The 57,671-nt window shown below is 70.2% G+C and carries 45 protein-coding genes and 1 pseudogene (2 of these 46 cut by a window edge); 20 read left to right on the plus strand and 26 right to left on the minus strand.

Features of this window, described 5'->3' with window-relative positions:
- Positions 1-1,048: the 5' portion of a diaminobutyrate--2-oxoglutarate transaminase family protein gene (locus ABTZ59_RS05190; protein WP_351390809.1), read on the minus strand. It extends 311 nt beyond the left edge of the window; the window shows 1,048 of its 1,359 coding nt (coding positions 1-1,048); the start codon lies at positions 1,046-1,048; its stop codon lies off the left edge, out of view.
- Positions 1,049-1,391: 343 nt separating this feature from the next.
- On the opposite strand from ABTZ59_RS05190, the gene ABTZ59_RS05195 reads away from it, so the two are divergent.
- On the plus strand, positions 1,392-2,618 hold the full coding sequence (locus ABTZ59_RS05195; RefSeq protein WP_351390812.1) for a trypsin-like serine peptidase: 1,227 nt from the start codon (positions 1,392-1,394) through the stop codon (positions 2,616-2,618).
- Between the two features lie 143 nt (positions 2,619-2,761).
- On the opposite strand, the gene hflX is transcribed toward ABTZ59_RS05195, so the two are convergent.
- The 6 genes from hflX to miaA form a co-directional block, all read right to left on the minus strand.
- Positions 2,762-4,252: a GTPase HflX gene (gene hflX, locus ABTZ59_RS05200; protein WP_351390815.1), complete on the minus strand. Its 1,491-nt coding sequence runs from the start codon at positions 4,250-4,252 to the stop codon at positions 2,762-2,764.
- Between the two features lie 112 nt (positions 4,253-4,364).
- A complete protein-coding gene (locus tag ABTZ59_RS05205; protein WP_351390820.1) occupies positions 4,365-5,900 on the minus strand; it encodes a M1 family metallopeptidase in 1,536 nt (511 codons plus the stop codon).
- A 135-nt stretch (positions 5,901-6,035) separates the two neighbouring features.
- Positions 6,036-8,186, minus strand: a complete 2,151-nt coding sequence (locus ABTZ59_RS05210; protein WP_351390823.1) for a RelA/SpoT family protein — start codon at positions 8,184-8,186, stop codon at positions 6,036-6,038.
- A gap of 136 nt (positions 8,187-8,322) precedes the next feature.
- Complete coding sequence (dapF, locus tag ABTZ59_RS05215) at positions 8,323-9,255, minus strand: diaminopimelate epimerase (protein ID WP_351390828.1); 933 nt, start codon at positions 9,253-9,255, stop codon at positions 8,323-8,325.
- A 34-nt stretch (positions 9,256-9,289) separates the two neighbouring features.
- Positions 9,290-9,727: a hypothetical protein gene (locus ABTZ59_RS05220; RefSeq protein WP_351390981.1), complete on the minus strand. Its 438-nt coding sequence runs from the start codon at positions 9,725-9,727 to the stop codon at positions 9,290-9,292.
- Between the two features lie 125 nt (positions 9,728-9,852).
- Positions 9,853-10,791 (minus strand): tRNA (adenosine(37)-N6)-dimethylallyltransferase MiaA, encoded by a 939-nt coding sequence (gene miaA, locus ABTZ59_RS05225; protein ID WP_351390832.1) that lies wholly within the window; start codon positions 10,789-10,791, stop codon positions 9,853-9,855.
- A 329-nt stretch (positions 10,792-11,120) separates the two neighbouring features.
- On the opposite strand from miaA, the gene ABTZ59_RS05230 reads away from it, so the two are divergent.
- Both ABTZ59_RS05230 and ABTZ59_RS05235 read left to right on the plus strand, forming a co-directional pair.
- Positions 11,121-11,246, plus strand: a complete 126-nt coding sequence (locus tag ABTZ59_RS05230; protein WP_351390834.1) for a hypothetical protein — start codon at positions 11,121-11,123, stop codon at positions 11,244-11,246.
- Between the two features lie 41 nt (positions 11,247-11,287).
- Positions 11,288-11,533 (plus strand): antitoxin, encoded by a 246-nt coding sequence (locus tag ABTZ59_RS05235; protein ID WP_351390837.1) that lies wholly within the window; start codon positions 11,288-11,290, stop codon positions 11,531-11,533.
- Between the two features lie 168 nt (positions 11,534-11,701).
- On the opposite strand, the gene ABTZ59_RS05240 is transcribed toward ABTZ59_RS05235, so the two are convergent.
- Together ABTZ59_RS05240 and miaB are read right to left on the minus strand one after the other, a co-directional pair.
- Entirely contained in the window at positions 11,702-12,436 is a 735-nt protein-coding gene (locus ABTZ59_RS05240) for a class III extradiol dioxygenase subunit B-like domain-containing protein (protein WP_351390840.1), read from the minus strand.
- Positions 12,437-12,611: 175 nt separating this feature from the next.
- On the minus strand, positions 12,612-14,099 hold the full coding sequence (gene miaB, locus ABTZ59_RS05245; protein WP_351390843.1) for a tRNA (N6-isopentenyl adenosine(37)-C2)-methylthiotransferase MiaB: 1,488 nt from the start codon (positions 14,097-14,099) through the stop codon (positions 12,612-12,614).
- A gap of 156 nt (positions 14,100-14,255) precedes the next feature.
- Here miaB and ABTZ59_RS05250 point away from each other — a divergent pair, with 156 nt between their 5' ends.
- Positions 14,256-15,257 carry a TAXI family TRAP transporter solute-binding subunit gene (locus ABTZ59_RS05250; RefSeq protein WP_351390846.1) on the plus strand — a complete coding sequence of 334 codons (1,002 nt, stop codon included), beginning with the start codon at positions 14,256-14,258 and terminating at the stop codon, positions 15,255-15,257.
- Positions 15,258-15,295: 38 nt separating this feature from the next.
- Here ABTZ59_RS05250 and ABTZ59_RS05255 read toward each other — a convergent pair whose 3' ends face one another.
- The gene (locus ABTZ59_RS05255; protein WP_351390850.1) at positions 15,296-16,687 is read right to left on the minus strand and encodes a sensor histidine kinase; all 1,392 of its coding nucleotides are present in this window, start codon (positions 16,685-16,687) and stop codon (positions 15,296-15,298) included.
- A 6-nt stretch (positions 16,688-16,693) separates the two neighbouring features.
- Entirely contained in the window at positions 16,694-17,407 is a 714-nt protein-coding gene (locus ABTZ59_RS05260; RefSeq protein WP_351390852.1) for a response regulator transcription factor, read from the minus strand.
- 327 nt (positions 17,408-17,734) lie between these two features.
- Here ABTZ59_RS05260 and ABTZ59_RS05265 point away from each other — a divergent pair, with 327 nt between their 5' ends.
- From ABTZ59_RS05265 to ABTZ59_RS05300, 8 genes are all read left to right on the plus strand, one after another.
- Positions 17,735-18,520 carry an amino acid ABC transporter ATP-binding protein gene (locus tag ABTZ59_RS05265; RefSeq protein ID WP_351390857.1) on the plus strand — a complete coding sequence of 262 codons (786 nt, stop codon included), beginning with the start codon at positions 17,735-17,737 and terminating at the stop codon, positions 18,518-18,520.
- A 135-nt stretch (positions 18,521-18,655) separates the two neighbouring features.
- Positions 18,656-19,492: a glutamate ABC transporter substrate-binding protein gene (locus ABTZ59_RS05270; RefSeq protein WP_351390860.1), complete on the plus strand. Its 837-nt coding sequence runs from the start codon at positions 18,656-18,658 to the stop codon at positions 19,490-19,492.
- A 75-nt stretch (positions 19,493-19,567) separates the two neighbouring features.
- On the plus strand, positions 19,568-20,242 hold the full coding sequence (locus tag ABTZ59_RS05275) for an amino acid ABC transporter permease (RefSeq protein WP_351390863.1): 675 nt from the start codon (positions 19,568-19,570) through the stop codon (positions 20,240-20,242).
- A complete protein-coding gene (locus ABTZ59_RS05280) occupies positions 20,239-21,153 on the plus strand; it encodes an amino acid ABC transporter permease (RefSeq protein WP_351390866.1) in 915 nt (304 codons plus the stop codon). Before ABTZ59_RS05275 ends, ABTZ59_RS05280 begins: the two co-directional genes overlap by 4 nt.
- Before the next feature lie 173 nt (positions 21,154-21,326).
- On the plus strand, positions 21,327-22,928 hold the full coding sequence (locus ABTZ59_RS05285) for an FAD-dependent monooxygenase (RefSeq protein ID WP_351390869.1): 1,602 nt from the start codon (positions 21,327-21,329) through the stop codon (positions 22,926-22,928).
- A gap of 69 nt (positions 22,929-22,997) precedes the next feature.
- A complete protein-coding gene (locus tag ABTZ59_RS05290; RefSeq protein ID WP_310851512.1) occupies positions 22,998-23,069 on the plus strand; it encodes a putative leader peptide in 72 nt (23 codons plus the stop codon).
- 75 nt (positions 23,070-23,144) lie between these two features.
- Positions 23,145-23,723, plus strand: coding sequence for a cupin domain-containing protein (locus tag ABTZ59_RS05295; protein WP_351390872.1), 579 nt, complete (start codon positions 23,145-23,147; stop codon positions 23,721-23,723).
- Entirely contained in the window at positions 23,720-24,178 is a 459-nt protein-coding gene (locus ABTZ59_RS05300) for a rhodanese-like domain-containing protein (RefSeq protein WP_351390875.1), read from the plus strand. The genes ABTZ59_RS05295 and ABTZ59_RS05300 overlap by 4 nt, the downstream gene beginning before the upstream one ends.
- 132 nt (positions 24,179-24,310) lie before the next feature.
- On the opposite strand, the pseudogene recX reads toward ABTZ59_RS05300, so the two are convergent.
- Positions 24,311-24,970 (minus strand): annotated as a pseudogene (recX, locus tag ABTZ59_RS05305) (recombination regulator RecX); the annotation flags it as partial.
- A complete protein-coding gene (gene recA / locus ABTZ59_RS05310) occupies positions 24,901-26,028 on the minus strand; it encodes a recombinase RecA (protein ID WP_351390878.1) in 1,128 nt (375 codons plus the stop codon). The gene recA and the pseudogene recX, both read right to left, overlap by 70 nt.
- Positions 26,029-26,650: 622 nt before the next feature.
- On the opposite strand from recA, the gene ABTZ59_RS05315 reads away from it, so the two are divergent.
- From ABTZ59_RS05315 to ABTZ59_RS05335, 5 genes are all read left to right on the plus strand, one after another.
- Positions 26,651-28,441 carry an FG-GAP repeat domain-containing protein gene (locus ABTZ59_RS05315; RefSeq protein ID WP_351390881.1) on the plus strand — a complete coding sequence of 597 codons (1,791 nt, stop codon included), beginning with the start codon at positions 26,651-26,653 and terminating at the stop codon, positions 28,439-28,441.
- Between the two features lie 204 nt (positions 28,442-28,645).
- A complete protein-coding gene (locus ABTZ59_RS05320) occupies positions 28,646-29,875 on the plus strand; it encodes a sensor histidine kinase (RefSeq protein WP_351390885.1) in 1,230 nt (409 codons plus the stop codon).
- 27 nt (positions 29,876-29,902) lie between these two features.
- Positions 29,903-30,568: a response regulator gene (locus tag ABTZ59_RS05325; RefSeq protein WP_351390889.1), complete on the plus strand. Its 666-nt coding sequence runs from the start codon at positions 29,903-29,905 to the stop codon at positions 30,566-30,568.
- Positions 30,569-30,739: 171 nt separating this feature from the next.
- Complete coding sequence (locus ABTZ59_RS05330) at positions 30,740-32,071, plus strand: cytochrome ubiquinol oxidase subunit I (protein WP_351390892.1); 1,332 nt, start codon at positions 30,740-30,742, stop codon at positions 32,069-32,071.
- A 9-nt stretch (positions 32,072-32,080) separates the two neighbouring features.
- Positions 32,081-32,863 (plus strand): cytochrome d ubiquinol oxidase subunit II, encoded by a 783-nt coding sequence (locus ABTZ59_RS05335; RefSeq protein ID WP_351390894.1) that lies wholly within the window; start codon positions 32,081-32,083, stop codon positions 32,861-32,863.
- Positions 32,864-32,879: 16 nt separating this feature from the next.
- Here ABTZ59_RS05335 and ABTZ59_RS05340 read toward each other — a convergent pair whose 3' ends face one another.
- The 4 genes from ABTZ59_RS05340 to ABTZ59_RS05355 all read right to left on the minus strand — a co-directional run bounded on the left by ABTZ59_RS05340 (position 32,880) and on the right by ABTZ59_RS05355 (position 35,790).
- Positions 32,880-34,100: an AI-2E family transporter gene (locus ABTZ59_RS05340; RefSeq protein WP_351390899.1), complete on the minus strand. Its 1,221-nt coding sequence runs from the start codon at positions 34,098-34,100 to the stop codon at positions 32,880-32,882.
- A 359-nt stretch (positions 34,101-34,459) separates the two neighbouring features.
- Positions 34,460-34,654 carry a DUF3046 domain-containing protein gene (locus ABTZ59_RS05345; protein WP_030350089.1) on the minus strand — a complete coding sequence of 65 codons (195 nt, stop codon included), beginning with the start codon at positions 34,652-34,654 and terminating at the stop codon, positions 34,460-34,462.
- A gap of 87 nt (positions 34,655-34,741) precedes the next feature.
- Positions 34,742-35,050, minus strand: a complete 309-nt coding sequence (locus tag ABTZ59_RS05350) for an AzlD domain-containing protein (protein WP_249953098.1) — start codon at positions 35,048-35,050, stop codon at positions 34,742-34,744.
- Positions 35,047-35,790, minus strand: a complete 744-nt coding sequence (locus ABTZ59_RS05355; RefSeq protein WP_503002111.1) for an AzlC family ABC transporter permease — start codon at positions 35,788-35,790, stop codon at positions 35,047-35,049. Before ABTZ59_RS05355 ends, ABTZ59_RS05350 begins: the two co-directional genes overlap by 4 nt.
- 310 nt (positions 35,791-36,100) lie before the next feature.
- Between ABTZ59_RS05355 and ABTZ59_RS05360 the strand changes: the two genes are divergently transcribed.
- Both ABTZ59_RS05360 and ABTZ59_RS05365 read left to right on the plus strand, forming a co-directional pair.
- Positions 36,101-40,747: an ATP-dependent helicase gene (locus tag ABTZ59_RS05360; protein ID WP_351390905.1), complete on the plus strand. Its 4,647-nt coding sequence runs from the start codon at positions 36,101-36,103 to the stop codon at positions 40,745-40,747.
- Positions 40,748-40,765: 18 nt separating this feature from the next.
- Positions 40,766-41,524, plus strand: coding sequence for an Fpg/Nei family DNA glycosylase (locus ABTZ59_RS05365; RefSeq protein WP_351390908.1), 759 nt, complete (start codon positions 40,766-40,768; stop codon positions 41,522-41,524).
- 181 nt (positions 41,525-41,705) lie between these two features.
- Here the strand turns inward: ABTZ59_RS05365 and ABTZ59_RS05370 are convergent, their stop codons facing one another.
- The 9 genes from ABTZ59_RS05370 to ABTZ59_RS05410 all read right to left on the minus strand — a co-directional run bounded on the left by ABTZ59_RS05370 (position 41,706) and on the right by ABTZ59_RS05410 (position 56,260).
- Positions 41,706-41,894, minus strand: a complete 189-nt coding sequence (locus tag ABTZ59_RS05370) for a hypothetical protein (RefSeq protein ID WP_351390912.1) — start codon at positions 41,892-41,894, stop codon at positions 41,706-41,708.
- Positions 41,895-42,264: 370 nt separating this feature from the next.
- Entirely contained in the window at positions 42,265-42,648 is a 384-nt protein-coding gene (locus tag ABTZ59_RS05375; RefSeq protein WP_030350081.1) for a helix-turn-helix domain-containing protein, read from the minus strand.
- A 109-nt stretch (positions 42,649-42,757) separates the two neighbouring features.
- Entirely contained in the window at positions 42,758-43,249 is a 492-nt protein-coding gene (locus tag ABTZ59_RS05380) for a CinA family protein (RefSeq protein ID WP_351390989.1), read from the minus strand.
- Positions 43,250-43,320: 71 nt separating this feature from the next.
- Complete coding sequence (pgsA, locus tag ABTZ59_RS05385; RefSeq protein ID WP_351390916.1) at positions 43,321-44,013, minus strand: CDP-diacylglycerol--glycerol-3-phosphate 3-phosphatidyltransferase; 693 nt, start codon at positions 44,011-44,013, stop codon at positions 43,321-43,323.
- Positions 44,010-45,527: a 30S ribosomal protein S12 methylthiotransferase RimO gene (gene rimO, locus ABTZ59_RS05390; protein WP_351390922.1), complete on the minus strand. Its 1,518-nt coding sequence runs from the start codon at positions 45,525-45,527 to the stop codon at positions 44,010-44,012. The genes pgsA and rimO overlap by 4 nt, the downstream gene beginning before the upstream one ends.
- Before the next feature lie 49 nt (positions 45,528-45,576).
- Complete coding sequence (locus ABTZ59_RS05395) at positions 45,577-46,350, minus strand: helix-turn-helix domain-containing protein (protein WP_351390993.1); 774 nt, start codon at positions 46,348-46,350, stop codon at positions 45,577-45,579.
- Positions 46,351-46,688: 338 nt separating this feature from the next.
- Positions 46,689-49,517, minus strand: a complete 2,829-nt coding sequence (locus ABTZ59_RS05400) for a DNA translocase FtsK (protein WP_351390927.1) — start codon at positions 49,515-49,517, stop codon at positions 46,689-46,691.
- 253 nt (positions 49,518-49,770) lie between these two features.
- The gene (locus ABTZ59_RS05405) at positions 49,771-50,439 is read right to left on the minus strand and encodes a response regulator (protein WP_351390930.1); all 669 of its coding nucleotides are present in this window, start codon (positions 50,437-50,439) and stop codon (positions 49,771-49,773) included.
- 277 nt (positions 50,440-50,716) lie between these two features.
- On the minus strand, positions 50,717-56,260 hold the full coding sequence (locus ABTZ59_RS05410; protein ID WP_351390933.1) for a HAMP domain-containing protein: 5,544 nt from the start codon (positions 56,258-56,260) through the stop codon (positions 50,717-50,719).
- A gap of 269 nt (positions 56,261-56,529) precedes the next feature.
- Here ABTZ59_RS05410 and ABTZ59_RS05415 point away from each other — a divergent pair, with 269 nt between their 5' ends.
- Positions 56,530-57,671, plus strand: the beginning of a protein-coding gene (locus ABTZ59_RS05415) for a SpoIIE family protein phosphatase (RefSeq protein ID WP_351390936.1). 1,510 nt of this gene lie beyond the right edge of the window; only the first 1,142 of its 2,652 coding nucleotides appear in the window; its start codon is at positions 56,530-56,532; its stop codon lies beyond the right edge, outside the window.

Here is a 57,671-nt window from a genome sequence, read left to right on the forward strand (position 1 = left end):
GGAGCTGCCCCAGCATGCGCGCGCCGAGGATCGCGGCGCGGTCGGCGAGGTGGTTCTCCCGTACGTAGGCGAGGGTGGCCGCGCCGGCCGCCATCGCGAGCTGATTGCCGCGGAAGGTGCCCGCGTGGGCGCCGGGCGGCCAGCGGTCCAGATCCGCGTGGTAGACGATGACGGCCAGCGGAAGGGAGCCGCCGATCGCCTTGGACATCACCATCACATCCGGGGTGATCCCGCTGTGCTCCACGGCCCAGAAGGTGCCGGTTCTGCCGACCCCCGTCTGCACCTCGTCGGCGATGAGCGGGATGGAGCGGTCGGCGGTGATCTCGCGCATCCTGCGCAGCCAGCTGTCGGGGGCGGGGATCACCCCGCCCTCGCCCTGCACCGGTTCGAGGATCATTCCGGCGGGTGCGGCGAGGCCGCCCTTGGGGTCGTCGAGGAGGTTCTCGGTCCAGCGCGCGGCCAGTTCGGCGCCGCGCTCCCCGCCGATGCCGAACGGGCAGCGGTACTCGTACGGATAGGGCAGCCGGGTCACCCGTACGTCCTCGGCTCCCCCGGAGACGGCGAGCGCGCCTGCCGTCATCCCGTGGTACGCCCCGGTGAAGGCGAGGAGCCCGTCGCGGCCGGTGGCGGTACGGACGAGCTTGAGCGCGGCCTCGACGGCGTCGGTGCCCGCCGGGCCGCAGAACTGCACCCGGGCGTTCTCGGCGAACCGCGGTGGCAGGGTGGCGAACAGCTCGGTGGTGAAGGCGTCCTTGACGGGTGTGGCGAGGTCGAGGACATGGAGCGGCGCCCCCGAGTCGAGGACCTTCCTGATCGCGTCGAGGACGACCGGATGGTTGTGTCCCAGGGCCAGCGTGCCCGCGCCGGACAGGCAGTCCAAGTACCGCCGTCCGTCGGCGCCTTCGATGGTCAGCCCCCGTGCGCGCACGGGCACGATGGGCAGGGACCTCGCGTACGTGCGGGCCGCCGATTCCCGTAAGGACTGGCGCCGGAGGATGCCCTCGTGGGCGACGGTCGGTGCCGCTGGAGGGGGTTCTGTCACGGCCACGGCTGTCGGTCCTCCCGTTGTCACACGTCATGTCACAGTCAGTCGTCTGTCAGTACGGCGCTCGGCCGCCGAATGTTCGGCGGTGAACGCCGACTTGAGACCGGGCGCCCTTGAGACGGAGCGCCCGCCCCTTACGTACAAACGACGGAGAGTGCCAGGGATCACGGGCAGTCGAAAGATCCTTGGTCGCGGAACCGCGGCCCTGCCGCATGCCGTCCCCATCGGCACCGGCATAGTGGGGGGCCGTTGTCCCGGCTCCGGCATCGCGGCCGGGACGCGCCATCCGCTTCACCGTGCCAGACCGTTCTTCCGAATTGTCCGAAGTCCCAGGGGGATACACGCCATGCGACCCATTCGTCCAACGCTTGCCGCACGCCGTGGAAGGAGCACACGGCGCAGAACCTCCCCCGTCCTCGCCGCGGCCGCTATGGCCGCGGCGCTCGCGCTGACGGCCACGGCCTGCGGGCCGGAGGAGGACAACGCCACCGGCCAGGCGAGCGACGCCGCCACCGCCTCGTCCGACGGCAAGATCCAGATACCCGACGAGCTCAAGGACCGGCTCAAGGAGCACGGGTTCGATCTGGACAAGTGGAAGAACGGCGAGTGGAAGAACTGGGACAAGGACACCTGGCTGCGTGAGGCCAAGGACTACATCAACCCGATCATCGAGGGCCTCTGGGACCCGGACCGGATGCGGGAAGCGGAGAAGCCGCCGGAGAAGGCGGTCGACGATCAGGACATCTCCGGCGACGAGGGCGTGACCGACCCGACTCCGGAGCCGGTCACCGCGCGGGCGGTGAACGCGCCGTACCGCGAGAACGCCGCCGAGGCGGGCAAGCTGTTCTTCGACGGCCCCGACGGCTCGATGGTCTGCTCCGCGACCGTGGTCGAGGATCCGGCCAACCCCGGTAAGTCCAACCTGCTGTGGACCGCGGGCCACTGCGTGCACGCGGGCAAGACCGGCGGCTGGTACCGCAACCTCGCCTTCGTACCGTCGTACAACAACAGCGGTCTGTCGATGGCCGAGCTGGAGACGGCTCCCAAGGAGCGGATCGCTCCGGAGGGCGTGTGGTGGGCCGACTGGGCGCAGACCTCCGAGCAGTGGATCTCGCAGGGCGCCTCGACCGGCGGCCAGGGCGCGCCGTACGACTTCGCGGTCGTCCATGTCACCCCGGAGAAGGGCGGCACCGGCAAGTCCCTTGAGGAGACGGTCGGGTCGGCGCTGCCCGTGGAGTTCAACGCGCCGGCCACCCCCCAGATCGACGCCATGACGGCGACCGGCTACCCGGCGGCGCCGCCGTTCGACGGCCAGCAGCTCTTCCAGTGCCAGGACAAGCCGGGCCGGCTGTCGATGACGGCCGACGACCCGACGATGTACCGGATCGGCTGCACCATGACCGGAGGTTCGTCCGGCGGCGGCTGGGTCGCGAACGGCGCGGACGGCAAGCCCGCCCTGGTGTCCAACACCTCCATCGGCCCGGTCACGGCCGGCTGGCTCGCCGGGCCGCGTCTCGGTGATGTCGCCAGGGGCGTCTACGACGAGGTCAGCGAGAAGTTCGCCGGTCAGTAACGCTCGGGACGGCGGCAGCGGCCGGCAGAGTCGTACGAGCCGCGGCGCATGACACGAAGGCCCGCCCCCTCCTCGCGGTGGGGGCGGGCCTTCGTCCTGTCCGGGCTGCCGGGCTGCTTACGGTCAGCGGGCCGACCTTACGGTCAGCGGGCCACCGGCACATACGGGCTGAGCGCGGCTGCCAGCTCCTCGTGGACACGCGCCTTGACCACCGTGCCCTCCGGGGTGTGTTCCTCGGAAAGCACCTCGCCCTCGGCATGAATCCGGGAGACCAGCGCGCCCTCGGTGTACGGGAGAAGCGCCTCGACCTCGACCTCGGGCCGGGGCAGCTCCTCGTCGATGAGCGCGAGCAGCTCGCCGATCCCCTGGCCTGTACGCGCCGAGACCGCGATCGCGTACCGCTCCGCGCGCAGCAGCCGCTGGAGCACCAGCGGATCGGCCGCGTCGGCCTTGTTGATCACCACGATCTCGCGTACGTCCACCGCGCCCACATCGCGGATCACCTCGCGCACGGCGGCCAGTTGCTCCTCCGGCGCGGGGTGCGAGCCGTCCACCACATGCACGATCAGATCGGAGTCACCGACCTCTTCCATCGTGGAGCGGAACGCCTCGACGAGGTGGTGCGGCAGATGCCGGACGAACCCGACCGTGTCGGCCAGGGTGTAGATCCGGCCGCTCGGGGTCTCGGCCCGGCGGACGGTCGGGTCGAGGGTGGCGAACAGCGCGTTCTCCACCAGCACGCCCGCGCCGGTGAGCCGGTTGAGCAGGGACGACTTGCCCGCGTTGGTGTATCCGGCGATCGCGACCGACGGCACCTTGTGGCGCCGCCGCTCCTGCCGCTTGATCTCGCGGCCGGTCTTCATGTCCGCGATCTCCCGGCGCATCTTCGCCATCTTCTCGCGGATACGCCGCCGGTCCGTCTCGATCTTGGTCTCACCGGGACCGCGGGTGGCCATGCCGCCACCGCCGCCGCCACCCATCTGACGGGACAGCGACTGACCCCAGCCGCGCAGTCGCGGCAGCATGTACTGCATCTGCGCCAGCGCGACCTGCGCCTTGCCCTCACGGGACTTGGCGTGCTGGGCGAAGATGTCCAGGATCAGCGCCGTACGGTCGACCACCTTGACCTTGACGACATCTTCGAGATGGATCAGCTGGCCGGGGCTCAGCTCACCGTCGCAGACGACGGTGTCGGCGCCGCTGTCCAGCACGATGTCCCGCAGCTCCTGGGCCTTGCCGGAGCCGATGTACGTGGCCGGATCGGGCTTGTCACGGCGCTGGATCACGCCGTCGAGCACCAGCGCGCCCGCCGTCTCGGCGAGCGCCGCCAGCTCCGCGAGCGAGTTCTCGGCGTCCCGCACCGTCCCCGAGGTCCAGACGCCGACCAGCACCACGCGCTCCAGGCGCAGCTGCCGGTACTCGACCTCGGTGACATCTTCCAGCTCGGTGGAGAGGCCCACCACACGCCGCAGCGCGGCGCGCTCGGAGCGGTCGAACTGATCGCCGTCCCGGTCTCCGTCGATCTCCTGGCTCCAGGCGACGTCCTCTTCCATCAGGGCATCGGCCCGAAGGCTTTCGGTGCGGTGGTCCGCGAAGCGCTGCGCGTCCTGGGAAGGGGAGGAAGAGGAGGTCATTGGATCCTTACGTCGAGAGAATTCTGGTACGTCGGTCACAACGCGTGACGGCGGGAAATGATTCCCGGCCGCGGTGCCGACACATCGATGGTGGCACGGTTCGGTCCGGCCGTCACTCCGGTTTCACGCTCTGTTCCCGGACCGTGCCCCCAGTGCCGTGGGGCATCCGGTGCGGCGCCCCGTACCGGTTCCGCGGGGCGTTCTGGTTCCGCGCCGGTGCCTCGGAGCGCCAGTCGGGGTGGCCGGGCATCGGCGGAGTCTTCTGCCGGTACAGCCACGCCTTGAAGAACGCGGAGAGATCACGCCCCGCGGTGGTCGACGCCAGCTCGATGAAGTCGGTCGTGGTCGCCGTCCCGTCCCGGTGGATCCGTACCCAGTCCCGCTCCAGGCGCGCGAAGGCCGTCTCGCCGATCTCGTGCCGCAGCGCGTAGAGCACCAAGGCGCTGCCGTCGTACATCACCGGCCGGAACAGACTGATCGGCTGCCCCGCGACCGGCGGCTCCGGGTCCGCCGGGGGGCCGCCCACCGCCCGCCAGCCGTCGGACTGCCGGTACGCGTCCCGCATCCGGGTCTCCATCGACTTCCCGGCGTGCTCCTGCGCGTAGCGCATCTCGTACCAGGTGGCGTGCCCCTCGTTCAGCCAGAGGTCGGCCCACCTGCGCGGGGAGACGCTGTCGCCGAACCACTGGTGGGCCAGCTCATGGACCATGACCGAGTCGACGTACCACTCCGGATATCCGGGCTCGGTGAACAGCGCCCGCTCGAAGAGCGAGAGGGTCTGTGTCTCCAGTTCGAAGCCGGTGTCGGCGGCCGCGATCAGCACACCGTAGTTCTCGAAGGGGTACGGCCCGACCTGCCGCTCCATCCAGCCGATCTGGTCCGGTGTCTTCTTGAGCCAGGGCTCCAGCTTCTGGCGGTCCGCGGCCGGCACCACGTCGCGTACGGGCAGTCCGCCGGGACCCTGGCGGCGCACGACGGCCGAGTCGCCGATGGAGACCTGGGCCAGTTCGGTGGCCATGGGGTGGCGGGTGCGGTAGGTCCAGGTGGCGACCGCGCCCGCGCGTGCCCTGCCTTCCTGTACGCCGTTGGCCACGGCCGTCAGCCGCGAGGGCGCGGTGATCCGGAAGGTGAAGTAGGCCTTGTCGGCGGGGTGGTCGTTGCCGGGGAAGACGCGGTGCGCGGCGTCGGCCTGGTTGGTCATGGCCAGTCCGTCGGTGGTCCGTACCCAGCCGCCGCCGTCGCCCGTCGGGTCGCTGGTGTGGCTGACGGTGATCCGCATACGCGAGCCGTCCTCGACCGCGGCGGCCGGTGTGATCACCAGATCCTCACCGGCTGTCGCGAAGCGCGCCACGGTGCCGTTCACCTCGACCGAGCGGACCTTTCCATGGGTGAAGTCGAGGTTGACCCGTTCCAGCCGTTGGGTCGCCTGTGCGTCGATCTTGGTGATGGCGTCCAGCGGTTTGCGGTTGTCGCCCCCATAGGTGAAGTCGAGGTCGTAGTTGAGCACGTCGTAGCCGGGGTTGCCGAGCTGTGGGAAGAGCGGGTCGCCGATGCCGAGCGGTTCGGGGGCGGGCAGGGTCGCGGCGACGAGGGTGACCGAGGCGGCGGCCAGCAGGGCGGCGCGCAGTCGGCGGTTGGTGAGGAGCATGATCCACGGCTACCAGCGCCTCCCCGGCGCACCGCGACGGCGCGCTCCGCACCCACCCGAAAGGGGCAGGTCAGAGCGCGGACACAGGCCGGATGCCGGGCGGCGCGCGGTTGACGAAGCCGCCCGGCGGAACGATCAGGCCGTCGCCGGATGCTGGGCGCGGCTGACGTCGTACACCCCCGGTACGTCGCGCATCGCCCGCATCAGACCGGGCAGGCCCGCCGCGTCGGGCAGCTCCAGCGTGTACGTGTGCCGTACGCGCTGCTCACTGGGCGGCTCCACGGTGGCCGCGACGATCGCGGCGCCCGCCGTGGCGATGGCTTCCGTGAGATCGGCGAGCAGCCGTGGCCGTCCGAAGGACTCGGCGTACAGCGTGACCCGGCACTCCGGGGCGTCCCCCCAGCTCACCGCGACGGGAGCGCGGTCGAGGGCCCGCATCCGCTCCACCGCCCGGCACTCCTGCCGGTGGACGGTGACCACACCGCCGCGCACCGCGAAACCAGTGACGGCGTCCGGTGGTACGGGCGTACAGCAGCCCGCCAGCCGGACCGTCGCGCCGGGCAGGTCCACCACGGCGTTGGCGACGTCCCGTCGGCCCGCGCTGACGGCGAGGGCCGCGCGGGGGGTGGCGGCGGGGAGTCCGACCGTTTCCGGATGCGCCGCGAGCCATCCCGTGATCGCGATCCGGGCGGCGGCGGTACGGGCATGGCTCAGCCACTCCGGGGAGGGCCCCGAGGCGGCGTCCCTGTCCAGCAGCAGCTGGACCGTGTCCCCGTCGCTCAGGACCGTGCTGAGCGTCGCCAGCCGGCCGTTGACGCGTGCCCCGAGGCAGCCGTGGGCGGCTTCGCCGTACTGCGCGTATGCGGCGTCCACGCAGGTCGCTCCGGCCGGTAGTCCGAGCATGCCGCCCTCGGCGCGGAAGACGGTGATCTCCCGGTCCTGAGCGAGGTCCGCGCGGAGCGTCGTCCAGAAGGTATCCGGGTCGGGCGCCGACTGCTGCCACTCCAGGAGCCGGGAGAGCCAGCCCGGCCTGGTCGGGTCGGCGCGCTCACCGTCCCCCGGCTCCCCGGCGGACGCCGGCGCGGCACCGGCCGGGGCGGTGGTCCCGGCCGAGGACCCCGTACCGTCCTGTGCTCCCCCGCTCTCGACGGACGCGTACGGGTTGCCGAGCGCGACCACCCCGGCCTCGGCGACCTTGTGCATCTGGTGCGTACGGATGAGGACTTCGGCGACCGCCCCGTCAGGACCCGCGACCGCGGTGTGCAGGGACTGGTACAGGTTGAACTTGGGTGCGGCGATGAAGTCCTTGAACTCGGAGATGACCGGGGTGAAACAGGTGTGCAGCTCGCCGAGGACCGCGTAACAGTCGGCGTCCTCGGCGACGAGCACCAGCAGCCGGCCGAAGTCCGTGCCGCGCAGTTCGCCGCGTTTCAGCCCGGACCGGTGTACGGAAACGAAATGCCGCGGCCGTACGAGGACTTCAGCGGCGATACCCGCCTCGCGCAGCACCCTCCTGACGTCCTCGGAGATCGTCGCGAGCGCGTCGCCCGCGGTGGCGTTCTCGGCGATCAGGGCACGGGTGTGCGCGTATTCCTCGGGATGGAGGATCGCGAAGACCAGGTCCTCCAGCTCGGTCTTGAGGGCCTGTACACCGAGGCGTTCGGCGAGCGGGATGAGGACGTCCCGGGTGACCTTGGCGATACGGGCCTGCTTCTCGGGGCGCATCACCCCGAGGGTCCGCATGTTGTGCAGCCGGTCCGCGAGCTTGATCGACATCACCCGGACATCGTTGCCAGTGGCGACGAGCATCTTGCGGAAGGTCTCGGGCTCGGCGGCGGCGCCGTAGTCGACCTTCTCCAGTTTGGTGACCCCGTCGACCAGATAGCAGACCTCGTCACCGAACTCCGCGCGCACCTGGTCGAGCGTCACTTCGGTGTCCTCCACGGTGTCGTGGAGGAGAGAGGCCGTCAAGGTCGTGGTCTCGGCGCCCAGTTCGGCGAGGATCAGGGTCACGGCCAGCGGATGCGTGATGTACGGCTCGCCGCTCTTGCGGAACTGCCCGCGGTGCGAGGCCTCGGCGAGCACATACGCCTTGTGCAGCACACCGAGGTCCGCGTCCGGATGGTGCGCGCGGTGGGCGTCCGCGACATGGCCCATGGCATCGGGCAGCCTGTCCCTGGATGTGGGACCGAGTAACGCCGCCCGGCCGATTCTGCGAAGGTCGATCCGGGGAAGGCCGCGTCTGCGACTCACCTGGGCACCAGGGTTGGTGGCCTCTGCACTCATGGGCACCTCCGGCAGCTTCGACCGGCGGTGAAGAGCAAGGGCGCCCTGCGGGCCGGTGCTTGATGCTATCGAGCCCACCACGTGGAGCAGTCCCGCTCTCGCCCGGCGTGAAACGGATCACCCATTCGAGCGAGCTTCAGAGCGTGCGTGTTGCGAAGGCCGTTTCGAGCCAGGCCGGATCCAGATGCCCCTCCGCGACGATGACGGCGGGACCGGTCATCTCGATCTCGCCGTCCGGGTGTTCCGTGATGACGAGCCGTCCGCCCGGCAGATCCACGGTGTAGGCGACGGGGGCCCCGGTCACCGCGGGGTCGATGCCGTCCCTACGGGCCGCGGCGACGGCCACGGCGCAGGCGCCCGTACCGCAGGAGCGTGTCTCGCCGGAGCCGCGCTCATGGACGCGCATGGCGACATGGCGCGGACCGCGGTCGACGACGAATTCGACATTCACGCCGTCCGGATAGACGGACGCGGGGCTCACGGGCGGCTCGGAGAAGAGATTCCCCGCGTGCGCCAGCTCCTCCACGAACGCGACCGCGTGCGGATTGCCCATGTTGACATTCCGTGCGGGCCACTCCCGGCCGCCGACGGCCACGGTCACCCCGTCGTCGGGGAGGAGGGCACGCCCCATACGGACCGTGATGTCGCCGTCCTCGGCCCCGGTCACCGAGCGGCCCGCGCTCTTGGCGAGGTGCACACGCTTCACCCCGCCGCGCGTGGCCACCGCCAGATCGCCCGCCGTCACCTGGCCGGCGCGCTGGAGATAGCGGGCGAAGACCCGCACGCCATTGCCGCACATCTCGGCGATGGATCCGTCGGCGTTGCGGTAGTCCATGAACCACTCCGCCTCGCCGGCCATGGCGCGCGCCTCGGGGTGCGCGGCCGACCGCACGACATGCAGCAGCCCGTCGCCGCCGATACCGGCCCTGCGGTCGCACAGGGCGGCGACGGCGTGGGCGGGCAGATCGATGGCGTTGTCCGGGTCGGGGACGATCACGAAGTCGTTCTCGGTCCCGTGTCCCTTGAGGAAGGCGACCGGCGCGGTCGGGAAGGTGCTCACGGTGTCCATCGTACGAGCGGGGACCGACATCACCACCGCGCGGTCAGCGCAGCCGCGCGACCCGCCAGACGGCGAGGGCGACCAGGGCGGCGGCCACGGAGAGGTACAGGGCGATGACCCGCCAGTCGGGGCGCTCACCGGAGGCGCGGGTCGGCAGCCCCGGCCAGGTGTGGCCGACCCTGCGGGCGGCCATCATGGCCCAGCCCGCCGCGCAGCAGCTGATCAGCAGCCCCAGCATGGCGACCACCGCGCCGCCGTCCCCGGTGCCGAAGGCGAGGGGGAAGGCGAACATCAGCGAGCCGATCGCGGCGAGCCCCACGATCGGGGCGAGCTGCCAGATCCGCATCCGGCGCTGGGGACGCAGTTCGACCTCGACCTCGGGGGTCGTGGCCTCGTCCTCCGGACCGTCGGGGCTCAGCCCCGGGGAGGCGTCCGGGATGTCCGGTGCCGTGGGTTCTCTGTCGCGAGGGCCGGCCTCCATCGCCACGCGCCCTCCCCAATCGGACTTCACTGGTCGATCGATGCCCGATGGTCGATCGATGCTCGATGATGGCACGCCCGGAGGTACCGCAAGGGCGCACGGGGCGTCCCGATGCCATCACGTGATCAGGCTGTGACCGCTCGTTCGACCAACGCCAGCGCCCGGTGCGGCAGTTCCTCCCGGTGCTCCGATCCGCCGCCCAGCCAGTGCACCCGCGCGTCGCGACGGAACCAGGAGTCCTGCCGGCGCGCGAAGCGTTTGGTGGCGCGTACGGTCTCGGCGCGCGCCTCGTCATCGGTGCACTCTCCCGCGAGCGCCGCGAGCACCTGCTGGTAGCCGAGGGCGCGCGAGGCCGTACGTCCCTGGCGCAGCCCCCGGGCCTCCAGGCCCCGCACCTCGTCCACCAGCCCCTCGTCCCACATCCGGTCCACGCGCCGCGCGATCCGCTCGTCCAGCTCGGGGCGGGCGACATCGACGCCGATCTGAACGGTGTCGTAGACCGAGTCATGGCCCGGCAGATTGGCGGTGAAGGGCTTGCCGGTGATCTCGATCACCTCCAGCGCCCGGACGATACGGCGGCCGTTGCTGGGCAGGATCGCGCGGCCGGCCTGAGGGTCCGCGGCGGACAGCCGGGCGTGCAGGGCGCCGGACCCGCGCAGGGTCAGCTCGCTCTCCAGCCGGGAGCGAATCTCGGGATCGGTGCCGGGGAAATCGAGGGCGTCGATGGCACCGCGTACGTACAGTCCCGAGCCGCCCACCAGGACGGGGGTACGGCCCGCGGCGAGCAGCCGGTCGATCTCCGCCCTGGCGCGCCGCTGGTACTCGGCGACGCTGGCGGTCTCGGTGACCTCCCAGATGTCCAGGAGGTGATGCGGGACGCCGGCACGCTCCTCGGTCGTCAGTTTGGCGGTCCCGATGTCCATCCCCCGGTAGAGCTGCATGGAGTCGGCGTTGACGACCTCACCGTCGAGCTGCCGGGCGAGATGAACACCCAGATCGGACTTGCCGGCCGCGGTGGGACCGACGACGGCGATGACCCGCGGTGCGGTAGCTGCGCTTCTCACTGCCCCAGTCTCGCAAACACACAGGCCGCTCCCCGAATGAGTTACGTGACGGCACATGATCGGCTTCGTTGCCCGTTGCGAGGTTCCGGCCGCCGGTTTTGCGGCCGGTGCCCCTGGGCGACGCAAGGGGACGCTCCGGGCGGCGCGGAATTTCGCCCTCACGAGTAATGTATGGAGAAGATATGGGTGTTTTTTCACGGTTTCGCCGGAAGTCGGTAACCGCGTCAGAAGCGTCAACCGCGCAGGCACCGGCTACCACTCCCACGGCCGATCCCGCCGCGGACAGCGTTGTCGTGGCGGCGGAGGCCGAATCCGGGGAGACCGGAACGGTGACGGCCGAGCCTGCGGAGAGTGCCGGGCCCGAGCCGGCGGCGGCGGAGGGCGTGGAGATCCCGAAGCAGCAGTCGGCGGAGGCCGCGGCGGACAATGAGGCCGGGAAGAGCACCCGCAAGTAGGCTGCAAGTAGGCTGTTGTCTCCTCCGAGGGAAGGTGGCCCATGAGCTTCCTGGATTCATTGAAGGCCAAGATCGGCCCGGCCAAGAACAAGGTCGCTGACCTCGCGCAGCAGCACGGGGACAAGATCGAGCACGGGCTTGAGAAGGCCGCCCGCACGGTCGATCAGAAGACCAAGGGCAAGTACAGCGACAAGATCGACAGCGGGACGGGCAAAGCCAAGGACGCCCTGGGCAAGCTCGCTCACAAGGATGACGGCAGCACCCCGCCGCCACCGCCCGCTTCCTGATCCTCGACGCACAGAGGCCGGCACACCGGCCAGGACGGCCGCGAGGCGCTTGGCAGCGCTTCGTGGCCGTCGTTGTGTGTGCCCGGGGACAGCTTTCTTCCCGGGAACCACGTTCTGGGGGACCGCGTTCTTCTCGGAGACCGCGCCTTCTCCGAGACGGGGCCCGCGCTACGACCAGGCCGCGACGAGATAACCCACGCCGTAGGGCGCGTCCTCGTACAGCAGCTCGCCGCCCAGACCTGCCCCCTCGGCTGCGCCCGCGAGCACCTGCCAGGGTGCCCGGCCCGCCGCCTTGAGCGCGTACGCCAGCTCCGCGTCCAGCGCCGTCAACGCCGCCACGTCCGCCGTGCGCAGGGCCCGGGCCACCTCCTCGTCGAATCCGGCCGCCCGTTCGTCCAGATACCCCGGCGCCTTCAGCGAGCGGCATGCGCTGGCGTCGCCCATCACCAGCAGCGCCACCCTGCCGGCCCGCGCCGCGAGCTCCCGTCCCGTCCGAAGGCACGGCTCGGTATCGAGAGATTCCCCCACGCCCAGCCCACTGACGGGGGCGGCGGCCCAATGGGCGCGTTCGAGCAGCCAGGCGGCCACCGCCAGGGACGCCGGCAGCTCCCGTCCGGGGCTCTCGCCGGTACCCGCCCGCTTCGTGGCCGTGCCCGCGCCCAGGACGACATCGAGGTCCACGCCGAAGCCACGGAAAGAGCCGACGGCCCCCGAGGGGTGCTCTCCCCGGCGCTCCCGCTCGGCAGGTCCGACGACGATCAGCCGCTCGGGCCCGGCGGCCGCCAGCACCCCGAGGGCATCGGCGCACGCCGCGCGCGCGGCATCGAGCTCGGGGGCTGCTCCGGCGGCCACGGAGGGTACGAGCAGGGGCGGACTGGGACACATGGCGGCGGCTACGAGCATGATCCGCAGCCTAGACGAGCGAGTTCTCCGGCCCGCGCGCGCGGAGAGAGGCCGCACGGAGGGCGGGTTCCGACGGAGCGCGGTGCCCCGCGTACGGCAGGCCCCAGGGAGGGCGGGTACCCGCGGAAGGCGGGCACCCAGGAGAGCGGTGCCCCGCGGCCGGGCGGCTGCGCCGTCACTCGACGGAGCAGCCGCCCGTCACGGCCGGCAACGGGGCCGGGACCCCGACCGTGGGCAGCCCCAGCAGCACACCCGCGGGCTTCGCGGCCTCGGTCGCGTTCCGCAGGTCCCAGGCGTCTCCGGCGCGGGTGCGGCGTACCGTCCGTGTCGGTCCCTCGGCGAGCAGATGGTGCGGCGCGGCATAGGTGATCTCGACGGTGACCACATCGCCGGGACGCACCGCCTCGTCCGGCTTGGTGAAGTGGACGAGGCGGTTGTCGGGGGCGCGTCCGGAGAGCCGGTGGGTGGCGCCGTCCTTGCGTCCCTCGCCCTCCGCGACCATGACCTCCAGCACCCTGCCGACCTGCGTCTTGTTCTCCTCCCAGGAGATCTCCTCCTGGAGGGCGGACAGCCGCATGTAGCGCTCCTGGACAACCGCCTTGGGGATCTGCCCGGCCATCTCGGCGGCCGGGGTCCCGGGGCGCTTGGAGTACTGGAAGGTGAACGCCTGCGCGAAGCGCGCCTCGCGCACGACCCGCATGGTCTGCTCGAAGTCCTCCTCGGTCTCGCCCGGGAAGCCCACGATGATGTCGGTGGAGATGGCGGCGTGCGGGATGGCGGCGCGCACCTTGTCGATGATGCCGAGATAGCGATCCTGCCGGTACGAGCGGCGCATCGCCTTCAGGATGGTGTCCGAGCCGGACTGGAGCGGCATATGGAGCTGGGGCATCACATTCGTCGTCTCGGCCATCGCCGCGATCACGTCGTCGGTGAAGTCGCGCGGGTGCGGCGAGGTGAAGCGGACCCGCTCCAGGCCCTCGATCGCGCCACAGGCCCGCAGCAGCTTGGAGAACGCCTCGCGGTCCCCGATGTCGGATCCGTACGCGTTGACGTTCTGGCCCAGCAGCGTGATCTCGGAGACCCCTTCGGCGACCAGCGCCTCGATCTCGGCGAGGATGTCGCCGGGGCGGCGGTCCTTCTCCTTGCCGCGCAGCGCCGGGACGATGCAGAAGGTGCAGGTGTTGTTGCAGCCGACGGAGATGGAGACCCACGCGGCGTAGGCGGACTCGCGGCGGGTCGGCAGCGTGGAGGGGAATGCCTCCAGCGACTCGGCGATCTCGACCTGGGCCTCTTCCTGGACCCGGGCGCGCTCCAGCAGCACCGGCAGCTTGCCGATGTTGTGCGTGCCGAACACGACATCGACCCAGGGGGCGCGCGTCACGATGGTGTCGCGGTCCTTCTGCGCCAGACAGCCGCCGACGGCGATCTGCATGCCCGGCCGCTTGGTCTTCATCGGCGCGAGCCGGCCGAGGTTGCCGTACAGCTTGTTGTCGGCGTTCTCCCGCACCGCACAGGTGTTGAAGACAACGACATCGGCGTCGCCGTCGGCGCCGTCGGGCGCGCGGACATACCCGGCGTCCTCCAGCAGACCCGACAGCCGCTCGGAGTCGTGGACATTCATCTGGCACCCGTAGGTGCGTACCTCGTAAGTCTTCTCGCTCATCTCGCCCACCAGGGTACGGGGTCGGCCGGGACGGCTGCCCGAGGATTCCCGTGGCGCCCGGGCATCCTCCGGAGGTCGTGTCGGGCGGGGAACCGACCGTGGCGGGCACAAGACAGGGCCTGGCCCTTACGGGGAGTGAGCTGACAGGATCGGAGCATGTTCGGCCTCACGTCCCGTATCGGCCGCGTTCGCGCTCTCCAGGGCGCCGCCGCGGTGCTGGTGCTGCTCGGGCTGCTGCTGTGGTGGCTGCTCCCGATCGGGACGTCCGCGCCGAGCGGCTCGGTCACGTTCAGCACGGGCGTGACGAGCGGGGTCTATCAGCGGTACGGAACGCTGCTGAAGCAGGATCTCGCCCGTGATCTGCCGGATGTGTCGATACAGCTCCGTACGAGCGAGGGCTCACAGCAGAACATCGCGCGAGTGGCCTCCGGCGAGGCCGATTTCACCATCGCCACCGCCGACGCCGTCGCCAAGTACCAGCGGGACGGCAAGCCGGGCGCGGACCGGCTGCGCGGCTGCGCGCGGCTGTACGACGACTATGTGCAGCTGGTCGCCGCGAAGGACGCGGACATCCGTTCCACCGCCGATCTGCGCGGCAAGAAGGTGGGGGTGGGGCAGGAGGGCTCAGGGGTACGGCTGATAGCGGACCGGCTGCTGTCCGCCGCGGATCTCGACCCGCGCAAGGACATCGTCCCGTTCTCGGTCGGGATCGACACGATGCCGGGCCTTCTCGAACGGGGCGAGCTGGACGCCTTCTTCTGGTCGGGCGGGCTGCCCACCGGGGCGGTCCAGGACCTGTCGGAGCGCTTCGACATACGGCTGGTGCCGCTGGAGTCCCCGCTCGTCGACCGGCTGCATTCCTCGGGCGAGGCCGCGTCCCGCTACTACCGCTCCGCGGTGATACCCGCCGACGCCTATGGCACGGCGCAGAACGGCACGGCCGTACCGACGGTCGCGGTGGCGAATCTGCTGGTGACCACCGACCGGATGAGCGCCGGGCTGACGGAGGGCTTGACGCGCACGGTGATCGACAGCCGGGACCGAATAGGCGACGAGGTGCATCCCGCGCAGCTCGTCGATCTGCGCACCGCCATCTATACGGATCCGCTGCCGCTGCATGAGGGCGCCAAGCGGTACTACCGGTCGGAGAAGCCGTAGGGCCTTGGCCCGGGGGCCGGGCGGGCTCCCGGTCAGGATCAGGCCGTCGGGGATGATCTCGGGACGCTCAACGTGACCTGGAGTCCGCCCGGTTCGCCGTGTTCATAGGTGATCGAGCCGCCGCCGGCCGCGAGCAGTGCCCGGGAGATGGACAGGCCGAGGCCCGATCCCTTGATGTTCTGGTGGCGATTGCTGCGCCAGAAGCGGTCCCCGATCCTGGCCAGCTCGTCATCCGTGAGACCGGGACCGCCGTCGTTGATGACAATCTTCGAGGTCGTGCCGTCGCGGGCCACCACCACCGTGACCTCCTCGTCGGCCGGGGTGAACTTGAGCGCGTTGTCGATCACGGCGTCCAGGGCGCTGGAGAGTGCGATGGGATCGGCCCAGGCGGTGACCGCCGCGCGGTGTTCCGTGAGCCTGACGCCCTTCTCCTCGGCGAGGGCCCGCCAGGCGGCGACCCGCTCGGCCGCCACCGCACCGATGTCGGTGAGCCGCAGATCCGCGGCGGTGTGCTCGGCCAGCGCCAGGTCCAGCAGATCGTCGAGGACCTGTGCGAGGCGCTTGCCCTCCGTCCGTACGGAGGCGATCTCCTCGTTCCCGTCGGGCAGTTCGAGGCTGAGCAGTTCGATACGGAGCAGCAGGGCGGCGAGCGGGTTGCGCAGTTGATGCGAGGCATCCGCGACAAAGGCGCGCTGCTGTTCCAGCACATCCTCGACGTTGTCGGCCATCTCGTTGAAGGAACTGGCCAGCCGGCGCAGCTCGGGCGGCCCTCCGGCCGCCGCGACCCGGGAGTTCATCCGGCCGGTGGCGATGTCGTGGGTGGCGGCGTCCAGTACCCGTACGGGACGGAGCACCCAGCCGGTCAGCCGGATCGCGGCCCCGACGGCGAGCAGCATGGCCGCCACCTCGCCCGCGCCGATGATCAGCCAACCGTGGAGGATGCGCGAACGCATCTGGCCGGTCGGTGAGTCGGTCACGACCACGGCGACGACATCGCCGTCCCGTACGACCGGCGAGTCGACGATCAGCCGGCCGTTCTGCCAGGGCCAGACCTGTTCGGGATCGCCACTGCGCCGGCCGAGCAGCGCCTCCTCGAAGGACTGCCGGGCCGGGCCCTCCTCGGGGACGCTCCAGCCCTCGGGGGCACGGGCCATGACGCCGTTGTCGCGGTAGAAGACACCGGCCCTGACCCCGTACACCTCGTAGTACCTGGTCAGTTCCGTCTCCAGCATCGTGCGCCGTTCCTGGGCGCCCGAGCGGCTCTCGGAGACGAACTGGGCCAGGGCCGCGACCCGCGCGGTGTCGTCGATCCGGTCGACGACGACGCGCTGCTGCTCGGCGGCGGCGAGACTCACGGCGAGCGGGAAGCCCAGGGCGAGGAGTACGCCCGCCATGAGGATGATGAGCAGCGGAAGAAGTCGGGTGCGCACGGGGCGTTACGGACCCTGGTGCGCGCCGGGGACGACCAGGCGGTAGCCGACACCCCGGACGGTCTCGATCAGCGCCGGCATGCCGAGCTTGCCGCGCAGGGAGGCCACATGGACCTCCAGCGTGCGGCCCGTACCCTCCCAACTGGTGCGCCAGACCTCGCTGATGATCTGTTCACGGCCGAACACCACACCGGGGCGCTGGGCGAGCAGGGCGAGCAGATCGAACTCCTTGCGGGTCAGCTGGACGGCCGTGCCGTCCACGCTCACGCGACGGGTGGGCAGTTCGAGGCTGAGCCGCCCGAACTGCTGGGTGTCCCCGGGGACCGGGGCCGACTCGTCCCCGCCGACGGCGCGCCGGCTGACGGCATGGATACGGGCGAGCAGTTCGCCGGTGTCGTACGGCTTGACCACGTAGTCGTCGGCGCCGAGGTTGAGGCCATGGATCCGGGAGCGGACATCGGCCCGCGCGGTCACCATGATCACCGGGGTCGAGGTGATTCTGCGGATCTTGCCGCAGACCTGGTAGCCGTCCTGGTCGGGCAGTCCGAGGTCGAGCAGGACGACCGAGAAGGGCGCCTTGCCCACATTGGCCGCGGGCAGCACGGCCTGGAGCGCCTCCTCACCGCTGCGGGCATGTACGACCTGGAATCCGTGCTTGGCGAGCACGGCCGACAGGGCGGCGGCCACATGGTCGTCGTCCTCGACGAGCAGCAGTCTCACTGGCCCCCTTCACGGTCTCGGTTCTGGTCACGACGTCGGTCGCGACCAGAACCGGTCGCGACATCGGTCGCGCTGATTTCGTCGCGCCGTGTTCATGCGCTGTTCGTACGTACCAGGCATCCACGCCGATCGCGCACGGTCAGTCAAGGGGCTTCCCGTTACGCCAAGGTTTCCGTTACCCACCCGGTACTCCCCTCACCGCCCTCTTCACGCGGAGTGTCCGGTTGCGGCCGGATCGTTATGCTCAATTTCCGCTCAGATGTAATGACGCTGATCGCAGTGCGTGACTAAGGTCCTCCCAACCGAGGAGGACGGAGCAAAAAGCCGATGAGCGGAGTGTCAGTGACCAAGGGCGCCGAGGACGCCGTGCCTGCGACGGGCGACCTGGTCGTACTGAGCAACGTGAACAAACACTTCGGCGCGCTGCATGTGCTCCAGGACATCGACCTGACCATCGCCCGTGGCGAGGTCGTGGTCGTCATCGGACCCTCCGGGTCCGGCAAGTCCACACTGTGCCGCACCATCAACCGCCTGGAGACGATCGATTCGGGCGCGATCACGATCGACGGCAAGCCGCTGCCGGAGGAGGGCAGGGAGCTCGCCCGGCTGCGCGCCGATGTCGGCATGGTCTTCCAGTCGTTCAACCTCTTCGCACACAAGACGGTGCTGGAGAACGTCACGCTGGGCCAGATCAAGGTCCGCAAGACGGACAAGGCGAACGCCGAGGAGAAGGCACGCGCGCTGCTGGACCGCGTGGGCGTCGGCTCGCAGGCCGACAAGTACCCGGCCCAGCTCTCGGGTGGCCAGCAGCAGCGTGTCGCCATCGCGCGGGCGCTGGCGATGGGTCCGAAGGTCATGCTCTTCGACGAGCCTACCTCCGCGCTCGACCCCGAGATGATCAATGAAGTACTTGAGGTCATGCAGCAGTTGGCGCGTGACGGAATGACGATGGTCGTCGTCACCCATGAGATGGGTTTCGCGCGCTCCGCGGCGAACCGGGTTGTCTTCATGGCGGACGGCCGGATCGTCGAACAGGCCACGCCCGACGAGTTCTTCAGCAACCCACGCAGTGACCGCGCCAAGGACTTCCTGTCGAAGATCCTGCATCACTGACCGACGCTCTGGACACGGATCTCCCACAGAGATCTTTCACCGGACCGTTCACCTGGCTCATCACGGCTCTTGTTACGGTTCCGCCGAGTGCGGCGGAACCGGTTCGTTCACGTCTCACCCGAGGGAAGTTCACGCATGAAGCTTCGCAAGGCAAGCGCGGCGGCCGCCGCCGTTGTCGTCCTCTCTCTGACCGCGACCGCCTGCGGCGGCGACAGCAGTGACAGCGCCGGCGGTGACGGCGGCGGCGACAAGATCACCATCGGTATCAAGTTCGACCAGCCGGGCCTCGGTCTGAAGAAGCCCGACGGCACGTTCGCCGGCTTCGACGTCGATGTCGCGACCTACGTGGCCAAGGAACTGGGCTACGACGCCAAGAACATCGAATGGAAGCAGGCTCCCAGCGCCGAGCGCGAGAACCTGATCTCCAACGGAGACGTGAAGTTCGTCGCCGCCAGCTACACGATCAACGACGAGCGGAAGAAGAAGGTCGACTTCGCCGGCCCGTACTTCCTCGCCCACCAGGACCTGCTGGTCCGCGCGGACGACTCCTCCATCACCAAGGCCGAGGACCTCAACTCCAAGAAGCTCTGTTCGGTCACCGGCTCCACCTCGGCGCAGAACATCGCGGACAAGCTCGCGCCGAAGGCGGACCTCCAGGAGTTCGGTGGCTACTCCGAGTGCCTGACCGGCCTGGAGAACAAGGCCGTTGACGCCCTGACCACGGACGACTCCATCCTCGCGGGCTACGCCTCACAGCAGGAGCACCAGGGCAAGTTCAAGCTCGTGGGCCTCAAGCTCAGCGACGAGCCCTACGGTATCGGCCTCAAGAAGGGCGACACCGACCTGCAGAAGAAGATCAACGACGCCCTGACCAAGATGGTCTCGGACGGTTCCTGGCAGAAGGCCGTGACCGCCAACTTCGGTCCGGCCAACTACAAGAACGAGCCCGCCCCGAAGATCGACGCGAGCTGAGAGAAGCAGTGACGCGCCGCCGGCCGGGCCGGCGGCGCGTACCCACCAGCAAACCAGGGGAGAGCGCGGGGCATCGTGTTCGACTTTCTTGATTCCGGGCAGTACGACCTGCTCGGCGCCTTCTGGGTGACGGTGCAGCTCACCCTCTATTCCGCGGTGGGTTCCCTGATATGGGGAACGCTGCTGGCCGGGATGCGGGTCAGTCCCGTACCACTCATGCGTACCTTCGGTACCGCGTACGTCAATATCGTCCGTAACACCCCACTGACCGTCGTTCTCGTCGGCTGTTCGCTGGGGCTCGGCCAGACCCTCCAGATCACGCTCGGCGGCGGGGACTTCAAGTCCATCGGCTTCCGGCTGGCCGTACTGGGCCTGGTCGCCTACACGGGCACCTTCGTCTGTGAGTCCCTGCGGTCCGGCATCAATACCGTGCCCGTCGGGCAGGCGGAGGCCGCCCGCGCGCTGGGGCTGAGCTTCTTCCAGGTGCTGGTACTGATCGTGCTGCCCCAGGCGTTCCGCTCCGTGGTGGCGCCGCTGGCCAACGTGCTGATCGCGCTGACCAAGAACACGACGGTCGCCGCGGCCATCGGGGTCGCGGAAGCCTCGGCACTGATGAAGACAATGATCGAGAACGAGAGCAGCGCGCTCTTCGCCGTCTTCGCGGTGATCGCCTTCGGCTTTGTCGTTCTCACCCTCCCGACCGGCCTGCTTCTGGGCTGGGTCAGCAAGCGCGTGGCGGTGAAGCGATGAGTGACACGTCCGTCCTGTACGACACCCCGGGGCCACGCGCCAAGCGGCGCAACATCCTCTACACGCTGGTGTTCCTGGTGCTGTTCGCGCTCGCCGCGTGGTGGGTGCTGGCCACCATGGCCGAGAAGGAACAGCTCGCGTCCGAGAAGTGGAGCCCGTTCGTCACGGACTCCGCGGTCTGGACGACCTATCTGCTGCCCGGGCTCGGGGAAACCCTCAAGGCCGCGGCCCTCGCCATCGTCATAGCCCTGCCGTTCGGCGCGCTGCTCGGCATCGGCCGGCTCTCCGACCACGCGTGGATCCGGGTTCCGGTCGGCGTGGTCGTGGAGTTCTTCCGCGCCATCCCGGTCCTGATCATGATGGTGTTCGCCAGCGCGCTGTATGTGCAGTTCAGCGATGTCTCCTCGGACCTCAGGCCGCTGTACGCCGTGGTGACGGGCCTGGTGCTCTACAACGCCTCGGTCATCGCCGAGATCGTCCGGGCCGGCATCCTCACCCTGCCGAGCGGCCAGACCGACGCCGCGAAGGCGATCGGGATGCGCAAGGGCCAGACCATGTCGTACGTCCTGCTGCCGCAGGCCGTGACCGCGATGCTGCCGGCCCTGGTCAGCCAACTGGTGGTGATCGTCAAGGACACCGCGCTGGGCGGCGCCATCCTGGGGCTGTCCGAACTGCTCGCGCAGAACCGCGCGATCACCGCGAACTACGGCGCCAACACCATCGCCACACTCGTCGTCATCGCGCTGATCTATATCGTCCTGAACTTCATCCTCACCACCTTCGCCGGGTGGCTGGAGAAGCGGCTGCGCCGGGGCAAGAAGAGCACCGGCGCGGTTCTCGGAGCCGGAGAGCCGAATCAGGCCTACGGCGGCCCGGGGCGCACCATGGACGGCGGCAACGCTTCCGTCTGAGGCGGTTCCGGCTGAAGGGGGTTCCTCCTGGGGCGCGCGGGACAGGAGGGTACGCGCCGCTCAGCCCGTCGCTTGACGCGGGCACCCCCAGTAGGTTGCATACGTTCTGTGATCACGCACCGGGCTCCTACCGCCCTTGACCGTATGACCGCACGGGCCGGAGGGGTCGCGCCGTGGACCCGGTGATCGTCGCCGGCGCGGGCCCCGTCGGTCTCGCGCTCTCCCTGGCCCTCGCCGCGCAGGGTGTCCCCTCCGTCCTCCTGGACGAGGGGACCGGGGCGGACGAGCCGCGTCCGGCCCGTACCGCGATACTGCGGCCCGACACCGCCGCCCTGCTGGCCCGGCTGGGCTGCGCCACCCTCCGTGATGAGGGGGCGCACTGGGTCGGCTGGCGTCTGATGCGGCGCAAGCAGCTGATGCGGGAGCTGCCGCTCGGCGAGGACGGCCCCCCCGCGCCCCTGCACATCCCCCAGCACGCCCTCTCGCGCGGGCTGCGGAGCGCCCTCGCCGGCCAGGAGCTGGTGCACATGGTCACCGGCAACCGGCTCGACTCGCTGGAGCAGGACGACCGCGGAGTCACCGTGCACAGCCAAGGCCCGGGGGCGACCTGGTGGCGCGGCAGCCATCTGGTGGGGTGCGACGGCGCCAGGTCCACGGTCCGCAAGCTCCTCGGCATCCGCTTTCCCGGCCGTACGGCGGTGGAGCGACATGCCGTCGCCGCGCTCCGCGCCGAACTGCCCTGGCCGGGCGAGGCGCTGCTGCACCGGCAACCTCCCTGGACCGGCGGCGGCGAGGAGGTGTCCGCCAGGCCGCTGGCGGACGGTGTGTGGCGGCTCGACTGGCTGCTGCCCGCCCGGGGCGAACTGGTCACGCCCGACGCGCTGGTGACGCGGTTACGGGACACCCTGGCGGGCTGGTGCGGCGAGACACCGCCGTACGAGCTGCTCGACACGGGCGTCTACACCCTGCACCACCGGCTGGCCAGGCGCTGGCGCGCCGGTCGGGCCTTCCTCGCCGGTGACGCGGCCCATCTGCTGGGCGCGGTGGGCACCCAAGGGCTCGACGAAGGTTTGCGGGACGTCAGCAACCTCGCCTGGAAGATCGCCGAGGACTGGCACCACGGGGCGTCGGAGACCCTGCTGGACAGCTATCAGGCGGAGCGGCGCACGGCCGTCGCCGCCCGGCTGCGCGCGGCCGATCAGTCGCTGCCGATACTGCGGGGCGGCGGCGGGCTGCGTACGTATATGCCGGGCGCCACGCGCGGCCACGACACGCTGCTCGCCGACGGGCATCTGGGGCACGGACCATTGGGGGCACCGCCCTCCTATCCACACTCCCCCCTCGCGCCTCCGCACGCCGAGGCGCAGACGGCCGTCGGTACGCCCCCCGGCGCCCCCGTCGAGGACGTACGGGTGACCGCGCCCGACGGTACGACCGTACGGCTCGCGGACCGGCTCGGCCGTGGCCTGTATCTGGTGGTGCTGGTCGCGCCGGGCACCGGGGTGTGGGACCGGCGGCACTGGCTGACGGCGGGGGTGATGCCGCGGCTGGCCGCGGCGGTGACCGCCCTGCCGGTACGGGCCGAGCTGCTGGTCACGGAGGCCTACCCGGGGGCCTCCGCGCACACCGTGCTGCTGGTGCGGCCGGACGGCCATCTGGTGGCGGCCTTCGGCGGGGTGCGCCCCGCCGATCTCTACGCGGCGGCGGACGCGGCGCGCGGAGGCAGTCCTTCCGCCCCTTCCGCTTCGTCGGAGGTGCGCGCGGACGCCCCCTGACCACACTGCGAACACCGATTGACCGCCGCGGGCTCGCATGGTGTACTCCGGAACGTGACCGACACCGATGTGCGCCTGTGGCGGAGAGTTCATATGGACTTGCTCCGCTACGCGGGCTGCGTGTGTCGCCCGTCCTGCTGATTCGCCCTTTGTCTTCACACGCTCTCGCGCGACACCGCGACAGCACCTCTTCGCGAACATCTCAGGACGGTCACCATGTCTCTACCTGTACGTACCTCCACAGTCGGCACCGGCACCGCCGCCGCTGACGCCGGTCGCGCCGCCGCGACGCCCTCGGCCGCCGGGCCCACCCCTGCCGAGCTGCTCGACTTCGTCCGCAGGAGCGCGGCAGACACCGATCTGGTCTCCTCGCTTCCGCTGGACCCGGAGGGCCGTACATGGATCCGGCTCAACGGTCCCGCGGGCAGTGAGGCATGGCTGATCGGCTGGCCGCCCGGCACGGGAACCGGCTGGCACGACCATGGCGGCTCGCACGGCGCGTTCGCCACCGCGGCGGGCACCCTCAAAGAGGACTCGCTCGCGGCCCGGCTGCCCACCGAGGGGTGGAAGACCCTGGAGCTGGCCGAAGGCGTCGACCGCGAGCGGCAGTTGACGGCCGGGGAAGGCCGGGCGTTCGGCAGGCACCATGTGCACGAGGTACGGAACGAGTCCGGCGCCGAGCACGCCGTCTCCGTACACGCCTACTACCCGCCGCTCCCGCTGATGCGGCGCTACAGCCGAACGGGCGCCGTGCTCCGCCTTGAGCAGGTCGAGCGTCCCGAGGAGTGGCAGTGACGGACCAGGCCACGACCGAGCGCGCGGGGATCGAGCCGGTGGGGATAGACGAGCTGCTGGAACGGGTCCGTGAGGACCTGGACCGAGTAGGGCCGAGCGAAGCGGCCGAGGCCGCCGCGGACGGCGCGCTGCTGGTGGACATCCGGTACGCGGCGCTGCGCGAGCGTGACGGACTGATCCCAGGGGCGCTGGTCGTCGAGCGCAATGAGCTGGAGTGGCGGCTCGACCCCCAGGGCAGCCATCGTGCGCGGGAGGCCACCAGCCACGATCTGCGGGTGGTGGTGATCTGTAACGAGGGGTACGCGTCAAGCCTCGCGGCGGTGTCCCTGCGGCAGCTGGGGCTCCACCGCGCGACCGACCTCGTCGGCGGGTTCCAGGCGTGGAAGGCCGAGGGTCTGCCGGTTGCCACGGCGGCCACCGGCGGCGCGGACGACGAGGACACGGACGGGACGTAGGCACCCCCGGACATCTGGATCAGGACCTTTACCTGGACCTTTACCTGTATCTGGGCCTGGACCCGGACCTGGACCTGGACCTGGACCTGGACCAAGCGTCGCCCCAGGCGTTGCGGCCGACCGGACAGGGGTCTAGTAGAGGTCCTCATCCAGCCCCTCGGTGTCCTCCCCCTCCTCCTCCAGCGCCTGGCGGACCACCCGGAGCGCCAGGCCCTCCGGATAGCCCTTGCGAGCGAGCATGCCCGCGAGCCTGCGCAGTCTTCTGTCGCGCTCCATGCCACGGGTGGCGCGGAGCTTGCGGGCGACCAACTCGCGTGCGGTCGCCTCCTCCTGGTCGGAGTCCAGCTGCCCGACCGCCTCGTCGATCAGGGCAGCGTCCACCCCTTTCGTACGCAGCTCACGGGCGAGCGCACGCCGGGCCAGGCCCCGGCCGTGATGCCGGGACTCCACCCAGGCGTCGGCGAACGCCGCGTCGTCGATCAGCCCCACGTCCTCGAAGCGGGAGAGCACTTCCCGCGCCACATCCTCGGGGATCTCCCGCTTGGCCAGCGCGTCCGCCAGCTGTTTGCGGGTACGAGGGGTTCCGGTGAGCAGGCGCAGACAGATCGCCCGCGCCCGCTCCGCCGGATCCTGGGGCGACAGCTCCTGCCCGGCCCTCGACGGGTCGGAGCTGTCGCCCGGCCTTTCCGTCCGCCGCCTCTTCTCATAAGGCATCGGACGTACTAACTCTTGGCCGTGGCCGCCTTGGCCGACTTGGCTTTGGAGGCGGGCGCGGGCACGGACTTGGCCGAATCCTCCGCGGGAGCCGGAGCACCCGCCGCGCCGGCCGCGGGCTCGGCCGTCGCCGCGTCCGGCCGCACACCGACGCCCAGCTTCTCCAGGATCTTCTTCTCGATCTCATTGGCGAGATCGGGGTTGTCCTTGAGGAAGTTGCGCGCGTTCTCCTTGCCCTGGCCGAGCTGGTCGCCCTCGTACGTGTACCAGGCGCCGGCCTTCCGCACGAAGCCGTGCTCCACACCCATGTCGATCAGGCCGCCCTCGCGGCTGATGCCCTGGCCGTAGAGGATGTCGAACTCCGCCTGCTTGAAGGGCGGCGCGACCTTGTTCTTGACGACCTTGACGCGGGTGCGGTTGCCGACGGCGTCGGTGCCGTCCTTCAGGGTCTCGATACGGCGGATGTCGAGCCGCACCGAGGCGTAGAACTTGAGCGCACGGCCACCCGTCGTGGTCTCCGGCGAGCCGAACATCACGCCGATCTTCTCGCGGAGCTGGTTGATGAAGATCGCGGTGGTCTTGGACTGGTTGAGCGCGCTGGTGATCTTCCGGAGGGCCTGGCTCATCAGCCGCGCCTGGAGACCGACGTGCGAGTCGCCCATCTCGCCCTCGATCTCCGCGCGCGGCACCAGCGCGGCGACGGAGTCGATGACGATGAGGTCGAGCGCGCCGGAGCGGACCAGCATGTCCACGATTTCGAGCGCCTGCTCGCCGTTGTCCGGCTGGGACAGGATCAGATTGTCGATGTCGACGCCGAGCTTCTTCGCGTACTCGGGGTCGAGGGCGTGCTCGGCGTCCACGAAGGCCACCGCGCCACCGGCCCGCTGCGCGTTCGCCACCGCGTGCAGCGTCAGGGTCGTCTTTCCGGAGGACTCGGGGCCGTACACCTCCACCACACGGCCGCGCGGCAGGCCGCCGACGCCGAGCGCGACGTCGAGCGCGGTCGACCCGGTGGGGATGACCTCGACGGGTTCGTTCGGCCGCTCACCGAGGCGCATCACCGCGCCCTTCCCGAATTGCCGTTCAATTTGTGCGAGAGCGGCGTCGAGCGCCTTCTCGCGGTCGGTTCCTGCCATGGGTTCCACCCGATTTGCTTGAGTCGATCGCTTCACGTCAAAGACGCTATCCCCTGCCACTGACAACGCGTCCCGACGCCTTCCCGGACCTGTGGAAAACTCCGTCGGCCAACCTCTCCGGACACCCCATCGCACCACGCCGCCGGCCGGTTCCGGGAAGCACCGGCAGTCATCCATCAGAATGGATGTTCGATTTTGCTGTCAAGCGCACCACGCGCCCCATCCGTCAATCACGCGACCGGACCCGCCGAGACCACCGCCCGAACCCCGGCCCCCGCATGGCGATTCACCCGCTTCACCACCTTAGTTAACAAAAAATCCATCGGGACTTCACAACTGACTTGCCGACAGAACCCATGGACGGATACACCTACCTTCACGACCTGGGGAGGGCGTGGAGGGCGTGCAGGGCGTCATCGCTGTCGGGGGGGGGAGTGCCATCACCGCGAGGGGGCGCAGTTCCATCACGTGCGGTTGGTTCCCGTCGTGCCATACGCCGACGGCACTCCCACGACGACTCAAGTGGTGCGACACCACCTGACGCCCCGCGACCCGCGCACCGCCGTTCTCGGCATGTGCCGCCGCTGATCCCCGGGCTTCTTCACACCTCACTGGAGGCAGCATGTCCATCCACGCCAGACCCGGGGCCGAGTGGCCCCGCAGGATCGCCCGCTCGGCCGTACTCGGCTGCGCCGGGCTGCTGGTGAGCGGTTCGCTGATGGTCACCACGGCCTCGGCGGCCGATACGCCGGACGCCGGACCGCACGGCGCCGTCACCCTCCCCGTGCCGCAGTCCGCCCGGCCCACCTTCAGCATCCCGGGCCGCGACCCCGCGGACACCGCCAAGGGCCAGGACCGCCGTCTCGCCGTCGGCCGGGCCGCGGCGGACACCCCCGCGCAGCGTGGTGACCTGGACGGCGACGGCTACGGCGATCTGATGTACCGCACCGACTACGGCGAGGTCTGGGCCGACTGGGGCTCCGACGGCGCGGCCGTGATCTCCGCGGACGACTCCCAGGTCAAGGATCTGCTGCTGCCCGGCGACCTCACCGGCGACGGCAAGGCCGACCTGCTCACCGTGACGCCCACCGGCTCCCTGCGGCTGCACAGCGGGGCGAACTCCACCCTCTACGGCGGGATGACCTCGTACACCACGCTCAGCACCGGCTGGCAGGCGTACGACAAGCTGGTCGTCCCCGGCGATCTGACCGGCGACGGCGCGCCGGACCTGCTGGCCCGCGGCTCTTCGGGGTTGTTCCTCTTCCCCGGCACGGGCAAGGGGTTCAAGGCCGGGATCCAAGTGGGCGGCGCCGGCTGGAGCCAGTTCGACCAGTTGGTCGGCGTGGACGATGTCACCGGCGACGGTCTGGCCGATCTCCTCGCGCGCAACGCCACCGGGCTGTACGTCTACCCCGGCAACGGCAGCGCCACCGGCTACCCGTTCAAGGACCGGATCCAGATCGGCGGCGCCGGCTGGAACCAGTACAACCAACTGGTCGGCGGCACGGACTACAGCGGGAACGGCACCCCCGACCTGGTGGCTCGCGCGTACGACGGCACCCTCTACTTCTACGAGGGCAACGGCCAGGGTGCGTTCGGCGCCCGGGAGCGGATCGGCACGGGCTGGGGCCTGGTGACCCAGTTCGCGGGGGCGGGCAATCGGCCGCACTTCGGCAAGGCAGGAGTCTTCGCCCGTACCTCCGGCGGCACGCTCTACTACTACGGCACCACCGGCACCGGCCGACTCACCTCGAAGTACCTGATCGGCGACGGCTGGGACCGCTCGCTGACGCGGCTGACCCACGCCGTGTCGCTGCGCGCGAACGGCGGTTCCGACCTGATCGAGCACGGCGTATACGACGGCCATCTGTACAACGCCGGTTCCTATGCCTCGTCCGACCCCGAGATCGCGGGCGGCTCGAAGTCGTACAACCTGGTCATCGGCCCCGGGGATCTCAACAGCGACGGAAAGAGCGACCTGCTTGCCCGGAGTTCCACCGCCCTCTACTTCTACGCGGGCAGCGGTACGGGCATGTCGCTGAAGGGCCGCGTTCAGATCGGTGGCAGCGGCTGGTCGCAGTTCAACAAGATCGTCGGCGCGGGCGACTTCACCGGCGACGGCCGCGCCGATCTCCTCGCGCGCGGTTCCAGCGGCCTGTATCTGTACGCGGGTACGGGCAAGGCCGGTTCACCGTTCGGCGCGAAGGCGCAGATCGGCGGCGCGGGCTGGAGCCAGTACAAGAACATCGCGGCCCCCGGTGACCTCAACGGCGACGGCGTCGCGGACCTGCTGGCCTCGAACTCGGCGGGCGAGCTGTACTTCTACGCGGGCACCGGCAAGGCGTCCGCACCCCTGAAGGCCCGGGTGAAGATCGGCAGCGGCGGCTGGAACCAGTACGCCGACCTGCTCTGAGCCGACCGAACCTCTCGGGCATCGCGGAACCTCTCGGGCGTCGCGGAACCTCTCGGGCGTCGCGGAACCTCTCAGGCGTCCCGTAACCCGTCGCGTGCCGCGAGCCGTCCCGGCGCTCGCGGCCGCTCGCGGGCGCTCACTCCGGGCGCCTCAGCCGGTGCACCACACCGGCTGAGGCGCCCGGCCACGCCTATCCTTCCTCGCATGGTGCTCCCCTCGTCCGTCCGCGGCGGCCGACTGTCCTCGCACGCCACCGATGTCGCCATGACGCATCTCGTCACCGCCGTCGTGGTCGTTTCGACGCTGGTCCAGATGGCGTCCGGGAGCGAGCCGCCCGTCCGTGCGGCGATCAGCTGGGCATTGATCGGCATCAGCTGCGGGGCCCTGTACTTCCGGCGCCGCAAGCCGCTGAGCGTGGCCGTGATCACGCTGCTGGCCTGCGGAATCTACTACCCGGTGAGCGTGACCGACGGCCCGGCGCTGGCCGCCTTCGCGCTCGCGCTCTACACGCTGGCCGCCGAAGGGCACTTCACCGTCTCGGTCGCCCTGGCGGCCATCACCCTGCTCGCCGTGGGCTTCGGCGAAGTCGTTCTGAACTCCGGAAACCGCCAGATCGACGACGTCTCCGTCGCCATGCTCGCCGGCTGGCTGATCAGCCTCGTCGCGATCGGCCGCGCCCAGCGCACACGGCTCGCCTATCTCCACGAGGCCGAGCAGCGGGCGCTGGCCGCCGAACGCGAGCAGGAGGCGCGGGCGCGGCAGAGCGCCACCGAGGAGCGGCTGCGGATCGCCCGCGAACTCCACGACATCCTGGGCCACAGCATTTCGCTGATCAACGTCCAGGCCGGTGCGACGCTGCACCGGCTGAGCAAGAAACCGGAGCCTACGGTCGCGCTCGCCGCGGCGGCGCAGACGCTGGAGGCGGTCAAGGCCACCAGCAGGGAGGCCCTGCGTGAACTGCGCGCCACGCTCGGCGTCCTGCGCCAGGCCGACGAGGCGGCGCCGACCGCCCCGACGTCCGGCCTCGACCGGCTGGCCGAACTGGTCGAGCGGGCACGCTCGACGGGCATCGACGTCCGCGTCCGTACGGAGGGCGGCTCCCGTTCGCTGCCGCCGTCGGTCGACCTGGCCGCGTACCGGATCGTTCAGGAATCGCTCACGAACGTGACCCGCCACGCCGGCGCCCGCAGCGCGCTGGTGACCATCGTCTACGGCGCCACGGACATACGGTTGCGGATCGACGACGACGGCCGGGGCGCGGACGAGGGGCACCCGCTTCGCCCGAGCGCGCTGACGGGAGCGGGCTCGAAGCCGGGCCTCGCGGGCAGTGGAATCCGTGGCATGGCCGAGCGCGCGAGGGCGTTCGGCGGTGAACTGTCCGCCGGTAACACGGCCGATGGCTTCCGGGTGGAGGCCCGGCTGCCACTGAGCTGAAGCCGCTACCGAAGTGAAGGGAACTGAATGATCCGCGTGGTGCTCGCCGACGACCAGACGCTCGTACGGGCCGGCTTCCGCTCCATCCTCGACTCCGAGGACGACATGGAGGTGGTGGGCGAGGCGTCCGACGGCGAGCAGGCGATCACTCTCGCGCGGGAGTTGCGCCCCGACGTGGTCCTGATGGACATCCGGATGCCGGGACTCGACGGTCTGGAGGCCACCCGCCGGATCCTCGGCGATTCGCGGCTGGACGGGGTACGAGTCGTCATCCTCACCACCTTCGACATCGACGACTACGTCTATGGCGCGCTGCGCGCCGGGGCTTCCGGATTCCTGGTCAAGGACACGGAGCCGATGGAACTGCTGCACGGCGTACGGGTGGTGGCGCGCGGCGACGCGCTGATCGCCCCGGCCGTCACGCGCCGGCTGATCGCCGAGTTCGCGAGCCGCGGCAAGCAGCCCGACCCCAGCCCCCGGCTGAACGCCCTGACCGAGCGGGAGGTGGAGGTGATGGGCCTGGTGGGTGCTGGGCTGTCCAATCAGGAGATCGCGCAGCGGCTGGTGCTCTCGCCTGCCACCGCGAAGACGCATGTCAGCCGGATCATGACCAAGCTGGCGGTGCGGGACAGGGCGCAGTTGGTGATCCTCGCGTACGAGTCGGGGATGATCACCCCGGGATGGCTGACGTAACCACAAGGGCAGGCGTCAAGTAGCCGGGGAAGCGGCCGGACAACTGGGCCGACCGCCCGGGCCCGCGACTTTCGCCGTACGCCGCTCGCTTCACCCGCGACTCCTGGGGTATGCCGGGTGTCGCCCGTAGGCCGACGCGACGCCGTGAGTCGTACCCCCACGCTGTCGGGCGTGGCAGATCTCCTCACCGGCGCGAGCGGTTCCGTATCCACGGAGACCCTTGATCTCGCGCGGCTCCAGTTCGCCCTCACCGCGGGCGGGCACTTCCTGTTCGTCACCCTGACGCTGGGCCTGGCGACGATCGTCGCGTGCGTCCAGACACGGGCCGCGTGCGGCGGACGTCCGGTGCACGCGCGGATGGTGCGCTTCTGGGGCCAGTTGTATGTCATCAACTACGCGGTCGGGATCGTCACCGGCATTGTGATGGAGTTCCAGTTCGGACTGAGCTGGAGCGGGCTGACCCATGGCGTGGGCAATATCCTCGGCGCCTCGCTCGCCGTCGAGACGATCGTCGCCTTCTTCGTGGAGTCCACCTTCCTCGGGCTGTGGATCTTCGGCTGGAACCGGTTCGGCAAGTGGGTCCATCTGGCGCTGATCTGGGTGGTCACGCTGACGGCCTATCTGTCGGCGTACTGGATCCTGGTCGCGAACGGCTTCCTCAACCACCCGGTGGGACACCGGATGGAGGACGGTCAGGCGGTCCTCGACGACATGGGCGCCCTGCTCACCAATCCGAGCGCGCTGCTCGCCTTCGGACACATCCTGGCCGGGTCGCTGCTGACCGCCGGCTTCTTCATGGCGGGCGTCAGCGCGTATCACCTCTTCCGGCGCACGCCGGAGTGGGACTTCTTCGGGCGCGGCCTGCGGATCGGGGTGTTCGTCTCCCTTCCCGCGCTGGTGGTGACCGCGGGCTTCGGCGGTGTTCAGCTGGCGTCGCTCACCGAGTTGCAGCCCATGAAGTCGGCCGTCTTCCAGCAGAAGACGGCCGAGATCGCACGGCTCCAGACGGACTTGGTGGCGCGGTTCGGGCCGGGGGACTATGTGCCCTCGGAGGCGTGGACGCGCGGCGGAGCGCTGGTGATGCTGATCGCCTTCGCACTGATGATGTACCTCTGCGTGGCCGGTGCGGTGCTCGGCTGCTTCCGGAAAGTGGTCTTCCGCTTCCGGCTCTGGCATCTGGCGCTGATGGCGTCCGTACCACTGCCCTATCTCGCGATGATCAGCGGCTGGGTCTTCCGGGAGGCGGGCCGGCAGCCCTGGGTGGTGTACGGGGTGCTGCGGACGCGGGACGCGGTCTCGGAACTGTCCCCCACCGCGATGCGCACCTCACTGATCGCGTTCACCACGCTCTTCGTCCTGCTGGCCGCCGTCAACGCGTGGCTGCTCTGGCGCCATGCCCGGCTCGGTCCCGTGGAGTCGGGACTCGGCCATGACGATCGCGCCGTATGTGACAACCGGGACGATCCCGGCCCGGCGGACGCCCTGCCCGCCACGCGCTACTGAGGAGCCTGTGTGGAGACCCTGGCCATCGTCCTGCTCGGCTTCTTCATCGCCGGCTACTTCGTCCTCGGCGGCGCGGACATCGGGACCGGCATGTTGCTGCCGTATCTCGGCCGCGACGAGGCAGGACGACGACTCGTGATCGCCTCCTTCGCCCCCTTCTTCCTCGGCAACGAGGTTTGGCTGGTGGCCACCGCAGGAGTTCTCATCGGCTGTTTTCCCGAACTGGAGGGGGAGTTGCTGAGCGGCCAGTTCGTGGTGGTCGTACCGCTGCTCATCGGGTGGGTCGTGCGGGACTCGGGCCTCTGGCTGCGGGGGCGCGCGCCCGGCGGTTCTTCCCTTTGGCGCGCGCTGTGCGACGGCGCGGTGGTCTGCGGGAGCTGGGCGGTCGCGCTGTCCTGGGGCCGGCTGTTCACGGCGCTGTTCTCCGGAAGCCCCCAGGCGCCGGCGCCGGGCCCGGCGGCCGTACTCACCGCCCTCGCGGTGGCCGCGTGTTTCGCCGTACACGGGCTGGGCTTCGCCGCCGTCCGGCTGACCGGGGCGCCCTACGAACGGGCCCGGCAGCTGATGGGCCGCACCCGTCCCGCGCAGTCCCTGGCGCTGACCGCCGTGCTGATGGCGGCGCTGCCCCTGCTCGCCGGGCGCCTTCTGCCGCTGTACGAGTCGGCCGCGGACGAGGCGACCCTCGCACTGCTCGTGCCCGCGGTGCTGGTGATCACCCCACTGCTGGTCGCCATACAGGCGTGGCTGTGGTGGACCTTCCGGCACCGGGTGACCGGGCCGTCCTATCTCTGACCCCCTCTGATGTCTCCTACGGCCGCGGCGGTCGCTCCTCGTCCGCGGGCGTGCTGTCCGCGCGCGTGCTGTCCGCGCGCGTGCTGTCCGCACTGTCCACGCGCGTCTCGGTACGGGTGTCTTCGCCGGTGTCCGTGTGCAGTACGCGGCGAATCTGACGCAGCAGCGGCACTCCGTCGCGCGTCCTGCGGCCGTGCACGCGCGGGTCGTCCATCACGTCGTACCGCTTCACATACGCCCCGAGGAACGCCTGGAGCGTGGCGACCGCCGGAATCGCGATCAGCGCGCCGACCGCGCCCAGCAGCGCCGTACCCGCGATGACCGACCCGAAGGCCACGGCCGGGTGGATGTCGACGGTCTTGGCGGTCAGCTTGGGCTGGAGCATGTAGTTCTCGAACTGCTGGTAGATCACCACGAACCCGAGCACCCAGAGCGCGTACCAGGGGTCCACGGTGAAGGCGATCAGCATCGGCAGCGCGCCCGCCAGATAGGTGCCGATCGTCGGGATGAACTGGGAGACGAGCCCCACCCAGATCGCCAGCGCCGGTGCGTACGGCACCCCCAGGATCTCCAGCAGGACGTAATGCGCGGCACCGGAGATGAGGGCCATCAGCCCGCGTGAGTAGAGATAGCCGCCGGTCTTGACGACGGCGATCTCCCAGGCGCGCAGCACCTCGGCCTGCCGGGCCGGCGGGAGCACGGAGCAGAGCGCGCGCCGCAGCCGGGGCCCGTCGGCCGCGAAGTAGAACGAGAACAGGAAGATCGTCAGCACCCGGAACAGCCCGCCCAGCACGGTGGTGGAGATGTCCAGAACGCCTGTCGCGCTGTTCTGCACATAGCGCTGGAGCCAGTCGGAGTGCAGCAGGCTGTCCTGGACGGCGACCCTGGACAGCTCCGTATGGAAGGTGTCGTTGATCCAGTTGATCACCGAGTCGAGGTACTGGGGGAAGGATTCGACCATTTCGATGATCTGGCTCGCCAGCATGGAGCCGAGCATCACCATGAAGCCGACACAGACGATCAGGACCACGAAGAAGACCAGGAAAGTGGCGACTCCACGCCGCATCCCGCGGTCCGCCATCCGGCTCACGGCGGGCTCGACCGCCAGCGCCAGGAAGAACGCGATCAGCATATTGATCAGCAGGCCGATGAGCTGGTGGAACGCCCAACTGCCGAGTTGGAAGCAGGCTATGAGCGCCAGCGCGAGGACCATGGCGCGCGGCAGCCAGCGGGGCATCTGGCGCCGCCCGTCGTCACTGCCCGCAGAGGACGCCGGCGTGCCCGACGGGCTCGGGGAAGAGCCCGCGGGAGGCGTCGATGGAGGAACCGCCGCAGGAGCCGTCGAAGACGCCTCGGGAGGCGTGCCCGGTGCGGGATCCTGCGGAGGGGTCGGCGGTCGGAGGTCCGGTGCGGAGTTGTCGGTCGGTGCCACTGAGCAAGTGTCGCCTACCGCTGTGACAACCGGGCCCACGGTCGGACGAGATCACATCGCCTCCGCGTCACATCGCCCTCGCGGAGGCCATACTGCCGCCCCCGACCCTCGACCCCCGACTGAACCCTGGGCCCTGAGCTCTGGGCCCCTGTGAAGCCCGCGGGTCAGCGCTTCTCGGGTGGAATCCCCATGGCGACGCAGACCCCGCGCCAGACGTCCTTCGCCTCCCACCCCGCTTCCAGTGCCTCGTGGACCGTACGACCGCCCAGCTCCGCCATCACATGGTCGCGGGCGAAGGAGTCGGCGTAGGCCGCCCCGAAGTGGTCCGCCATGCGCTCCCAGAAAATCGTCAACCGCATGCCACCAGTATCCCGCCCCTGAGAGTGTCGAGGCGGCCCTCACCGCTACCGCGACGGGAACCGACAAGCTGCGACCGCCGGGCTCCTTCAGCCGCCGAGTGCCCTCACCCCCGCCGTGACGACCACAGCCGCCGCCACGACCACCAGGAACGGGGCGCGCAGCACCAATGCGAGAGCCGCCGCGGCGAGCCCCGCGCCCCGGGCGTCCAGCACGAGTGCGCCGTTCGCGCTGAAGGTCTGCTGAGCGGTCAGCGCGGCGAGCAGGGCCACGGGCAACAGGGCCGACAGCCGCTGGACGAGGGGGCGCTCCAGCGCGCCCGCGGGCACGAGCAGGCCCAGGAGCTTGACGAGGTAGCAGCCGACGGCGGTCGCGCCGATCGCGATCCAGATGTTCAACGGTCCGTTCCTTTCCGACGGGCCCCGAGTCCGCGGCCTTCGAGCCAGAGGACGGCGGGTGCGGCCAGCGCCGCGACGAGCACCGGGACACCGGCGGGCAGCACGGGCAGGAAACCGAGCCCCAGGACAACGGCGATGCCCGCGACCGCCCGCTCGGTGGCCGTACGGAGCATCGGTGCGAGCAGGGCGAGGAAGACGGCGGGTCCCGCCGCGTCGAGCCCCCAGGCGTCGGTGTCACCAAGGGCTTCGGCGCCCAGTACCCCGGCCAGGGTGGTCAGGTTCCACAGGACGTAGAGCGTGAGCCCGGTGACGCCGAAGCCGATGCGGGCGCTGCGCCGGGTGGGCTGGGCGAGTGCGACGGCGGTGGTCTCGTCGATCACCCACTGGGCGGCGAACGGGCGTACGGGCCCCGGCAGCCGCAGCAGCTGGGACAACCTGAGCCCGTAGAACGCGTTGCGCACGCCGAGGAAGAACGCGCCCGCTGCGGCGGTGAGCGGATTGCCGCCCGCCGCGAGCGCGCCGACCAGCGCGAACTGCGAGGCGCCGGTGAAGACCAGCAGGCTGAGCGCGCAGGTCTGGAGGAGGGTGAGCCCCGCGCCCGCCGAGGTGACGCCGAAGGCGAACCCGGAGAGCCCGACGGCGATGCCGACGCCCAGGGCGTCACGCACGACGGCCGAGTCGGACTTGGGCTCGGGCTCGGGATCGTCTTCGGCCTCGTCTTCGGGCTCGTGTTCGGGGATGGAAGCGGGTGCGGGAGCGGAGTCGGGCTCCGGGGCGCTGCGGGCGGGACCGTGCGCGGGTATGTCCGCGGACGCGGACGCTGTCTGTTCTGCCACGTCAGGCACGTTACGCGGGGTGCCAGGGCCGGGTCTCGTACGTTCTTACGCCCCCGCGCCCCCGCGCCCGCTGAGCCGCGCGCCCGCACATCGCGCCCCGCCACCCGCGACCCTCAGTGATCGCCGCCGCCGTGGTGGAAGACGCAGACGCCCTCCGTGATCGCGTTTGCCCAGGTCCGGGCGATTGTCAGTGGCGGGGTGCACGATGGGGGGCATGGCACGCTCCGCGCTCGACTCCTTCTCCCCCGCGACCCGCGGCTGGTTCACGGGGGCCTTCTCCGCGCCCACCGCGGCGCAGGAGGGAGCCTGGCGTGCCATCCAGGAGGGCTCTGATGTGCTGGTCGTGGCCCCGACCGGCTCGGGCAAGACACTCGCCGCCTTCCTCGCCGCCCTTGACCAGCTGGCTTCGCAGCCGCCGCCCGCCGAGGCCAGGAAGCGCTGCCGGGTGCTGTACGTCTCGCCGCTCAAGGCGCTGGCCGTCGACGTCGAGCGCAATCTGCGCAGTCCGCTCACCGGAATCCGGCAGGAGTCCCTGCGGCGTGGGCTGCCCGAGCCGGAGGTCCGCGTCGGTATCCGCTCGGGTGACACCCCGGCCGCCGAGCGCCGCTCGATCGCCACGAAACCGCCGGACATTCTGATCACCACCCCCGAGTCGCTGTTCCTGATGCTCACGTCCTCGGCGCGGGACGCGCTCGCCGGGATCGAGACGGTGATCCTGGACGAGGTGCACGCCGTCGCGGGGACGAAGCGGGGCGCTCATCTCGCCCTGTCCCTGGAGCGGCTCGACGAGCTGCTGCCGCGCCCAGCCCGCCGGATCGGTCTGTCGGCGACGGTGCGTCCGGTGGAGGAGGTCGCGCGCTATCTCTCGCCGCAGCGCAGAGTGGAGATCGTCCAGCCGCGCTCCGGCAAGGAGTTCGATCTCTCCGTGGTGGTGCCGGTCGAGGATCTGGGCGAGCTGGGCGGCTCCCCCGCCTCGGAGACGGACGGCGCGGACAAGCCGTCGATCTGGCCGCATGTGGAGGAGCGGATCGCCGATCTCGTCCAGGCGCACCACTCCACGATCGTCTTCGCCAATTCCCGGCGGCTGGCGGAGCGGTTGTGCAACCGGCTGAACGAGATCGCGTACGAGCGGGCCATGGGCTCGGTCCCCGACGCGTCCGGGACCGCCCCCGCGATGCCCGAGGACCACTCCCCGGCCGAGCTGATGGGCCAGTCGGGCGCGGCCAGGGGAGCGCCGGCTCTGCTGGCCCGCGCGCACCACGGCTCGGTCTCCAAGGAGCAGCGCGCCCAGGTCGAGGAGGACCTCAAGGCGGGCCGGCTGCCCGCCGTCGTGGCCACCTCCAGTCTGGAGCTGGGCATCGACATGGGCGCGGTGGATCTGGTGATCCAGGTCGAGTCGCCGCCCTCGGTCGCCTCGGGTCTCCAGCGGGTCGGCCGCGCGGGACACCAGGTGGGCGCGGTCTCCACGGGCGTCGTCTTTCCCAAGTACCGCGGCGATCTCGTACAGGCCGCCGTGGTCACCGAGCGGATGCGCTCGGGCGCCATCGAGGCCCTGCGCGTCCCCGCGAATCCCCTCGATGTGCTGGCCCAGCAGCTGGTCGCCATGGTCGCGCTGGACACCAGACAGGCCGACGATCTGCTCGCCCTGACCCGCCGCGCCGCGCCGTTCGCGTCGCTGCCCGAGTCGGCGTTCACGGGCGTGCTGGACATGCTCGCCGGGCGCTATCCCTCCGACGCCTTCGCGGAGCTGCGTCCGCGCGTGGTGTGGGACCGCGTGGCCGGTACGGTCACGGGACGCCCGGGCGCGCAGCGGCTCGCCGTCACCTCTGGTGGCACGATCCCCGACAGGGGACTCTTCGGCGTCTTCCTCGCCGGAGCCGATCCGAAGAAGGGCGGCGGCAGGGTCGGGGAGCTGGACGAGGAGATGGTGTACGAGTCCCGGGTGGGCGATGTCTTCACCCTGGGCACGACCTCGTGGCGGATCGAGGACATCACCCGTGACCGGGTCCTGGTCACCCCGGCCCCCGGCACCCCGGGTCGGCTGCCGTTCTGGAAGGGCGACCAGCTGGGGCGGCCGTTGGAGCTGGGCCGCGCGGTGGGCGCGTTTCTGCGCGAGGTGGGTGCCCTCTCCGAGGAGGACGCCAGACTGCGGCTGCTGACGGCTGGCCTCGATGCCTGGGCCGCGGGCAACGTGCTGTCGTATCTGGACGAGCAGCGCCGCGCCTGCGGTCATGTCCCCGACGACCGGACGATCCTCGTCGAGCGGTTCCGCGACGAGTTGGGCGACTGGCGTGTGGTGATTCACTCCCCATTCGGCGCCCAGGTGCACGCGCCGTGGGCGCTGGCCCTCGGCGCCCGGCTCTCCGCGCGGTACGGCATGGACGCGCAGGTCATGCACGCGGACGACGGAATCGTGCTGCGGCTCCCCGACGCCGATCTGATGGGCCTGGACCTCCTCGACGAGGAGCCGGACCGTCTCAGCACGGCGTTCGACAGTGAACAGGCGCCCATCGGAGCGGCGGATGTCGCCTTCGACGGCGGCGAGATCCGCGGGATCGTCACCGACCAGGTGGGCGGCTCCGCGCTGTTCGCCTCCCGGTTCCGGGAGTGCGCCGCGCGGGCGCTGCTGCTCCCCCGCCGGAGTCCGGGCAAACGCACTCCGCTGTGGCAGCAGCGTCAGCGCGCCTCCCAACTCCTCCAGGTGGCGAGCGAGTTCGGCTCGTTCCCGATCGTGCTGGAGGCGGTCCGGGAGTGCCTTCAGGATGTCTTCGACGTCCCCGGTCTCACGGAACTCATGGGCGACATCGCGTCCCGGCGGGTCCGGCTGATCGAGGTCACCACCCCCGAGCCCTCGCCCTTCGCCCGGTCGCTGCTCTTCGGTTATGTCGCACAGTTCCTGTACGAGGGCGACTCCCCTCTCGCGGAGCGGCGGGCCGCCGCGCTGTCCCTGGACTCCCGGCTGCTGGCCGAGCTGCTGGGCCAGGCCGAGCTGCGTGAGCTGCTCGACCCCGAAGTCCTCACCGAGCTGGAACGGGAGCTCCAGTGGCTCACCGAGGACCGCCGCGTCAAGGACCTGGAAGGGGTCGCCGATCTGCTGCGGGTCCTCGGCCCGCTCACCGACGCGGAGTTGACCGAGCGCGGCGCGCGGCCCTCCTGGGCGGAGGATCTCGCCGCCGCCCGCCGAGCCATCAGGGTGCGGATCGGCGGAGCGGATCACTGGGCGGCGGTCGAGGACGCGGGGCGGCTGCGGGACGCCCTGGGCACGGCGCTGCCGGTCGGTGTCCCCGAGGCGTTCACGGAGCCGGTGAAGGACCCCCTGGGCGATCTCCTCGCCCGCTACGCCCGTACGCACGGCCCGTTCACCTCGAACGCGGCGGCCGAGCGATTCGGTCTCGGCCCGGCGGTCACGGACGGCGCGCTCCAGCGGCTCGCCGCGAGCTCCCGGGTCGTGCAGGGGGAGTTCCACCCTTCCGGCATCGGCCAGGAGTGGTGCGACGCCACGGTCCTGCGCCGGCTGCGCCGCCGCTCGCTGGCGGCACTGCGCCAGGAGCTGGAGCCGGTGGCGCCCGCCGCTCTCGCCGCCTTCCTCCCGCAGTGGCAGCATCTGAACGGCAACGGCCTGCGCGGTATCGACGGACTCGCCCGCGCCGTGGAGCAGTTGCAGGGTGCTCCCGTTCCCGCGTCGGCGCTGGAGAAGCTGATCCTGCCACCCCGGGTCTCCGGCTACTCCCCCGCACTCCTGGACGAACTGACCACCACGGGCGAGGTCCTGTGGGCCGGAGCGGGCGCCCTGCCCGGCAAGGACGGCTGGGTCTCGCTCTATCTCGCCGACGCCGCACCGCTGTTGCTCCCGCTCCCGCATCCCCTGGAGCTGACCGCCCTTCATGAATCGGTGCTTGCCACGCTCTCGGGCGGCTACGGCCTGTTCTTCCGGCAGATCACCGACCAGGTCCGGGCCACCACGCACCCGGATGTGACCGACCCTCAACTTGCCGACGCCGTATGGGACCTGGCCTGGTCGGGCCGGCTCACCAACGACACGCTGGCGCCGCTGCGCTCGCTGCTCGGCTCGGGCCGTACGGCGGGCTCCACGGCGCATCGCGCCCGGCGCCCGGTGCCGCGGGGGCGGTACGGGACGCTCACGGCCGCTGCCCGCCCCGCCTCCCGTACAGGCCCGCCCACCGTCAGCGGCCGCTGGTCGCTGCTGCCCGCCCGGGAGCCGGAGCCCACGCACCGGGCCCACGCGCTCGCCCGTACCCTCCTCGACCGCCACGGGGTGGTGACCCGGGGCGCGGTCGCGGCCGAGGGGGTCGCCGGCGGCTTCTCGGCGGTGTACCGCGTCCTGTCCGCCTTCGAGGACAGCGGTCAGGCCCGTCGCGGCTATGTCGTGGAGGGCCTGGGAGCGGCCCAGTTCGCGATGGACGGCGCCGTCGACCGGCTGCGCGCGGCGGCGACGGCCCGTGACCGCGCCGACGCGCACCCCTCGCCCCGCGCCGTGGTGCTGGCCGCCGCCGACCCCGCCAACGCCTATGGGGCCGCGCTTCCTTGGCCTGATCCCCCGGACGGCGCCGGCCACAAACCGGGCCGCAAGGCAGGCTCCCTCGTGGTGCTCGTCGACGGCGAGCTGACCCTCTACATGGAGCGCGGCGGCAAGACACTGCTGGCCTGGCCCACCGACCCCGAGGACCCCTCGCTCCGGGCCGCGGCGGATGCCCTGGCGAGCGCGGCCCGCGCGGGGGCCCTCGGTACGGTCACGGTGGAGCGCACGAACGGCGCCCCTGCCCTGACATCCCCCCTCGGGCGCGCCCTGGAGTCCGCCGGCTTCCACGCCACCCCCCGGGGCCTGCGGCTGCGGGCCTGAGCATGCGAGCCTGAAGCCATGCCCGAGGGAGACACCGTCTGGCAGGCCGCCCAGCGCCTGCACACCGCGCTCGCGGGGCACCGGCTGATCCGCTCGGACCTGCGGGTGCCCCGGTTCGCGACCGCCGATCTCACCGGCCGGACCGTCCTCGATGTCACACCGCGCGGCAAGCATCTGCTCACCCGTATCGAGGGCGGCCTCACCCTCCACTCGCATCTGCGCATGGACGGCTCCTGGAAGGTCTACGCCCCGGGTGAGCGCTGGAGCGGCGGTGCGGCCCACCAGATCCGGGCCATCCTCGGCACCGCAGAGCGCACGGCCGTGGGCTATCGCCTGCCCGTCCTCGAACTGCTGCGTACGAGCGACGAGGAGCGGGTGGTGGGCCATCTCGGCCCCGATCTGCTCGGTCCGGACTGGGACGCGGCCAGGGCCCTGCGCAACCTGCTGTCCGACCCCGCGCGCCCGATCGGGGAGGCCCTGCTCGATCAGCGCAACCTCGCCGGGGTCGGCAATATCTTCAAGTCCGAGACCTGCTTCCTCGTTCGCGCGAACCCCTGGCTCCCGGTCGGCGAACTCCCCTCGCCCGAGCGGCTGGTGGTCGCGGCGAAGAAGCTGCTCGAAGCGAACCGGACCCGTCCCGGCGGTTCCCGTCGGCTGTACGTCTACGGCCGCGCGGGCCGCCCCTGCCCCCGCTGCGGCACCTCGATCCGTACGGCCGACCAGGACGGCCGGCCCACCTACTGGTGCCCGCTCTGCCAGACGGCCGCCACCAGTTGACGTAGAAGCCACCAGCTGACATAGGAGCCGCCAGTTGACGTAGGAGCCGCCGTACGCGCTGTCCCATGAGTCGACGCCAACGGAGAGTTGGCGCCTACGGAGAGTTGGCGCCTACGGAGAGTTGGCGGCTACGGAGAGTTGACGCGCCCGCGCGCGAGTCGGCACGTCGACTGACGGTGCCTCACAGCCGGGGACGGCGCTGCCGCGCCGACGCGACATGCACCGGCAGCAGGCTCAGGCCCCAGCCACCCGCCGCCACCGCCCCTTCCGCCAGTCCGGTGCTCTCGGGCACCAGCACGATGCGCAGTACGGCCCACCACCACACCACGCCCAGAGCGAGCGCCGGCAGAAGGATCCATCGCCTTGCCATGGCTGCCTCCTCCGGCCGACCCTAGCCACGCACGATCACCCACCGGGAGGGCGCATCGGATGCACTCCCCGGCGTGCGCGCGTACCCCCGGTCGCGCCCCTGCCGCAGCGACAACGCGGCAGGGGCGCGGCCGGCCCCTCGTCTTTCGACCGGGGCTCCGACCCGGTCAGGCACTCTCCGCCCGGGGACGGCCGGGCGCCTTCCCATTCCGGTCACAGTTGTTTGGATCACAGTTCGGACAATTCGGTACACACGCAAGCTCCACCATGACACAACGACACAACTGCAACAAAACGGGCATTCAGGAAAGGCGAGAGCCCCGGCCGGCATTCCTGCCGACCGGGGCTCAGGTCAAAGCCACAGAGCTTCGTCAGGCGGCGACGACATCCACCGCCTCCGCGGGCGCCTTGATCGTCACCCGCTCCGTCGGCACTCCGGCCACCGACGTCACAGAGACGGAATTGAGCATTGGACGTACCGCCGCGGGCACCGGCTCGTTCGCCGCCGCCGACGCGGCCAGCTCGGCCAACGACAGCTCGTCGCTCACTTCACGCATGAGCTCTGACATCCGTACGTCAAGCGCGTCGCAGATCGCCGAGAGCAGTTCGGAGGAAGCCTCCTTCTGCCCCCGTTCCACCTCGGAGAGATAACCGAGCGAGACCCGGGCGGACGAGGAGACTTCGCGCAGAGTACGGCCCTGGCGCTGGCGCTGCCGACGCAGCACGTCACCAAGCAGGCGACGGAGCAGAATCATCGGTGGCTCCCTCCTCGGACCGCGTAGCCGCATCCTTCACGCCCCACCGTACCGCCTAGTGCCGCGGCCGTGCGGGGAGCGATGTCGTGTTCACTCAGGGCTGCAAACATCAATTCCCCCCGTTCTGTTCCGTATCCTGTGCCCGCCCGTTCCCGGAGAGTTCGCTGAGGAGCAGACCGAGCACGCTCCGTACACTCTCTTTACGGATGTCCGCCCGGCCGCCGTTCAACCGCGGTGCGGCCACTTTCCCCACACCTTCCGGTCCCACCACCGCCACGTACACGGTGCCGACGGGCTGCCCGTCCTGCGGATCGGGGCCCGCGACGCCGGTGGTCGCCGCTCCCCAGCCCGCCCCGAGCGCACGGCGCACCCCGGCCGCCATCTGAAGCGCCACCTCGGAGTCCACGGCGCCGCGCTCCTCCAGAAGGGTCCCGTCGACGCCCAGAACGTCCCGTTTGAGGTCCGTCGCGTAGGCCGTGACGGACCCGCGGAAGGTCCGGGAGGCACCGGGGACCGCGGTGAGCTCCGCGGCCACCAGACCGCCGGTGAGGGATTCCGCGACGGCCAGCGTCCCGCCGCGCTCGGCCAGGATCTCCAGCACCCGGGCCGCCCGGTCAGCGGCCGAGCTGGCCTCCCCGCCGCTGTCCGGCACCGCCGAGGGCCGCACGGCACTCACCGCGTGGACTCCGCCGCCGCACGCTCCGCCGCTAGCCCCTGGCGCCGCAGCACGACCGCCTGACGTACGTAGTCCAGTCCCGTGAGCACGGTCAGCGCGACGGCCACGGCCATCACCCAGAACCGCAGCGTGGCCAGCGGCCCGGTCAGCGCGAGCACGTACATCCCCACGGCGACGCCCTGCGCCAGCGTCTTCATCTTGCCGCCGCGGCTGGCCGGAATGACCCCGTGCCTGATCACCCAGAACCGCATCAGCGTGATCCCGAGTTCACGGAAAAGGATGACGCCCGTCACCCACCACGGCAGATCGCCGAGCGCGGAGAGACAGATCAGCGCCGCTCCCATGATCGCCTTGTCCGCTATCGGATCGGCGATCTTCCCGAAGTCGGTGACCAGGTTGTACGCCCGCGCCAGATGTCCGTCGAAGACATCCGTGATCATGGCGACGGCGAAGGCGGCCCAGGCCCAGGCACGCCAGACGGGGTCGAAACCGCCCTCCTGGAGCAGCAGCAGTACGAAGCCGGGGACGAGCACCAGCCGCATCATCGTGAGGATATTGGCGATGTTCCAGAGACTGGCCTGATTGACCGCCGCGGCCCCCAGCTTGCCGCCGGGCGCCTGCTTCGAGCCGTTGCCACCCGGCACCGGTGTCGCGCCGCCGCCCGCCGCGGACGCCGGGACTCCGGTCATCTGGCGGCCTCCTCGCCCGGGATCCCGGAGCCGTCCCCCGGAAGGTCGTGATATTCGGCCACGAGATCCACGCCCTCGGTACCGACCACCTTGGCCTCGACCATGAGTCCGGGGCGCAGGCCCTCGCCAGAGGTGAAGATCACCTGGCCGTCGGTCTCCGGCGCCTGGTGTGCCGCGCGGCCGACCGCCGCCTCCTCGGTCCCGCCCTCGGGGTCGACCGACTCGACGAGCACTTCCAGGGTCTCGCCCAGGCGCTCCTCGGCCCGCTGGGAGGTCAGTTCCTCCGCCAGCCGGGACAGGTGCGCCAGCCGCTCGGCGATCACGTCACCGTCCAGCTTGTCGGCGTAGGTCGCGGCCTCCGTACCGTCCTCGTCCGAGTAACCGAAGACGCCGATGGCGTCGAGCCGCGCCCCGTTGAGGAAGCGCTCCAGCTCGGCGAAGTCCGCCTCGCTCTCACCGGGGAAACCGACGATGAAGTTGGAGCGCACTCCGGCCTGCGGCGCCTTGCCTCTGATGGTCTCCAGCAGCTCCAGGAAGCTGTCGGTGTCCCCGAAGCGGCGCATCGCGCGCAGCACACCGGGAGCGGAGTGCTGGAAGGACAGATCGAAGTACGGCGCGACCTTGGGCGTCGAGGTGAGGACATCGATCAGGCCCGGCCGCATCTCGGCGGGCTGGAGGTAGCTGACCCGCACGCGCTCGATCCCGTCGACGGCCGCCAGCTCCGGCAGCAGCGTCTCCAGCAGCCGGATGTCCCCGAGGTCCTTGCCGTACGAGGTGTTGTTCTCGGAGACGAGCATGACCTCCTTGACGCCCTGCTCGGCCAGCCAGCGCGTCTCGCCCAGTACATCGGAGGGTCGCCGGGAGATGAAGGAGCCGCGGAACGAGGGAATGGCGCAGAAGGAGCACCGCCGGTCGCAGCCGGAGGCGAGCTTCACGGAGGCGACGGGGCTCTGGTCGAGCCGCCGCCGCAGGGGCGCGCGGGGCCCGGAGGCCGGAGCGACTCCTTCGGGAAGGTCCTCGGGGGCCGGCGCCACCTCGGCCCGGGACTGCGCGTGGCCGGGCAGCGCCACCTCCGCGCCCTGACGCTCGACCGGGCTGAGCGGCAGCAGCTTGCGCCGGTCGCGGGGCGTGTGCGAGGCGTGGATGCCCCCGTTGAGGATGGTCTGGAGCCGGTCGGAGATATCGGCGTAGTCGTCGAATCCGAGCACGCCATCGGCCTCGGGAAGGGCTTCCGCCAGCTCCTTGCCGTACCGCTCGGCCATGCAGCCGACGGCCACGACGGCCTGGGTTCTGCCCTGGTCCTTGAGATCGTTGGCTTCCAGCAGGGCGTCGACGGAATCCTTCTTCGCGGCTTCGACGAAGCCACAGGTGTTGACGACGGCGACATCCGCCCCCGAGGCGTCCTCGACGAGCTCCCAGCCGTCCGCTGCCAAGCGGCCTGCGAGCTCCTCCGAGTCCACCTCGTTACGGGCGCAGCCAAGAGTGACAAGGGCGACGGTACGGCGTTCGGGCATGGGCTCAAGACTACTTTGTCCTGGCCCCGCCCCCGCCGTGCAGGGTTGCTCAGCCCGCCTCGGGGTCGCCCTGGGTGTACGAGAGTCGTTCAACCTGGCCCGGCTCGAACTCGTCCTCGACCTTCTTCCCGTTCACGAAGAGCTCGATCGCACCCGCGTTCCCGAGGATCAGATCGATCTGCTCGTCGTCCTGGAAGGTCTTGGAGTCGCCCTTTTTCAGCGTTCCGTCGAACAGCAGCTTGCCGTTGGACGATTTGGCCGAGACCCAGCTCTTGTCGTCTATGGCCGACAGTTTCACCGTGACCTTGTCGAGCGGGGCGGCGGCGATGGCGCTGTCGGACGGCTCGGGTTTGGGGTCGGCCGACTTCGTGGGGCTCGGCTTGGTGCTCTTCCCGGGCTTCGCCCCCTCGGCGACCTGCTTGGTCTTCGCGTCGTCGTCGCCGCTGTCGAACGCCGTGAAGCCGACGAAGCCGACCACCGCGACGATCGCCGCGACCATGGCCGCGGTCCAGTTCGGACGGGGGCGCTCCGGCCGGATCCGTTCGGCCTCGAACAGTGGCGCCGCGGGCGTGGGAACCGGCCGCCCGCCGTGCTCGGAGTCGAACTGCTCGACCAGCGGCACGGGATCGAGCCCGACCGCGCGAGCGATCATGCGGATGTGCCCGCGGGCGTAGACATCGCCGCCGCAGCGCGAGAAATCGTCCTCCTCGATGGCGTGCACGATGGGGATGCGCACCCGCGTGGAGCCACTGACCTCGTCGACGGTCAGATCCGCGGCGATACGGGCCCGCAGCAGCACCTGGCCGATCGAAGGCCGTTCCACCGCGGGGGAGTTGGTGTCGGAATCGGCGCCGTCGGGGACGTGGTCCTCGACCTGGCCGTCGTTTTGATCGTCGGAAGCGTTGCCGTCAGGGGAATCTGGGGACTTGCCGTCGGGGGATTTGCCGATGGACACGGGGGCGCCTTTCGAGCGTGTAGCCACCTGCTGGACGTTCAGTCTATGGGTGGTACGAAAGGGTGGGGCAACCGGGCGGACGCGCTTTGTACGCCATCAGAATGGCCGGACGGCGCAGTGGAGGAACACGACGCTCTTCCTCTCTCCAACTTGACGTACGCGCACGGGAAACGGTTGCCCTCGGATTGCCTCGGGATTCCGATTCCCTACGCGGGAGACTCCCCGCGGATCACCGCGAGCACTCCATCGAGTTCGTCGGCCTTGACCAGGACGTCGCGGGCCTTGGAGCCTTCGCTCGGGCCGACGATGTTCCTCGATTCCATGAGGTCCATCAGCCGGCCGGCCTTGGCGAAGCCGACCCGCAGCTTCCGTTGAAGCATCGAGGTCGAACCGAATTGTGTGGAGACCACCAGTTCGGCCGCCTGGCAGAGAAGGTCGAGATCGTCGCCGATGTCCTCGTCGATCTCTTTCTTCTTCGCCGTGCCGACCACGACATCGTCCCGGAAGACCGGTGCCATCTGATCCTTGCAGTGCTGGACGATCGCCGCGACCTCGTCCTCGGTGACGAAGGCGCCCTGCATACGGGTCGGCTTGTTCGCTCCCATCGGAAGGAAGAGGCCGTCGCCCTTGCCGATCAGCTTCTCCGCGCCCGGCTGATCGAGGATGACCCGGCTGTCCGCCAGGGAGGATGTCGCGAACGCCAGCCGCGAGGGCACGTTCGCCTTGATCAGACCGGTCACGACATCGACCGACGGACGCTGAGTGGCCAGCACCAGATGGATTCCGGCGGCACGGGCCAACTGGGTGATGCGGACGATCGAGTCCTCGACGTCACGCGGCGCGACCATCATCAGGTCCGCCAGCTCGTCCACGATCACCAGCAGATACGGATACGGCGACAGCTCACGCTCGCTGCCCTCCGGAGCCGTGGCCTTGCCGTCGCGCACGGCCTTGTTGAAATCATCGATATGGCGGTACCCGTATGCCGCGAGGTCGTCGTAACGCAGGTCCATCTCCCGTACGACCCACTGAAGCGCCTCGGCCGCGCGCTTGGGGTTGGTGATGATCGGCGTGATCAGATGCGGGATGCCCTCGTACGCGGTCAGCTCGACGCGCTTGGGGTCGACAAGGACCATCCGGACGTCCTCCGGGGTCGCCCGGACCATCACCGACGTGATGAGGCAATTGATGCAGGACGACTTACCGGAGCCGGTCGCGCCCGCGACCAGTACGTGCGGCATCTTCGCGAGGTTGGCCATCACATAGCCGCCCTCGACGTCCTTGCCGAGCGCGACCAGCATCGGATGGTCGTCCTCGGCCGCGTCCGCGAGCCGCAGTACGTCACCGAGGTTGACCATCTCCCGGTCGGTGTTCGGGATCTCGATGCCGACCGCGGACTTGCCGGGGATCGGCGAGATGATCCGTACGTCGGGGCTGGCGACGGCGTAGGCGATGTTCTTGGTGAGGGCGGTGATCCGCTCGACCTTCACGGCGGGGCCCAGTTCCACCTCGTATCGCGTGACCGTCGGGCCCCGGGTGAAGCCGGTGACGGCCGCGTCGACCTTGAACTCCTTGAAGACATTGGTGAGCGAGGCGACGACGGCGTCATTGGCGGCGCTGCGCGTCTTGCCCGGACCGCCGCGCTCCAGCAGATCGAGCGAGGGCAGCGAGTAGGTGATGTCCCCGCGGAGCTGGAGCTGTTCGGCGCGCGGCGGCAGCGGCTTGTCCCGCGCGGGCGGGGCCTTGGTCAGATCCGCGACACCGGCCGCGCCGGCGGGCGCCCGCTCGGCCTCGCGCGCCGTCGGCAGGGGTACAGAGGGCTCCGCCGCGTCCTCGACCGGCTGCTCTTCGAGGGGCGCCTGCCGCTCTTCTGGCCAGGGCGCCGGCTTCCGTCCGCGGTCCACGGAGACGCTCTGGGTGAGGTCCGCGACGATCGGCGAGGGCGGCATTCCGTTGAGGACGGCACCGTCCAGCGCGGCCGCGGCGGCCGCGGCCACATCCACGGCGTCCATGGGGCGGTCCATGGACGGCTGCACGGAGGCCCTGCGCGGCCGGCGCCGCTTGGAGAGCGCCTCCACCTCGGCCCGGTCGGGGTCGTACTCCGCGGGGCCCCCGCCCCGGCGCGTGGCCGGACGCCGCCCGCCGGAGGGCAGCGCCTCGCGCCACTGCTCGTCGTACCGCTCGTCGTCGTCGAACCGCTCGTCGTCGAACCGCTCAGGCTCGGGGTCGGGCTGGATGATCCCGAGCTTGGTGCCGAGCAGCCGCAGCCGCTGCGGGATGGCGGCGACGGGGGTGGCGGTGACGACCAGCAGGCCGAAGAGCGTGAGCAGCAGCAGCAGCGGTACGGCGAGGACTTCGCCCGTGGTGAAGATCAGCGGTGTGGCGGCGGCCCAGCCGATCAGTCCGCCGGCGTCCTGTATGGCTTCCGTGCCCTCGCCGCGCCCCGGGGCCCCGCAGGCGACATGGACCAGCCCGAGCACGCCGATCACGAGCGCCGAGAGGCCGATGACGATCCGTCCGTTGGCCTCGGGCTTCTCGGGGTAGAGGATCAGCCGGACGGCGATGGCGCCGAGCAGTATCGGCACCAGCAGATCGAGCCGCCCGAAGGCTCCGGTGATGAGCATCTCGACGAGGTCGCCCACCGGCCCGCGCAGATTCGACCAGGTGCCCGCCGCGACGATGAGGGCGAGGCCGAGCAGCAACAGGGCCAGCCCGTCCTTGCGATGGGCCGGGTCGAGCCCCTTCGCTCCACGCCCTATGCCGCGGAACATCGCGCCGACGCCGTGCGCCGTTCCGAGCCAGACGGCGCGGACGAGCCGGTACACACCACCGGTGGGGCTCGGTGCGGGTTTGGGTACCGGCTTGGCGGCAGCCTTTTTCGCGGGAGCCTTCTTGACCGGTGCCTTCTTGGGCGCGGTCTTCTTCGCCGCGGTCTTCTTGGCGGGCGCCTTCGCGGCACCGGTCGTACGGCCGGCCCGCGGCTTTGCGGTGCCCGCCGTGCCCTGGGAACCCTTGCCGGACGTACGTGAGGCCATGATGGTGAGGTTACCGGTGTGAACGGCCGGGGACACGTGTGCCCACCGCTTCACCCGTTCGTGTCGCCCACAACTCGGCAGGAAACTGACGCGGCTTCATCGGTCGCCGGGTTCCGCCACCCCTTCGGACACGGCGCTCGATTCGGACCGGTTCAGATCGATTCGGTCAACACGGTTCGGCCGGTTCGCCCCGTTCGATCGATTCGGTCAGTTCGGCCAGTTCGGCCAGTTCGGTCGATGTAGGTCGATGAGGTCAGCTCGGCGAGGGAAGTGGCGGCGAACCACTGCCCGTCCCCGGCTCCAGCGCGTCGAGCGCCCGCCGCAGACCGGTGAGTTTGCGCTCCAGATGGGCGGCGGTGGCCACGGCGGAGGCGTCCGTCGAATCGTCGTCCAGCTGTTTGGAGAGCGCCTCGGCCTGCTCCTCAACTGCCGCGAGCCGCGCGGAGAGTTCGGCGAGCAGCCCGGCCGGCTCCCTGACCTCGCCCGCCCCGGCCAGCTGGAGTCTGAGCAGCTCGGCCTGCTCCTTGAGCTGGCAGTTCTTCATATACAGCTCGACGAAGACCGAGACCTTGGCGCGCAGCACCCAGGGGTCGAACGGCTTCGAGATGTAGTCCACCGCACCCGCCGCGTATCCCCGGAAGGTGTGATGCGGGCCATGATTGATGGCCGTCAGGAAGATGATCGGGATATCGCGCGTACGCTCCCGCCGCTTGATGTGCGCGGCGGTCTCGAATCCATCCATCCCCGGCATCTGGACATCCAGCAGAATGACCGCGAAGTCGTCCGTCAGCAGCGCTTTGAGCGCTTCCTCCCCTGACGATGCCCGCACCAGCGTCTGATCGAGCGCGGAGAGGATCGCCTCCAGCGCCAGCAGATTCTCCGGCCGGTCATCGACCAGGAGGATCTTGGCCTTCTGCACCATGGCCGCCCGCCCTCCTCGCCCCGGCATGGGGCGCCCCCTGCTCGCGGAGCTCGGCGAAACACCGGGCGCCGCCCCAGGGGACGGCTCCCTTACGCCGTCCGTCCTTGTGCCGGTCATCGTAGCCGCACCCCGCCTGTCGCCACACCCTGTCACCGTTATGTCACTGTGCCCGAAGCGGAAACGCGGCGCGGGACCAGAAGGTTCCCCGAATTACGGCGCCTCACACGCCATCGGGCATATTCCGTCAGCACATCACACCGATTCGGGCACCCACCGATCACTTGTCGCGCATCCACTGCTCCATCACCGACAGCAGATGATCGGGGTCGACCGGTTTGGTGACATAGTCGGACGCACCGGAGTCAATGGCCTTCTCCCGGTCGCCCTTCATCGCCTTCGCGGTGAGCGCGATGATCGGCAGCCCGGCGAACTGCGGCATCCTGCGGATCGCCGTCGTGGTCGCGTAACCGTCCATCTCCGGCATCATGATGTCCATCAGAACGACTGTCACATCGTCGTGCTGCTCCAGGACTTCGATGCCCTCGCGGCCGTTCTCCGCGTACAGCACCGACAGTCCGTGCTGCTCCAGCACGCTGGTGAGGGCGAAGACATTGCGGATGTCGTCATCGACGATCAGCACCTTCTCATTGTCGAACGAGAACGTACGGCTCTCCCGCGGCGCCTCCTGACGGCCCGCGGTGGCCACACCCGAGCCCCAGGACTCCGAAGCGCGCGGCCCGTCCGCGGGGCCGTCAGAGGTGCCCGGAGCCACGCCCTGCGGCTGGGAGCCACGCTCCCCGGCGCCCGCGCTCTTGCGCCGACGCCGGAACAGGGCAGCGGGACCGGGCAGTTCCGCGGGCGCCGAGGCCCCCTCCAGCCGCCCCTGCGCCTGTCCCGCCCCCTCCGCGGCGCCGTCGTCCGTCTGACGCGCCTGCGGATGGAGACCCGCCGAGGTCAGCTGCTGCATCCCCGCGGGCGTCAGCTGCGGATAGCCCTGCGGGGGCAGCTCGCTGGGGTGGAGGGGCAGATAGAGCGTGAACGTCGAGCCGCGCCCCGGCTCGCTCGCGGCGTGGATCTCACCGCCGAGCAGCCGGGCGATCTCCCGGCTGATGGACAGTCCGAGACCGGTGCCGCCGTACTTCCGGCTGGTCGTACCGTCCGCCTGCTTGAACGCCTCGAAGATGACACGCATTTTGCTCGCCGCGATCCCGATCCCGGTGTCGGTGACGGAGAACGCGATCAGATCGCCGTCCGCGTCCCGCAGCGAACCCGCTTCGAGCAGCTGCTCCCTGATGGCGTCCGGCACATCCGTACCGGCCGGCCGGATCACCAGCTCCACGGCGCCGCTGTCGGTGAACTTCACCGCGTTGGAGAGCAGATTGCGCAGCACCTGGAGCAGCCGCTGTTCGTCCGTGTGCAGCGTCGCGGGCAGCTCGGGCGAGACCCGTACGGAGAAGTCGAGCCCCTTCTCCGCCGTGAGCGGCCGGAAGGTCGCCTCCACATAGTCGACGAGCTGGACCAGTGCGATACGGGTCGGGCTGACGTCCATCTTGCCCGCCTCGACCTTCGAGAGATCGAGGATGTCGTTGATCAGCTGGAGCAGATCCGAGCCCGCGCCATGGATGGTCTCCGCGAACTCCACCTGCTTCGGCGAGAGGTTCGACTCGGCGTTGTCGGCGAGCAGCTTGGCGAGGATGAGCAGCGAGTTGAGGGGCGTACGCAGCTCGTGCGACATGTTCGCGAGGAACTCCGACTTGTAGCGCATCGAGACGGCGAGCTGCTCGGCCCGCTCCTCAAGCACCTGCCTGGCCTCTTCGATCTCGGTGTTCTTCACCTCGATGTCACGGTTCTGCTGCGCCAGCAGTTCGGCCTTCTCCTCCAGCTCCGCGTTGGACTCCTGGAGGGCCTTCTGCCGGTTCTCCAGCTCCGCGGAGCGCTCCCGCAGCTGCTCGGTCAGCTCCTGCGACTGCTTCAGCAAAACCTCCGTCTTGGAGTTGACGCTGATGGTGTTGACGCTCGTCGCGATCATCTCGGCGATCTGGTTGAGGAAGTCCCGCTGGATATGGGTGAACGGCTGGAACGACGCCAGCTCGATCACACCGAGGACCTTCCCCTCGAAGAGCACCGGCAGCACGATCACATGCGCGGGCGAGGCCTCCCCGAGACCCGATGAGATCTTCAGATAGCCCGGCGGCACATTGACCTGGATGGTGCGCTTCTCCTCGGCGGCCGTCCCGATGAGCGTCTCCCCCGGTCGGAAGGATGTCGGCATCGATCCCGCCGAGTAGCCGTAACTGCCGCGCATGCACAGCTCGTACGAGGCGTCCTTGCCGGTGTCCGTACCGACCTGCGGCACCGTGCCGGTCTGCATCGCCAGGAAGAACGCGCCGTGCTGCGCCGAGACCACCGGGGTCAGCTCGCTCATGATCAGCGAGGCCACGTCGTCGAGATCGCGGCGGCCCTGCATCAGGCCGGAGATACGGGCGAGATTGCCCTTGAGCCAGTCCTGTTCCTCATTCGCGAGGGTCGTGTCACGGAGATTGGCGATCATCGTATTGATGTTGTCCTGGAGGACCTGGATCTCGCCCGCCGCGTCGACATCGATCTTGAGGTTGAGATCGCCGCGGGTCACCGCGGTGGCGACGGCGGCGATCGCCCGCACCTGTCGGGTCAGGTTGCCGGCCATCTCGTTCACCGATTCGGTGAGGTCGCGCCAGGTGCCGTCGACGTCCCGCACCCGGGCCTGGCCGCCCAGCTGCCCGTCCGTACCCACCTCGCGGGCCACTCGGGTCACCTGATCGGCGAACGAAGAGAGCTGGTCGACCATCGTGTTGATGGTGTTCTTCAACTCCAGGATCTCACCGCGGGCATCGATGTCGATCTTCTTGGTGAGATCGCCCTTGGCGATGGCGGTGGTGACCGTCGCGATCTGGCGCACCTGGCCGGTCAGATTGGACGCCATCGAGTTCACGGACTCGGTGAGGTCCTTCCACGTACCGGAGACGCCCGGAACCCTGGCCTGGCCGCCCAGTTCGCCCTCGGTGCCCACCTCACGGGCGACGCGCGTGACCTCGTCCGCGAAGGAGGACAACGTCGTCACCATCGTGTTGACGGTGTCGGCGAGTTCGGCGACCTCGCCGCGCGCCTCGACCGTCACCTTCTTCGTCAGATCACCATTGGCGACCGCGGCGGAGACCCGCGAGATATTGCGCACCTGACTGGTGAGGTTGTTGGCCATGGTGTTGACGTTGTCGCTGAGGTCCTTCCAGATTCCGGTGACACCCCGGACCCTGGCCTGCCCGCCGAGGATGCCTTCCGTACCCACCTCACGGGCGACACGGGTCACTTCGTCGGCGAAGTTCAGCAGCTGGTCGACCATCGTGTTGACGGTCGTGACCAGATCGAGGATCTCGCCCCTGGCATCGACGGTGATCTTCTTCGACAGATCGCCCTTGGCGACCGCCGTGGTGACCTCCGCGATATTGCGGACCTGCGACGTCAGGTTGTTCGCCATGAAGTTGACGGACTGGGTGAGGTCCTTCCAGGTGCCGGAGACGCCCTGGACCTCGGCCTGGCCGCCGAGCATGCCCTCGGTGCCCACTTCACGGGCGACCCTGGTGACCTGCTCGGCGAAGTTGGACAGCTGGTCCACCATCGTGTTGAGGGTGTTCTTCAGCTCCAGGATCTCGCCGCGCGCGTCCACGTCGATCTTCTGGGACAGGTCGCCGCGCGCCACCGCCGTGGCGACGCCGGCGATATTCCTGACCTGTGCCGTGAGGTTCCCGGCCATGCCGTTCACGGAGTCGGTCAGATCCCGCCAGACACCCGCGACGCCGGGCACCTGTGCCTGACCGCCCAGCCGGCCGTCCGTACCGACCTCACGCGCGACCCTGGTCACCTGGTCCGCGAAGGCCGAGAGCTGGTCGACCATGGTGTTGATCGTGTTCTTCAGCTCCAGGATCTCGCCCCGGGCGTCCACATCGATCTTCTGCGACAGATCACCGCGCGCCACGGCCGTGGTCACCTGCGCGATCTGGCGCACCTGATCGGTGAGATTCCCGGCCATGAAGTTGACGGAGTCGGTGAGCTCCTTCCACGTACCGCTGACGCCGTCCACCCGCGCCTGGCCACCGAGGCGGCCCTCCGTGCCCACGTCCCGCGCCATGACCGTGACCTGGTCGGCGAACGAGGACAGCTGCGCCACCATCGTGTTGACGGTGTTCTTCAGCTCCAGCATCTCGCCGGCCACATCGACGGTGACCTTCTGGGTCAGATCGCCATTGGCGACCGCCGTGGTCACCTGCGCGATGTCCCGCACCTGGCCGGTCAGGTTACGGAAGGCCGTGTTCACCGAATCGGTGAGGTCCTTCCACGTCCCGGCCGCGCCCGGCACCTCGGCCTGCCCGCCGAGCCGGCCCTCGACGCCGACCTCCCGGGCGACCCGGGTGACCTCGGAACCGAACGACTGCAACTGGCCCACCATGGTGTTGACGGTGTTCTTCAGCTCCAGCATCTCGCCCGCGACATCGACGGTGACCTTCTGCGACAGATCGCCGTTCGCGACCGCCGTGGTCACCTGCGCGATGTCCCGCACCTGAGAGGTCAGATTGCGGAAGACGCTGTTGACCGAGTCCGTCAGGTCCTTCCAGGTCCCCGCCGCCCCGGGGACCTGTGCCTGGCCGCCGAGCAGCCCCTTGGCGCCGACCTCGCTCGCCACTCGGGTCACTTCGTCCGCGAAGGTACGCAGCGTCTCCGTCATCTGGTTGATCGTCTCGGCGAGCTGAGCCACCTCACCGCGCGCGCTCACCGTGACCTTCTGCGACAGATCGCCACTGGCGACGGCCGTGGTGACCTCCGCGATACCGCGCACCTGGTTGGTCAGGTTGCCGGCCATCGTGTTCACCGAATCGGTGAGGTCCTTCCACACCCCGGCCACCCCGGGCACGGTCGCCTGACCGCCCAGCTCGCCCTCCGTACCCACTTCCCTGGCCACGCGCGTGACCTCGGAGGAGAAGGACGACAACTGGTCGACCATGGTGTTGACGGTGTTCTTCAGCTGGAGCATCTCGCCGGCCACATGAACCGTGACCTTGCGCGACAGATCACCCTTGGCGACCGCCGTCGTAACGAGAGCAATGTCACGTACCTGAGCGGTCAATCGATACGCCATCGTGTTGACCGAATCCGTGAGATCCTTCCACGATCCGGACATACCTCGCACTTTGGCCTGGCCGCCGAGCTTGCCCTCGGTACCGACCTCCAGCGCCACCCGCGTCACCTCATCGGTGAACGCCGAGAGCTGGTCGACCAGATTGTTGACCGTACGGGCCACCTTCAGGAACTCGCCGCGCAACGGCCGCTCCGCGCCCTCGGAAGAGTGCGAGCGCAGCTCCATGCGCTGCTCCAGATCGCCGTCGGTGACCGCGGAGAGGACCCGGCCCACCTCGGAGACGGGCCGCGCCAGATCGTCCACCAGCGCGTTCGACGCGTCGATCGCGGCAGCCCAGGAGCCCTCGCAGGCCCCGGTCTCCAGCCGCTCCGTGAGCTTTCCCTCACGCCCGACCATGCGCCGTACGCGAGCCAGCTCGCCTGTGAGATGGAGATTACGGTCGGCGACCTCATTGAAGACGGCGGCGATCTCCGCCATCACATCGTCACCGGAGACGGTCAGGCGCTTACGGAAGTTGCCGTCCCGCATCGCCACCAAGGCCGCCAGGAGTCTGTTCAGCTCCGCCGCGTCCACCTCGATGGTCCCACTGCTCCGGGACCGTCCGCCTTTCGCGCGCGTGCCATTGCCACGCGCCGCCGTGCCAGACTCCACCGTGTCCCTCCCGCAGGGGTTGACCGTACTGCCCGAGCTGTCTCCGAAAGCCTGCCCAGTGTTTCACCATGCCCGAACCAGGCCATAACAGTTCGGCAGCTTCGCATAGCGTCCCCGCCCCCGCAGGGTGGAAACAGCGGCGACCGGCATCCGCTCGGACAGCGAAGGTAAGTAACCTGGCATCCGGCTGTCCAACCGCCCCGGTCCGCCCGGCAGGGGCGGTGTGGCGAAGGTACTACCACCGGGCACAAGGAGGTGCGGGGCCGATCATGGCGAAGCCGGGCGTCGAAACGCGTACGAGGAGTTCTGTGATCACCGCGCGGGCGGCTGCCAGCTTCGACCCTGTCGGGCGGTCCGTCGCGACGGCCCGCGCCTTCGTCCGCGACACGCTCCAGGGATGGGGTTACTCCGATGTCGTCGATGACGCCGTCGTCCTCACCAGTGAACTCGTCACCAATGCGGTGATCCACGCCGGCACCTCCGCCGATGTGCTCTGCCTCCGTACGGAAGACGGCGTCCGGGTCGAAGTGGCCGACCGCTACCCCGAACGCGAGGTCCCCATCCAGGGCACCGGCCAGTCGTTCGGCAGCCCGGACCGCGAGAACGGCCGGGGGCTGCTGCTCTGCGCCGCCCTCGCCTCACGCTGGGGTGTCGAGTACTCCCCGACGTACAAGCAGGTGTGGTTCCAGCTCGACCTGCCCCAGCGCCAGGTGGGCACCCGCACGGCCGGCCCCGTCCTCCCCACCAGCCTGCTCCCCGTCGCCGACGAACGCGTACGGGTGGCCGTCGTCCAGATCGACCGCGGCGGCACCGTCGTCAACTGGAACGAGGACGCGGAGCACCTGTTCGGGTACGCCGCCGAACAAGTAACCGGCAAGCCCCTCAACGACATCGCCGCCTGGCCGCACACACCCGGCATCGGCACGGGCATCGTCGAGGCACTCCAACTCTCCCGCTGGGAGGGCAGTTACGGCATCCGTGGCGCCGACGGCCGGGTCATCCCCGTCTACGCCTCCCACCTCCGGGTGCGCGACACACGCGGCGAGCCGTCCACGGTCTGCCTCCTCGTACGCGACGACGAACGCGCCGTCATCCAGACCCCGTTGCGCGCTCCCGTGACCGACATCGGCTCGGAGAGCCGGAGCGCGGACCCCTTCGAGGTCTTCATCGGCTCCCCCGCCCCCGACGATCTCGACGGACTCCTCCAGCGCACGGTGGAGCGCGCCCGCGACATGCTCGACGGCGACTCGGCGTTCCTGCTCCTCGCCACGGACGACGAGACGGAGTTGGAGGTACGGGCCTCCACCGGCCTCCCCTCCGCCCGCCAGCGCTTCGCCCGCGTCCCTGTGGAGGCCGGCACGGGCCGTTACGGCTCCGCCCGCATGCCCGCCGTCCACGACGACCTCACGGC

Source organism: Streptomyces sp. NPDC094034 (assembly GCF_040303865.1).
Lineage (GTDB): Bacteria > Actinomycetota > Actinomycetes > Streptomycetales > Streptomycetaceae > Streptomyces.

Excerpts from the sequence above, each read along its gene's own strand:
- ABTZ59_RS05375 (WP_030350081.1), bottom strand. The coding sequence starts at position 42,648 with ATGATTCTGCTCCGTCGCCTGCTTGGTGACGTGCTGCGTCGGCAGCGC.
- miaB (WP_351390843.1), bottom strand. The coding sequence starts at position 14,099 with ATGAGCGAGAAGACTTACGAGGTACGCACCTACGGGTGCCAGATGAAT.
- ABTZ59_RS05325 (WP_351390889.1), top strand. The coding sequence starts at position 29,903 with ATGATCCGCGTGGTGCTCGCCGACGACCAGACGCTCGTACGGGCCGGC.
- ABTZ59_RS05270 (WP_351390860.1), top strand. The coding sequence starts at position 18,656 with ATGAAGCTTCGCAAGGCAAGCGCGGCGGCCGCCGCCGTTGTCGTCCTC.
- recA (WP_351390878.1), bottom strand. The coding sequence starts at position 26,028 with ATGGCAGGAACCGACCGCGAGAAGGCGCTCGACGCCGCTCTCGCACAA.
- ABTZ59_RS05370 (WP_351390912.1), bottom strand. The coding sequence starts at position 41,894 with ATGGCAAGGCGATGGATCCTTCTGCCGGCGCTCGCTCTGGGCGTGGTG.
- ABTZ59_RS05235 (WP_351390837.1), top strand. The coding sequence starts at position 11,288 with ATGAGCTTCCTGGATTCATTGAAGGCCAAGATCGGCCCGGCCAAGAAC.
- ABTZ59_RS05280 (WP_351390866.1), top strand. The coding sequence starts at position 20,239 with ATGAGTGACACGTCCGTCCTGTACGACACCCCGGGGCCACGCGCCAAG.
- ABTZ59_RS05265 (WP_351390857.1), top strand. The coding sequence starts at position 17,735 with ATGAGCGGAGTGTCAGTGACCAAGGGCGCCGAGGACGCCGTGCCTGCG.
- ABTZ59_RS05250 (WP_351390846.1), top strand. The coding sequence starts at position 14,256 with ATGTTCGGCCTCACGTCCCGTATCGGCCGCGTTCGCGCTCTCCAGGGC.
- dapF (WP_351390828.1), bottom strand. The coding sequence starts at position 9,255 with ATGGACACCGTGAGCACCTTCCCGACCGCGCCGGTCGCCTTCCTCAAG.
- ABTZ59_RS05340 (WP_351390899.1), bottom strand. The coding sequence starts at position 34,100 with ATGCCCCGCTGGCTGCCGCGCGCCATGGTCCTCGCGCTGGCGCTCATA.
- ABTZ59_RS05220 (WP_351390981.1), bottom strand. The coding sequence starts at position 9,727 with ATGGAGGCCGGCCCTCGCGACAGAGAACCCACGGCACCGGACATCCCG.
- ABTZ59_RS05195 (WP_351390812.1), top strand. The coding sequence starts at position 1,392 with ATGCGACCCATTCGTCCAACGCTTGCCGCACGCCGTGGAAGGAGCACA.
- ABTZ59_RS05210 (WP_351390823.1), bottom strand. The coding sequence starts at position 8,186 with ATGAGTGCAGAGGCCACCAACCCTGGTGCCCAGGTGAGTCGCAGACGC.
- hflX (WP_351390815.1), bottom strand. The coding sequence starts at position 4,252 with ATGACCTCCTCTTCCTCCCCTTCCCAGGACGCGCAGCGCTTCGCGGAC.
- ABTZ59_RS05400 (WP_351390927.1), bottom strand. The coding sequence starts at position 49,517 with ATGGCCTCACGTACGTCCGGCAAGGGTTCCCAGGGCACGGCGGGCACC.
- ABTZ59_RS05315 (WP_351390881.1), top strand. The coding sequence starts at position 26,651 with ATGTCCATCCACGCCAGACCCGGGGCCGAGTGGCCCCGCAGGATCGCC.
- ABTZ59_RS05365 (WP_351390908.1), top strand. The coding sequence starts at position 40,766 with ATGCCCGAGGGAGACACCGTCTGGCAGGCCGCCCAGCGCCTGCACACC.
- ABTZ59_RS05345 (WP_030350089.1), bottom strand. The coding sequence starts at position 34,654 with ATGCGGTTGACGATTTTCTGGGAGCGCATGGCGGACCACTTCGGGGCG.
- pgsA (WP_351390916.1), bottom strand. The coding sequence starts at position 44,013 with ATGACCGGAGTCCCGGCGTCCGCGGCGGGCGGCGGCGCGACACCGGTG.
- ABTZ59_RS05295 (WP_351390872.1), top strand. The coding sequence starts at position 23,145 with ATGTCTCTACCTGTACGTACCTCCACAGTCGGCACCGGCACCGCCGCC.
- ABTZ59_RS05360 (WP_351390905.1), top strand. The coding sequence starts at position 36,101 with ATGGCACGCTCCGCGCTCGACTCCTTCTCCCCCGCGACCCGCGGCTGG.
- ABTZ59_RS05205 (WP_351390820.1), bottom strand. The coding sequence starts at position 5,900 with ATGCTCCTCACCAACCGCCGACTGCGCGCCGCCCTGCTGGCCGCCGCC.
- ABTZ59_RS05320 (WP_351390885.1), top strand. The coding sequence starts at position 28,646 with ATGGTGCTCCCCTCGTCCGTCCGCGGCGGCCGACTGTCCTCGCACGCC.
- rimO (WP_351390922.1), bottom strand. The coding sequence starts at position 45,527 with ATGCCCGAACGCCGTACCGTCGCCCTTGTCACTCTTGGCTGCGCCCGT.
- ABTZ59_RS05240 (WP_351390840.1), bottom strand. The coding sequence starts at position 12,436 with ATGCTCGTAGCCGCCGCCATGTGTCCCAGTCCGCCCCTGCTCGTACCC.
- ABTZ59_RS05405 (WP_351390930.1), bottom strand. The coding sequence starts at position 50,439 with ATGGTGCAGAAGGCCAAGATCCTCCTGGTCGATGACCGGCCGGAGAAT.